Below are 54,966 nucleotides of genomic sequence, written 5' to 3' on the forward strand. Positions count from 1 at the left end.
ATGCGTGATCTCCCCGGCATCGGAGGGCCGGTGCCGGCGCAGCCGCAGCCGCTCGGTCTCCAGCTCCTCCGGCAGCTCGGTCATGACGCCGCGGGCTCTCGGCGGGAGCGGGATGGGCCACAACGCCCATCCCTCGTCATTGCGGGGAGGCGAAGCCGACGAAGCAATCCAGGGGCCGGTGCGAGCGGCCCCTGGATTGCTTCGCTGCGCTCGCAATGACGATGCCTGGAATTCCGGGAAAGTCTCGTCGGCGGGCGAGGCCGGAGATCCGAAGCAGTTGAGACGAATGTGTCGAAGGCGGGACCAGCCCTCACCCGGTCTCGCTGCGCGAGCCCGACCTCTCCCGCCAGGCGGGAGAGGCAACGCGAGAAGACGCTCGATATCTTGCCCTTGCCGCGATGCACTGGCTTGACCCGACCCTAATCGTTCCGCGCCAGCCCTGCTTCAGTCCGGGCTAGCTGCGATAATCCGCATTGATCGAGATATACCCATGCGTGAGGTCGCAGGTCCAGACCGTGGCCTGGCCGCGGCCGATGCCGATGTCGACCTCGATCTCGATCGACCGGGTCTTCATGTGGGCCGCCACCGGCGCCTCGTCATAGCCGTCCACCACCATGCCGTCGCGCGCCACCTGCACGCCGCCGATGGCGATGCCGAGCCTGTCGCGGTCCGCCGGCTCGCCCGACTTGCCGACCGCCATGACGATGCGGCCCCAGTTGGCGTCCTCGCCCGCCACCGCGGTCTTCAAGAGCGGCGAATTGGCGATGGCCAGGCCGATGCGCCGGGCCGAGCGGTCGGAGATCGCGCCCTTCACGGCGATGGTGATCAGCTTCTGCGCGCCCTCGCCGTCGCACACCACCTGGCGCGCCAGGTCGGCGGTCAGGTCCTCCAGCGCGCGCTGGAAATCGGCCAGCTCCGCCGCCCCGCTCGGCACCGGGTTGCCGGCCTTGCCGGTGGCGAACAGCATCAGCGTGTCGCTGGTCGAGGTGTCGCCGTCCACCGTGATGGCGTTGAACGACTGGTCCACCGCCGCGGCCAGCGCCTTCTGCAGCAGCGGCGCCGGGATGGCGGCGTCGGTGAACACGAAGGACAGCATCGTCGCCATGTCCGGCGCGATCATGCCCGACCCCTTGGCGATGCCGGTGATCGTGACCTTGGTGCCGCCGATCGTGGCGGTGCGCGTCGCGCCCTTGGCGAAGGTGTCGGTGGTGCGGATCGCCTCCGCCGCCCCCGCCCAGTCCTCGCCGAGAGCCTCGGCGAGATCCGGCAGGTGCCGGGCGATGCGGTCCTCCGGCAGGGGCTGGCCGATCACGCCGGTGGAGGCGACGAACACCTCCTCCCAGTCGCAGCCGACCAGCTTGGCCGCGGCCACAACGGTCGACGCCACCGTCTTCACCCCGGCCTGGCCGGTGAAGGCGTTGGCGTTGCCGGCATTCACCACCACCGCCCGGGCCGAGCCCCCGGGCAGCGCCCGGCGGCACCAGTCCACCGGGGCCGAGGGGCAGCGCGAGCGGGTGTAGACGCCCGCCGCCGTGGTGCCGGGGTCGAGGGCGACGAACAGCACGTCCGGCGCCCCCGTCTTCTTCAGCCCGCAGGCGGCGGCGGCCAGCTTCACGCCGGCGATCGGCGCCAGCTCCGGCAGCCGCTCGGGCGCGAGCGGCGAACGCGGCAATGCTCCGGCCATGGTCCCCTCCCCCGTCTCGCCGCGCCGGCTACTTGCTCGGCGCGGGCTGCTGGTCGCCGCCCTGCGGCGCCGGCTGCTGCTGGTCGCCGCCGGCCGGCGCGCCCCCCGGAGCGTCCGTGCTGGGCGGCGGCAGCGGCTTGCCGTCCTGGCCCATCACCACGATCTGGGCGCCCTGCTTCACCTCGGCGATGATCTGCGGCACCAGCTGCTGCGACAGCTGCTCCTCCAGCTGCGGCTTGACCTCGTCGAGCGTCGGCTGCGGCCGGGTGCGCTTGTCCTCGACCAGGATGACGTGCCAGCCGAACTGGGTCTTCACCGGGGCGGTGGTGAACTTGCCCTTCTCCAGCTTGAAGGCGGCGTCGGCGAATTCCGGCACCATCTGCTCCTTGGAGAACCAGCCCAGGTCGCCGCCCGAATCCTTGCCCGACGGGTCGGTGGTGTTGGCGTTGGCCAGCTCCTCGAACTTGGCGCCGCCCTCCAGCTTCTTGATCAGGTCCTTGGCCTTGTCCTCGGTGTCGACCAGGATGTGGCGGGCCTTGACCTGGTCCTGCGGCGGGTTGTCGGCCAGGTACTTCTTGTAGGCGTCCTGGATCGCCTGGTCGGTGATCTTGGCCTTCAGCTGCCGCTGCAGCCAGACGTCCTGGATGATGCGGCGCTCGGCGGTCGCCAGGCGCTCCTTCACCTCCGGATCGGTCTGCAGCCCGGCGTCGACGCCCTTCTGCGCCACCAGGCGGGCGGTGGCCACCTGCTCGGCCATCAGCGGCACCAGCATCTCGACCGGCATCTGGCGGTACTGCTGCGGCAGGCTGTTGATCGCCTCCAGCACCTCGGAGCGCAGGATCGGCTGGCCGTTCACCGTGGCCGCGACCGGGTCGTCGGCCTTGCCGGCCTGGTCCCCGGCGGCCGGGGCGGCGGCCGGCGCCTCGGCGGGCTTCGCCGCATCCTGGGCCAGGACCGGACCGGCCAGGAACGTCAGGGCGGCCGCGCCGGCGAGCAGGCGGAGGGCGAGGGAAGACATCAAACGCGTCCTTTCAGCACTGTGGGACGAGCGGCGCCTCGGCGGAGACGTGCCGGCATCCGGTCATGGGATCGCGGCGGCGCCGACTGCGCGACGTGGCGGACAGGTAAAGCACAGGCCGGAAGCAGGCACAAGCGGACCAAGGGCCGCCGCCGGCCGGGCCGAAGCCGCTGTCATCAAAGCTTAACATGACCGTCACCGGCGCGACACGCGGCAAATCCTAGAAGGACGGAGGATTTCCGGCCGGCGGCGCCGCGCGTGCGCCCGGCCCCGGGTGACAAAGAATTAAGGAGGGGTTCATGGCATTCCGTCCCGCGGTTGCGGTCCTGCTGCTCTCGGTCGCGATCCTGCCGGCCGCGCAGGCGGCCGAGACCATCACCAGCTACACCAGCAGCGACCCGAAGCTGGCGCTCGGCAGCATCTCGGTGCCCGGCGGCAAGACCCGCGAGCTGAATGTCGGCATCGGCAGCGGCGCCGCCCGCCGCGCCGGCGACCCGCCGATGACCTTCTGGACCATCTCGGACCGCGGCCCGAACTTCACCTGCGGCGATGTCGAGGACGTGTTCGGGGTCGACGGCAAGACCATCTGCGGCGACCTCAAGGGCGCCCGCATCTATCCGCTGCCCGACTATTCGCCGACGATCTACCGGATCACGCTGCAGGACGGCGGCCGCTTCACGGTCGACGCCGTGCTGCCGCTCAGGGACGGCAGCGGCAAGCCGGTCAACGGCCTCCTCAACCCGCTGACCCACGCCTCGACCGAGCAGCCGATCGACCTGTCCGGCAGGAAGCTCGAGCAGAACCCCGACGCGGTCGACGCCGAATCGGTGGTGCCGATGGCCGACGGCAGCTTCTGGGTGTCGGAGGAGAACGGCCCGTCGCTGCTGCATGTCGCGGCCGACGGCAAGATCCTGCGCCGGATCGTGCCGCAGGGCACCGAGGACGACTTCAAGGGCGCGCACTACCCGGTCGACGGCGGCCTGCCGGCGGTGCTGGCCAGGCGCTTCCTCAACCGCGGCCTGGAATCGCTCGCCGTCACCCCGGACGGCAAGCGCTTCGCCACCATCATCCAGAACCCGCTGGCCAACCCGGACGCCGACACCTATCGCGGCTCGAAGAACGCCCGGCTGTGGACCCTCGACCCGGCCACCCTCGCGGTCACCGGCGAATACGTCTACACGCTGGACGACCCGCAGAGCTTCCGGCTGGACCCGTCGAAGAAGCAGAGCGACCCGCGCATCAGCGAGATCATGGGCCTCGGCCCCGACCGCTTCCTGGTGCTGGAGCGCACCGACGGCACCACCAAGCTCTATGAGATCTCGCTGGCCGGCGCCACCGACATCCACGGCACCGCCTGGGACGAGCTGCAGACCTCGCCGAGCCTCGAAGCGAGCAAGGACCTCGCGGCCGCGAAGATCGTGCCGGTGAAGAAGACGCTGCGCTTCGACAGCGCCGACCATCCGGAGGTGCCGGTCAAGATCGAGGGGCTGGCGCTGACCGGCGACGGGTCGCTGATGATGATCAACGACAGCGATTTCGGCATCACCGGCGAGACCACCCGCCCGGTCGTGCTGAAGGGCAGCGCCATCGCCGCCGACCCGGCGAGCTGAGCGGAAAGGCCCGGCCATTGGCAGGGCCGGGCCCTTCCGCTATGGTGCCGCGCCGCGTTGAAAGCTGGATGGCGCGGCCCCAATTCCAGGGGGAGTGCTGCCACGTGCTCTCCCTGCCCAAGTCGAGGTTTTCGATGTTCGGTGCGCTCGCCCGAAAGCTGTTCGGTTCGTCCAACGATCGCTTCGTCAAGACGCTGATCACCGGCCCGGTGGTCAAGACCAACGCCCTGGAGCCCGAGTTCCAGGCGCTCAGCGACGACCAGCTGCGGGCCAAGACGCAGGAGTTCCGCGCCCGGCTGGACAAGGGCGAGACGCTGGACGACCTGCTGCCGGAGGCCTTCGCCACGGTGCGCGAGGCGGCCAAGCGGGTGCTCGGCCAGCGCCATTACGACGTGCAGCTGGTCGGCGGCCTGGTGCTGCACCAGGGCAAGATCGCCGAGATGAAGACCGGCGAAGGCAAGACCCTGGTCGCGACCCTGGCGGTCTATCTCAACGCCCTGACCGGCAAGGGCGTGCACGTCGTCACCGTCAACGACTACCTGGCCCAGCGCGACAGCGGCTGGATGGGGCGGATCTACAACTTCCTCGGCCTCTCGGTCGGCTGCATCGTCCACGGGCTGGACGACAGCGAGCGCCGGGCCGCCTACGCCGCCGACATCACCTACGGCACCAACAACGAGTTCGGCTTCGACTACCTGCGCGACAACATGAAGTTCCGGCTCGAGGACATGGTCCAGCGGCCGTTCAACTTCGCCATCGTCGACGAGGTCGACTCGATCCTGATCGACGAGGCGCGGACGCCCCTGATCATCTCCGGCCCGGCGCAGGATTCGTCGGAGATGTACATGCGCGTCGACCGGCTGATCCCCAGCCTGGTCGCGGTCGAGGACTACGAGCACGACGAGAAGCAGAAGACCGTCGCCCTGACCGAGGCCGGCCAGGAGAAGATCGAGCGCCTGCTGATCGAGAACGGCCTGCTGCAGGGCGACAATCTGTACGACATCCACAACGTGAACGTCGTCCACCACGTAAACCAAGCATTACGCGCCCACGTGATGTTCCAGCTGGACCGCGATTACATCGTCAAGGACGGCAAGGTCGTCATCATCGATGAATTCACCGGCCGCATGATGGAAGGCCGCAGGTATTCCGAGGGCTTGCACCAAGCAATCGAGGCCAAGGAGCGGGTCGAGATCCAGCGCGAGAACCAGACCCTCGCGTCGATCACCTTCCAGAACTACTTCCGCCTCTATCCGAAGCTGGCCGGCATGACCGGCACGGCGCAGACCGAGGCCGCCGAGTTCGGCGAGATCTACAACCTCGAGGTGGTCGAGATCCCGACCAACGTCCCGGTCAAGCGCAAGGACGAGGACGACGAGGTCTACCGCACCGTCCGCGAGAAATACGACGCCATCGTCACGCTGATCCGCGAGTGCAACGCCCGGCAGCAGCCGGTGCTGGTCGGCACCGTGTCGATCGAGAAGTCGGAGACGCTGTCGGCGCTGCTGCAGCGGGAGAAGATCCCGCACAATGTGCTGAACGCCCGCTTCCACGAGCAGGAAGCCTATATCGTCGCCCAGGCCGGCCGGCCCGGCGCCGTGACCATCGCCACCAACATGGCCGGCCGCGGCACCGACATCCAGCTCGGCGGCAATGTCGAGATGCGGGTGGCGCTGGAGCTCGCCGGCATCGACGACCCGGCGGAGCGCGAGCGGCGCGAGGCCGAGATCCGGGCCGAGGTGGCGCGGAACAAGGAGATCGTGTTGCAGGCCGGCGGGCTCTACGTCGTCGGCACCGAGCGGCATGAGAGCCGCCGCATCGACAACCAGCTGCGCGGCCGCTCCGGCCGCCAGGGCGACCCCGGCGGGTCGAAGTTCTTCCTGTCGCTGGAAGACGACCTGATGCGCATCTTCGCCTCCGAGCGGCTGGACGGCATCCTGCGCCGTTTCGGCCTGAAGGAGGGCGAGGCGATCATCCACCCCTGGATCAACCGGGCGCTGGAGAAGGCGCAGGAGAAGGTCGAGGCCCGCAACTTCGACATCCGCAAGAACCTGCTGCGCTTCGACAACGTGATGAACGACCAGCGCAAGGTGATCTACGAGCAGCGGCGCGAGATCATGCAGGCCGAGGAGGTCGGCGCGATGGTCGCCGACATGCGGCAGGAGGTGGTGGCCGCCATGGTCGCCCGCGCCATTCCCGAGAACAGCTACGCCGAGAAGTGGAACATCGACGGGCTGCACGAGGAGGTCCTGCGGATCTTCGGGCTCGACCTGCCGATCAAGGAATGGGGCAAGGAAGAGGGCATCGCCGACCGCGAGATCGAGGAGCGGATCCAGCAGGCGGTCGACGCCAAGATGGCGGCGAAGGTTGAGGCCTACGGCCCCGAGATCATGCAGATGGCCGAGAAGAGCCTGTTGCTGCAGATCCTGGACCAGAGCTGGAAGGACCACCTGCTGACGCTGGACCATCTGCGCCAGGGTATCAACCTGCGCGCCTATGCCCAGCGCGACCCGCTGCGCGAATACCAGGCCGAGGCGTTCAATCTGTTCGAGGAGATGCTGGCCGGGCTGCGCGAAAACGTTACCCAGGTGCTGGCGCAGGTCGAGCTGCGCGTCACCCGGCCAGAGGATGTCGAGGCCCAGCAGCGCGCGGCGATGCAGCGCGAGATGCACGAGGGCCGCTTCGACCCGGCGCTGGGCGCGCCGCCGGAGCCCGAATTCGCGACCGCCGCCGGCGCGGTGGCGGCGGCCAGCGCGGCGCTGGCGCTGAACCCCGAATGGGCCCACACCCCGCGCAACGCCCCCTGCCCCTGCGGCTCGGGCAAGAAGTTCAAGCACTGCCACGGGTCGGTGGCGTAAGCACCACGATACCGGTGATCGGAAAGGCCGGCCGGCGAATCCTATCGCCGCCGGCCTTTGCTTTTGCCAAGCTGCCGCACCGGGGGCGTCGCACGCCTAAGGCGGGAGCGGATTCCGATGACACTGGCCCTGACCAGGAGAGCCGACATCACCCTGGACGCGGTGCACCGCGTCGCCTGGCGGGGCGAGGGCGTGCGCATCACCGAGGCGGCGCTGGCCCGGATCGCAGACTGCCGCGCCGCCTTCCTGCGGCTGATCGACACCGACCCGGACCTAGTGATCTACGGCGTGACCACGGCGATGGGCGAGCTGGCCGACCGGCGGCTGCGGCCGGAGGAGCGCGACCGCCACGCCCGAATCAAAGCCTTCGCCGCCGCCACCGCCTTCGGCGACAAGCTGCCGGAGCGGGTGGTACGCGGCATCGTGCTGGCGCGCCTCGCGAATTTCCTGGAAGGCCACGCCGCCACCACGCCGCGGATCGCGCTGGCCGTCGCCGCCATGCTGGACGGCGGCCTGCTGCCGGCGGTGCCCGCCTCCGGCCAGGGCGGGGCCGGGGAGATCCTGGCCCTCTACCCGCTGTTCGCCGCGCTCAGCGCCCGCTTCGACCTCGAGGTCAAGGAGCGCGGCTCGCTGATTAACGGGTCGCCCTGCGCCGCGGCGCTGGTGGCCGATTCGGCCCTGGCGGCGCGCAACCGGATCCGGCTGGCGGAGGGCGTCTTCGCCCTGTCGATCGAAGCCTTCCGCGCGCCGCTGGAGCATTATGACGCCGCGCTGGACACGCTGTGGGGCGATGCGCATGACGCCGCGGCGCTGCGCCACCTGCGCGCCCTGCTGGACGGCGCCGGCGACGGGCGGCGCGGCTACCAGGCGCCGGTCAGCTACCGCATCGTGCCGCGCCTCCTGGGCCAGGCGCACCGGGCCCTGGCGGCCGCCGAGCGCGCAGCCACGGTGTCGCTGGCGGCGGCCTCGGACAACCCGGTCTACATTCCGCCGGACGAGGCGGGCCCGGGCCATCCGGACGGCCGTTGCATCAGTACCGGCGGCTACCACAACGCCATGGCGGCGCCGGCGCTGGACGACCTGGCGGCGATCTGGGCCGACCTCTGCCTGCTGTGCGACCGCCACAGCTCGAAGCTGCTCGCCGGCCGGGTGTCGCACCTGCCCGACCTGCTGATGGTCGGCCGCGATCCCAGCGACAGCGACGGCCATGGCAGCCTGGGCTATGTGCCGATGGCGGTGACCGGCTACCTGGAGCAGGCCAAGGCGGCGGCCCAGCGCACCTTCCTGCCCGGCACCGAGGCCGCAGGCGCCGGCCAGGACGACGTCGCCGCCCCGGCCTTCCTGGCCTGGGCCAAGGAGGAGCGCGCCGGCCGCTGCCTGGACGCGGCGCTGGCGATGCTGGCGGTGATCGCCTCCCAGGCGCTGCACGTCACCGGCCGGTCAGCCACGCCGGCGCTGCGAGACCTGGTCGACGAGGTGCGTGGCGTGGTTCCGCCGGTGGCGGAGGATCGCGTCCTGGGCCCCGAACTAGGCCGCCTGGCCGAGAGGTTCACGCAGCGGGTGTTCGCGGTGGAGTGACGCGCCCGCAAATCCGAATGGCGAATTTATCCGGATCGGCGGGACGCTGAAGGCCATTGCCACATCACGCATGGACCCATGGCCATCACATTGATCGTCGCCGACGAGCCCGAAGGGCTGGCCGCCGACCTGCCTCCCCAATGCCGCGTCGTCGCCCCTGACGACCTGCTGGACGGGCACCAACTGCCGGAGCCGGCTGCGGCGCCCGGCGTCACCGTGGTCAATCTATGCCGCGACCAGCGGCCTCTCTCCTTCGGCTACTACGTCTCGCTGATCGCCGAGGCGCGCGGCTATGCCGCCATCCCGACCGCGACGGATCTCGCCGACCAGGCCGACGGCCGGCTGCTCCGCAGCCGCCATGCGCCGGTCGACCGCGCCCTGGCCGCGCTGCGCCGCCAGGGCGAGCGCCTGATCCTGCCGCGCCGCCTGTTCGTGGCGCTGGGCCGCTGCAACAAGCCGCATCTGCAGGAGGTGGCCGAGGCGGCCTATCAGGCGTTCGGCCTGCCGCTGATGACCCTGCAGATCGATCCGGTCCGCCCGCAGCTGCTGCAGGTGATGGCGGAGCCGCTGGCCGGCCTCGACCCGCGCCAGCAGCGCCTGCTGCGCGCCGCGCTGGAGCGGCTGGCCGGCCCGCCGCCGACGCCGCGGCCGTTTCGTCGCGCCCCCCGCCTGGCCGTGCTGGTGAACCCGGACGACCCGCTGCCGCCGTCCAGGCCCGGTACCATCGCCCGGCTGCGCGACGTCGCGTCGTCGATGGGTGTCGACACCGAATGCCTCGGCCACCGCGACCTGCCGCGGCTCGGCGGCTTCGACGCGCTGCTGATCCGCGAGACCACGGCGCTGCAATCGCCCAGCTACGCCTTCGCCGAGACCGCGGCGCAGCTGGGCCTGCCGGTGATCGACGACCCGGTGTCGATCCTGCGCTGCTGCAACAAGGTGTTCCTGCATGAGCGCCTCAAGGCCGAAGGCGTGCCGCAGCCGCGCACCCTGGCGGTGCGGGCCGACACGCTGGCGGCGGCCGGCGAGGCGCTGGGCTTCCCGCTGGTGCTGAAGGTGCCGGACGGCGCCTGCTCCCGCGGCGTCGTACGGGTCGACACCCCGGCCGAGCTGCCGGTGGCGGGCCGCCGGCTGCTGCGCCGGTCGCGCCTGATCCTGGCGCAGGAATACCTCTACACCGAGTTCGACTGGCGCATCGGCGTGCTGGCCGGCCGGCCGCTCTTCGCATGCCGCTATCGCATGGTGCGCGGCCACTGGCAGATCTTCCGCCACGGCGGGGACGGCCGCAGCGAGGAGGGCGCGACCGAGCCGGTGCCGCTGGACGCCGTGCCGCCGGCGGTGCTGTCCGCCGCGCTGGCCGCCGCCGCGCTGATCGGCGCCGGCCTCTACGGCGTCGACCTGAAGGAGACGCCGCAGGGCCCGGTGGTGATCGAGGTCAACGACAACCCGAACATCGATGTCGGGCTGGAGGATGCCTGCCTGGGCGACGCGCTGTACGAGCGGCTGCTCGGCCATTTCCTGGAGCGGATCGAGGCCGGCGAGGATCGGGCGCCGGTCCGGCTCCGGCGGCGGGGTCGATCTGGTAGTCGGGCTATTCCCTACCTGAAACCGTCATAGCGAGCCGGCGAAGCCGGCGTGGCCATCCAGGGGACCTGTGCCGCTGGATGGCCACGCCCCTTCGGGGCTCGCCATGACGGTTTGAGTCTTCGGTAGAGCGGGCTCAGCCCAGGTTCTGGCCGATCGCCAGGAACTTCTCGCGGCGCTTGCTGCGCAGGGTCTTGCCGTCGAGGTCGACCAGCCCGGCCAGCGCCGAGCCGATCGCGTCGCCGACCGCGTCGAACGCCTGCTGCGGGAAGCGGTGGGCGCCGCCGACCGGCTCCTCGATCACGCCGTCGATGACGCCCAGCTGCTTCAGGTCCTGCGCCGTCAGCTTCAGCGCCGCCGCGGCCTCCTGGCTCTGCGCGCTGCTGCGCCACAGGATCGAGGCGCAGCCTTCCGGCGAGATCACCGAATAGATCGAGTGCTCCAGCATCAGCACCCGGTCGGCCACGGCGATGCCGATGGCGCCGCCCGAGCCGCCCTCGCCGATCACCACCGAGACCAGCGGCACTTGCACCTTGAGGCAGGATTCGATCGACTTGGCGATGGCCTCGGCCACGCCACGCTCCTCCGACGCCACGCCAGGATAGGCGCCGGCGGTGTCGACGAAGGTGATCACCGGCAGGCGGAAGCGATCGGCCAGGTCCAGCAGGCGCTGCGCCTTGCGGTAGCCCTCGGGCTTGGCCATGCCGAAATTGTGCCGGATGCGGCTTTCGGTGTCGTTGCCCTTCTCCTGCCCGATCACCACCACCGAGCGGCCCTGGAACTGCCCCAGGCCGCCGACGATGGCGCGGTCCTCGGCGAAGACGCGGTCGCCGGCCAGGGGCTGGAACTCGGTGACCAGCGCCTGGATGTAGTCCAGCGCATGCGGCCGATTCGGATGCCGCGCGACCTGCACCTTCTGCGCCGGCGTCAGCCCGCGATAGGTGTCCCGCAGCAGCTTGTCGACCTTGGTCTGAAGCCGGGAGACCTCGTCGGCGATGTTGAGCTCGCCGGCGTCGGTGATGTGCCGAAGCTCCTCGATCTTGCCTTCGATCTCGGCGATCGGCTTTTCGAATTCGAGAAAGGTCTTCATTCCGCGTTGAGACTGGCCCTCGGGATCGGGGGCTGTCTAACACAGGGCCGCGCGCATTGAGACCGAAATCTGCGCAGGGCTGACCGCGGCGTCGGCCCGCAGCAGCGTGCCGCCCGGAACATCCTCCAGTGCGCCGAGCCGAAGCTCCGCCACCAGCAGCCGGTGTGGCTGTTCGTCCGGCATCGCGAAGCCCAGCGGGGCCGCGGGCTGGAAGCCGAAGCGGGCGTAGTAGGCGAGGTCGCCGACCAGCAGCACCAGCCGGTGGCCCATATCGGCCGCCCGCTTCATGCTGCCGCGCATCAGCGCGGCCCCGACGCCGGCGCCGCGCAGCTCCGGCTGCACCGCCAGGGGCCCGAGCAGCAACACCGGCCGGCCGGAGTCGAGCAGCATCGGCCAGTAGCGGATCGAGCCGAGGATCCGGCCGCTGGGCCGCCCGTCCTCGCGCACCACGAAGCACAGGCTGCGCACAGGCGCGATGCCGTCGCGATAGCGGTAGGAGACCTTGGTCTGCCGGTTCGGGCCGAAGGCGAGGTCGAGCAGGGCGTCGACTTCGGCCGCATCCCGCGGCCGTTCGGTCTTCAGGAGATACACTGGAGAAGGATCCTTGGAACGGAGAGCGTCGGTTCGCGCGCCGACCGGCTTCCGTCCCGCCCGCATCATGGTGTCGCAGGCACCCCGGAACGCCTCAGGCCGCCGCGCCGCGAAGGGCGGGCTGCAGGCGTCGTCGTCGCAGCGTCGGGGGCAGGAAGATCACGTCGTTCCGTTCCAGGAGGACTCAAGCGGCAACAGCGAAACCGCAACCGGGCCTTGCTGTCAATGCAAATGCGATCCGGCCGGCCTTCGCTTACGGCGATGACATGTGACGCCGGGCCGCCGCTGTGCCAACACAGCCGCATGCGGGCCTTTGCGGTCCCCGCCATATCCCTTCAGTTCGCCCGCTACGCCGGCGTCGGCGCGGTCGCGACCGCGATCCACTACGCTCTGCTGATCGCGCTGGTCGAATCGGGCGGCGCCGCGCCGCTGCCGGCGGCTCTGGCCGGCTATGTCGCCGGCGGCCTCGTCTCCTATGCGCTCAACCGGCGGCTGACCTTCGCCGGCGGCCGGCCGCATCGCGAGGCTGCCTGGCGATTCGCCCTGGTCGCCGCCGGCGGCTTCGCCTGGACCGGCCTGCTGATGGCGCTCTTCGCCAGCCGGCTCGGTGTGCCCTATCTGCCGGCCCAAGCCGCGGCCACGCTGGCCGTGCTGGTCTGGGGCTTTCTGGCGAATCGGCTGTGGAGCTTCGCCCAGCCGGCCCTCTGAATTACGGCCGCCTGGCCTTGGCCAGCGGATGGGCGGATGTCACCAGGCTCTGCAGCCGGTCGCCCAGCACATGGGTGTAGATCTGGGTCGTGGCGATGTCGGCATGGCCGAGCATGGTCTGGACCGAGCGCAGATCGGCGCCGTGCGACAGCAGATGGGTGGCGAAGGCATGGCGCAGCACATGGGGGCTGACGCGGCTGGGCTCGATCCCTGCCTCGACCGCCAGATCCTTCAGCAACTGGCCGAATCGCTGCCGGGTCAGGCAGCCGCCGCGGGCGATGCGCGACGGAAACAGGAAGCCCCGGTCGCGGCCCTTGACGGAGAACATGCCGCGATACGGGAGATAAGCGGCGATGGCGTCGCGCGCGGGCTCCGACAGCGGCACCAGCCGCTCCTTGTCGCCCTTGCCGCGCACGATCAGCGCCCGCCCGTCCCGCGCCAGGGCCGAGAGCGGAAGCCCGACCAGCTCGGACACCCGCAGCCCCCCGCCATAGAGGATCTCGAGCAGGGCCATCAGGCGCAGCCCCTCGGCCAGCCGCTCCGGGTCGGCGAACAGACCCGAGACCGCGCCGATCAGCGCCTCGACCTCGTCCTCGGACAAGAGCTTCGGCAGCGGCCGGCCGAGCGCCGGGGAATCGAGCGCGGCGGACGGGTCGTCCTGCCGCCGGCCCTCCGACACCAGGAAACGGTAGAACTGCCGCATCGCCGACAGGCGGCGGGCCGCGGTGCGCGCGGCGGTCCTGCCGCCCTTCGCCCCTTCGCGCCGCGCCAGATCGCCGAGATAGGCGCGCAGATCGTCGGTGCCGGCCCGGTCGATGCCGCCGCCACGGGCCTCGAGGAAGCGGTTCAGGTCGAGCAGGTCGCGGCCATAGGCCTCGCGGGTGTTGGCGGCCGCGCCGCGCTCCGCCACCAGCATGTCGAGGAAGGCCTCGACCGCGGGCGGCGGCAGGAGGCGCGGCGCCGGCGGCCGGCCGCGCCGGCGCTTCGGGGCTGCGGCCTCGGACACCCTACTGCTTGAACTGGGTGTTCGGGATCACCTTCTCGACCGTCTGGGTCGGCGGCCGGAAGTCGATCACCGCGAGCGCCACGCCGCCGCCGACGATGACCAGCAGCACGGCGATCGCCAGCACCCGGCCGAGGCCGCCGCCCCCGCCGCCACCGGAACTCTGCGAAAAGCGGGACTTCGAACGACGACGAGCCAAGACGGACCCCTGACAGGTGTGAAACCAGGCCGATGCGCGGGCCGGGGCCGGAGAAAGCAGATGCGGCCGGCCCGGCGCAACCCTATCTTAGGCGGTCGGCAGGGCGGCGGCAAACCGCCCGGCCGCCAATGAGCCCCCCAAGATGGATTGGGTCGGGTCTGGAAGAGGATCGATGATCACCACGCTGCACCGCCCCTTGCCCCGCACCCTGGTTCTGGTCGGCCTGATGGGCGCCGGCAAGACCGCGGTGGGCAAGCGCGTGGCCGCGCGGCTGGGCCTCGGCTTCACCGACGCCGACCACGAGATCGAGGCGGCGGCCGGCTGCACCATCCCGGACATCTTCGAGCGCTACGGCGAGCCCGCCTTCCGCGACCTGGAGCGGCGAGTGATCGCCCGGCTGATGCACGACCCGGTGCAGGTGCTGTCGACCGGCGGCGGCGCCTTCATGGACCCGCAGACCCGGGACGTCATCGCCGAGCACGGACTGTCGGTCTGGCTGAAGGCGGAGCTGTCGGTTCTGGCAGCGCGCACCGCCAAGCGCAGCAACCGGCCGCTGCTGCGCCAGGGCGACCCGAAGGCGGTGCTGGAAGGGCTGATGCAGCGGCGCTACCCGGTCTACGCCCTGGCCGACATGACGGTGGAGAGCCGCGACGGTCCGGTCGAGGAGACGGTGGACCGGGTGCTGGCCGCCATCGACGCCCATCTGGCGGCCGAGGCCGCCGCGACCGAAACCGCCCATGCGGGGCAGACGGATTGAATCCCTGAGATGACACGAGAGACCATCCGCGTCGGGCTGGGCCCGCGCAGCTACGACATCGTCATCGGCCCCGGCGCCCTGGCCGAGGCCGGGCAGCGCATCGCCGCGCTGGGCCGCGGCAGGCGGGTGATCGTGGTCGCCGACGCCCGGGTGGCGGGGCTGCACGGCGCCGCGCTGGAGGCGTCGCTGGCCGCCGCCGGCATCGTGGCCGAGACCCTGACCGTGCCGCCGGGCGAGGCGACCAAGTCGATGGCGGTGCTGGCCGACCTCCTGGACCGGATCCTGGCGCTGGGCATCGAGCGGCGGACGCTGCTGGTCGCACTCGGCGGCGGCGTGGTCGGCGACCTGGCCGGCTTCGCCGCGGCCACGGCGCTGCGCGGCCTCGACTTCGTGCAGATCCCGACCACGCTGCTGGCCCAGGTCGACAGCTCGGTGGGCGGCAAGACCGGGGTCAACAGCAAGCATGGCAAGAACCTGATCGGCGCCTTCCACCAGCCGCTGCTGGTGCTGGCCGACACCGCGCTCCTCGCCACCCTGCCGGCGCGAGAGCTGCGCGCGGGATATGCCGAGGTGGCGAAGTACGGCGCCCTGGGCGATGCCCGCTTCTTCGCCTGGCTGGAGGAGAACGGCCCGAAGCTGCTGGCCGGCGACGGCGACGCGATGATCTGGGCGGTCAAGCGCAGCTGCGAAATGAAGGCCGAGATCGTCGGCGAGGACGAGCGCGAGGCGGCACGGCGCGCCCTGCTCAACCTCGGCCACACCTTCGGCCACGCGCTGGAGGCCGAGACCGGCTATGGCGACGCGCTGCTGCATGGCGAGGCGGTGGCGATCGGCATGGTCATGGCCTTCGACCTGTCGGTGCGCCTGGGCCTGTGCCCGGCCGCGGACCGCGACCGGCTGGCCCGGCACCTGGAGGCGATGGGCCTGCCGACCCGCCCGGCCCGCGACCGTGCCTGGTCCGTCGGCGCCCTGCTGCACCATATGACCCGCGACAAGAAAGTGCGGGACGGGCGCATGACCTTCATCCTGGTGCGCGGCATCGGCCAGGCCTTCGTCACCAGCGAGGTGCCGGTCGAACCGGTCGCCGCGGTGCTGGCCGACGCCATCGCCGCCTGACAGCAACCGCCATGTCCGACGATCTCGTCCTCCTGCTCCACCTCGCCGGGATCGTCGTCCTGCTCGTGGCCTCCGCCTTCTTCTCGGGATCTGAGACGGCGCTGACCGCGGCCAGCCGGGCGCGGATGCACCAGCTGGAGACGCACGGGCTGAGGCGGGCCGGCATCGTCAACCGGCTGCGCGAGCAGAAGGAGCGGCTGATCGGCGCCCTGCTGCTGGGCAACACGCTGGTCAACATCCTGGCCTCCTCCCTCGCCACCAGCCTGCTGGTCTCGGTGCTCGGCGCCCCGGCGGTGCCGGTGGCCACGGTGGTGATGACAGCGCTGATCCTGGTCTTCAGCGAGGTGCTGCCGAAGACCTACGCCATCAACCACGCCGACCGCGCGGCGCTGGGCATCGCCCCCATGGTCAGGTCCGTGGTCTGGCTGCTGAGCCCGGTGGTGCGCCTGGTGAACTGGCTGGTGCGCGGCGTGCTGCGGCTGTTCGGGGCCGATCCCAGCCGGATCGGCCTGGCCGACTATGTCGACGAGCTGCGCGGCGCCATAGAGCTGCATCGCGGCAGCGAGGCCGAGGTGGCGCAGGAGCGGCAGATGCTGCGCTCGATCCTCGATCTCGGCGACGTCTCGGTGTCGGAGATCATGACCCATCGCCGCAGCGTCGAGGCGATCGACATCGAGCTGACCCCGCGCGAGGTGGTGGCGGCGATGCTGAACAGCCCGCACACCCGCATGCCGCTGTGCCAGGGCGGCCTGGAGAACATCATCGGCGTGCTGCACGCCAAGGACGTGCTGCGGGCGCTGCAGGCAGCCGGCGGCGACCCGAACCGGCTGGACATCCGCCGGATCGCGGCCAAGCCCTGGTTCATCCCGGATTCGACCAGCCTGCTGGACCAGCTGCACGCCTTCCGCACCCGGCGCGAGCATTTCGCCATCGTGGTCGACGAGTACGGCGACCTGCAGGGCGTGGTGACGCTCGAGGACATCCTGGAGGAGATCGTCGGCGACATCGTCGACGAGCACGATCTGCCGGTGGCCGGCGTCCGGCCGCAGCCGAACGGCAGCTTCCTGGTCGACGGCACGGTCACCATCCGCGACCTGAACCGCCGCTTCGAGTGGCGGCTGCCGGACGACGAGGCCTCGACCATCGCCGGGCTGGTGCTGCACGAGGCGCGGCACCTGCCGGAGGTCGGCCAAGCCTTCACCTTCCACGGCTTCCGCTTCGAGATCCTGCGGCGCCAGCGCAACCAGATCACCGCGGTGCGGGTGACCCCGCCCGCCGAGGTCGAGCCCGAGGCCAGCTGACCCGATGCCCCTCTCCGCCCCCGCCGCGCGCGAGCAGATCCACACCCGCCGGGTCACCTGCGACGGCTTCCGCCGTGCCGACGGGCTGTGGGACATCGAGGGCCACCTCGTCGACACAAAGCACTACAAGTTCCGCAACGAGTTCCGCGGCGCGATCACGCCGGGCGAGCCGCTGCATCAGATGCGGCTGCGGCTGACCGTCGACGACGGCCTGGCCATCGTCGCGGTCGAGGCGGAGACCGAGCACGGCCCCTACGCCCTGTGCCCGGAGATCGCGCCCGCCTTCCAGGCGCTGGTCGGCCTGCGCATCGGCCCCGGCTTCACCCGCGCGGCGAAGGAGCGGCTGGGCGGCGCCAAAGGCTGCACCCATCTGGTCGAGCTGCTGGGGCCCATGGCCACCACCGCGTTCCAGACCGTGTTCCCGATCCTGTCGCGCGAGCGCGCCGGGGAGGCCGACCCGGCGAAACGGCCGGTGCTGCTGGACAGCTGCCACGTTTTCGCCGCCGATGGCGAGCATGCTCGCCGCCACTGGCCGGGCTTCTACACCGGGCCGGCGCGGGACTGATCCGGCCGCGACGATCCGCGCGGCGCCGTGCACGGCGGCCGGGCGTTAACCCGGCAGCATCGATCCGGCCCCGAGGAGAGAGATGATCCGACGCCTGACCCTGGCCGCCGCCCTGCTCGCAACCCTCGCCGCCGCCCCGGCCGCCGTCGCCGACCCCATGCTGGCGGATTTCGACTATCCCTTCCCGGTCCAGCGCTTCGACTTCAAGTCGCAGGGTCAGGACCTGTCCATGGCCTATATGGACGTGCAGCCGGACAAGCCGAACGGCCGCACCGTGGTGCTGCTGCACGGCAAGAACTTCTGCGGCGCCGCCTGGGAAGGGGTGATGCGGCCGCTGTTGCAGGCGGGCTACCGCGTCGTCGCGCCGGACCAGGTCGGATTCTGCAAGTCCACCAAGCCGCAGGCCTACCAGTTCGGGCTGCACCAGCTGGCCGCCAACACCAGGGCGCTGCTCGACAGGCTGGGGATCCAGCGCCCGGTGGTGATGGGCCATTCCATGGGCGGCATGCTGGCGATGCGCTATGCCCTCGCCTTCCCCGACGCGCTGTCCGGCCTGGTGCTGGTGAACCCGATCGGGCTGGAGGACTGGAAGGCCGCAGGCGTGCCGCAGCAGACCGTCGACCAGTGGTTCGAGGGCGAGCTGAAGACCACCGCCGACAGCATCAAGGCCTATCAGCAGGCCACCTACTATGCCGGCGAATGGCGCCCGGAATACGACCGCTGGGTGCAGATGCTGGCCGGCATGTACCAGGGTGAAGGCGGCCGCCAGGTGGCCTGGAACCAGGCGCTGACCTCGGACATGGTGTTCAACCAGCCGGTGGTCCACGAGCTGGAGCACATCCACACCCCGACCGTGCTGATGATCGGCGAACGCGACACCACCGCGATCGGCAAGGCCTTGGCCTCGCCCGAGGTGGCGCAGCGCCTGGGCAACTATGCCGAGCTGAGCCGCCAGGCCGTCCAGCGCATCCCCGGCGCCAAGCTGATCCGCTTCCCCGGCGAAGGCCATGCGCCGCAGATCCAGTCGCCGGAGGCGTTCAACAAGGCCCTGCTGGGCGCGCTGGAGCGCCTGCCGGCCCCCTGAGAACCGGCCTCGCCTCGCATCGCTTGCATCATGCAAGCGACTGCGCTACCCCTGGCGCCATGCAGCGCACCAGCTTCGCCGGCATGGACTGTCCGATCGCCCGCGCCCTCGACGCGCTCGGGGAGTGGTGGAGCCTGCTGATCCTGCGCGACGCCTTCCTGGGCCTGACGCGCTTCGACGACTTCCAGCACAGCCTGGGCATCGCCCCGAACATGCTGGCCCGGCGGTTGAAAAGCCTGGCCGAGGCCGGCCTGCTGGAGCGCCACGCCTATTCGCACCGGCCGCTGCGCCACGAATACCGGCTGACCCCGGCCGGCCGGGATGTGTTCCCGGTGCTGGCGGCGCTGGGCGCCTGGGGCAGCCGCCACGCCACCGGCGGCAAGGTGCTGGTGCAGCTGGCCGGCCGGGCCGACGGCGCGCCGATCGACCCGGTGCTGGTCGACCGCCGCAGCGGCCTGCCGGTCACGCCGGAGACGGCCGAGTTCCGCCTGGGCCCCGATGCCGGCCCCGCCGGCGGGGCCCGCGCCGCCCGGATCCGGCTCGCGGAGCGCCGGAACGGCGACGGCGTGGACGCGGTTCCGACATGAGGAGACCCTGAGATGCGCCGTATCGTCGTCACCGGAATGGGCGCGGTGTCGCCCCTGGCCAGCGGCGTCGAGGCCAGCTGGCGCCGGCTGCTGGCCGGCCGGTCGGGCCTGCGCCGCCTGCCGGAGGAGATGGTGCCGGACCTGGCCGCCAAGGTCGCCGGTGTGGTGCCGTCCATCGCCGAGGATCCCGAGGCCGGCTTCGACCCGGACGCGGCGGTGCCGCCGAAGGACCAGAAGAAGATGGACCGCTTCATCCAGTTCGCCATGGCGGCGGCGGAGGAGGCGGTGGCCCAGTCCGGCTGGCGGCCGGCGGACGATCGGGCGCGGCAGCGCACCGCCACTGTGATCGCCTCGGGCGTCGGCGGCTTCCCCTATATCGTCGAGACGGTGCGGACGGTCGACCAGAAGGGCGCGCGCCGGCTGTCGCCCTTCACCGTGCCGGCCTTCCTGGTCAACCTCGCCGCCGGCCAGGTCTCGATCCGCCACGGCTTCAAGGGCCCGCTGGGCGCGCCGGTCACCGCCTGCGCCGCCGGGGTGCAGGGCATCGGCGACGCCGCCCGGATGATCCGCGCCGGCGAGGCGGACGTGGCGCTGTGCGGCGGCACCGAGGCCTGCATCGACCGGGTCAGCCTGGGCGGCTTCGCCGCGGCCCGGGCCCTGTCCACCGGCTTCACCGAGACGCCGGAGCGCGCCTCCCGCCCCTTCGACCAGGCCCGCGATGGCTTCGTCATGGGCGAGGGCGCCGGCCTCATGGTGATCGAGGCGCTGGACCACGCCTTGGCCCGCGGCGCCCGGCCGATCGCGGAGCTGATCGGCTACGGCACCACCGCCGACGCCTATCACATGACCGCCGGGCCGGAGGACGGCGACGGCGCCCGCCGGGCCATGGAGATCGCGCTCGCCCAGGGCGGGATCAGCCCCGGCGACGTGCAGCACCTGAACGCCCACGCCACCTCCACCCCGGTCGGCGACAAGGGCGAGTTGGCGGCGATCAAGGCGCTGTTCGGCACCGGCGGCACGGTGGCGGTCAGCGCCACCAAATCGGCCACCGGCCACCTGCTGGGCGCCGCCGGCGGGCTGGAGGCGGTGTTCACCGTGCTGGCGCTGCGCGACCAGGTGATGCCGCCGACGCTGAACCTGGAGACCCCCGACCCGGACGCCGAGGGCATCGACTTGGTGGCGCTGCAGGCGCGCCCCGGCCGGATCGAGCACGCCCTGTCGAACGGCTTCGGCTTCGGCGGCGTCAACGCCAGCGTGCTGTTCCGCCGCTGGCAGGGGTGATGCATCAAACCGCCAGATCGTCCTCCGGAGCCGAATTGCCCGGCCGCCGCGGATCGTAGAGCACCGGGATCGGATCGCCGGGCGCCGGCCTCGGCCACAGCTCACGCGGCTGGCCATACCCGTCATGCTCCACGCCCGCCGCGTCGCTGAAACGGTAGTGGACACGGACGCGGTGTTCTGAACGAAACCGGATGAGCCCCTTCGGCGCATTCGGCGAAACCTTGGCCGGGATCCAGGGCTCGGTCCGGATCACCTGACCGGCGACCCGGACGCCATGGCGGACGAGACGCCATCGGCGGAGCGTGGGCGGCCAGACATACCAGAGCACCGTGAGGGCCGACGCCAGGATGAGGGTAGCCACCGCCGCCCCGGATGCGCCCCATCTGCCGGGACGAGTGAGAACCGTCATCCACTCCGGCGCCCATGGCAACAGGGCGGATGCGAAGAGACCGCTGCCCAGCAGCAGCGCCAGGCCGAACGCCAAGCCGCTGTCCCAGGCGATCTGCCATGGGGTCTTCCTGCGCTTCGGACCGGATCCGTCGTTGGGATAAGGCACGGAGGACATGGCGCCTGACCCTGATCTCGAAAAAAAGAGACTATCGATCCGACTATGACGGTACAGCAGGCGGCCGCCAAGGGGCCGAGTGGCTCGAAACAAAATGTCACCAGCCGCGCACTGCCCACAACTCTGACATGAAATAGGTCAGTCTCGTTGACATAAATCCAGCCGCCATGGTTCGGTCGGGGAACGGCGCCGGGCAGCGCGCCGGCCCAGGAAGACCGAGGACACCATGACCATCGGCGAGACCCACTACGCCACCCGCGCCGCGAAGATGCGCGCCTCCGAGATCCGCGAGCTGCTGAAGCTGTTGGACCGGCCGGGCGTGATCTCCTTCGCCGGCGGCATCCCCGACCCGGCGCTGTTCCCGGCCGAGACCTTCCGCGCCGGCTACGAGGCCGCGCTCGCCGCCGGCGACACCGCGCTGCAATATTCTGTCAGCGAGGGCTATGCCCCGCTGCGGCAGTGGATCGCCCGGCACATGGGTTCGATCGGCGTGCCCTGCGGCATCGACAACATCGTGATCACCTCCGGCTCGCAGCAGGGGCTGGACTATCTCGGCAAGCTGTTCCTGTCGCCCGGCGACACCGCGCTGGTCGGCTGGCCGACCTATCTCGGCGCGCTGCAGGCCTTCAACCCCTACGAGCCGCGCTACGACCGGCTGGATCCGGCGCAGGGCAACGCCACGCCCGAATCCTACCGCGCGGCGGCCGGGGCGGCCGGCAGCCGGGTGCGGCTGGCCTATCTGACGCCGGATTTCGCCAATCCCTCGGGCGAGACGCTGAGCCTGGCGGCCCGCGAGCGCGCCTTGGCCCTGGCGGACGAGCTGGACATCCCGCTGATCGAGGATTCGGCCTATCAGGCGCTGCGCTACGACGGCGAGGACGTGCCGCCGCTGCTGGCGCTGGACGCGGCGGCCAAGGGCAGCATCGATCGCAGCCGCGTGATCCATTGCGGCAGCTTCTCCAAGACCCTGGCGCCGGGGCTGCGCATCGGCTGGATCTGCGCCGCGCGCGAGGTGGTGCAGAAGCTGGTGCTGACCAAGCAGGCGGCCGACCTGCACACACCCACCATCAACCAGATGGTGATGCACCACGCGGCCGAGCACGCCTATCCGGCCCAGGTGGCGAAGATCCGCACCGCCTATCGCGACCGGCGCGATTGCATGCTGGCGGCGCTGGAGCGGCACATGCCGGCGGGGGTGAGCTGGACCCGGCCGGAGGGCGGCATGTTCATCTGGGTGACCCTGCCCGAGCATCTCGATGGCGCCGGGCTGCTGGCCCGGGCGGTGGAGCTGGGGGTCGCCTTCGTCCCCGGCCGCGCCTTCCACGCCGACGGCAGCCACGGCAACACGCTGCGCCTGTCCTTCTCCCTGGCCGACGCCGCGGCGATCGAGGAGGGCATCGCCCGGCTGGGCCGCCTGATCGCCGGCGCGGCGAAGGCGGCGGCCTGAGGCCTCAGTACAGCCCCGGCACCAGCCGCCAGGTGCGGCCGCGATAGGCCTCGTACTCCGCGCCGAACTGGTCGGCCAGCAGCCGCTCCTCGGCCCGGATGCGGGCCAGGAGCGGCAGCAGGTTGAGCAGCGCCAGGATCATACCGATGCCGGAGCGGAAGGCCAGCCCCCAGCCCAGCGCGCCGACCAGCAGCCCGAGATAGCTGGGGTGACGGATCACGCCGTAGATGCCGGTCGTGACCAGTTCGTGTCCCGGCTGGATCGCCACCAGCCCGCTGAACCGCCGGCCGAGCACGAAGACCGGCCAGAGCCGCAACGCGCCGCCGAGCGCGAAGAGGGCGACGCCGAGCCAGCGCACCGTGTCGCCGTCGAGCGTCCACAGCTCCGTCCGATCGGTCCAGGCCGGCACATAGGCGCCGAGCAGCCCGAGCACGGTGAAGGCCGCCAGCACCCAGCGATTGCCGCGGTCCTCACGCTCGCCGGGGCTGATGTTGCCGCCGCTGAACAGGCTCGCGGCCGTCAGCGCCACGGTGATCGCCGCCACGGCGGTGCGGGCCGGATGGGCGAAGAAGGCGGCGAGCCCGCCCCAGCCGAGCACGGCCAGGCCGAGATAGACCAGGGTGCCGAGGACGGCGAACAGCGCCATCCGCGGCGAAGGCGTCGATTGATCCATCCGGCGGCTCCCGGGATCATGGATCCCCAGGACACAATGCCGGACGGACGGCCGTGTTCCTTCCGGGCCGGATCAGGCGTCCGGGGTGTCGTCCCGGAAATAGGGCTCCACCGTGCCGGTCTTCTTCACCGTCAGCGGGTTGCCGCGGCGGTCCAGCGCCTTGCCCATCGACAGCAGGACCCAGCCCTCGCTGACGCAGTACTCCTCGACATTGGTACGCTCGGAACCGTTGAATCGCACCCCGACGCCGCGGCGCAGCGCGGCCTCGTCGAAATGCGGGCTGTTCGGGTTGACCGACAGGCGGTCGGGCGGGGTGTCGGCCATCGCATGGCTCCCGGCAGTGGCGGCGGATGGCGGGTGATAGCCGCGCGCGGCGGCGCTGACAATGCGCGAGACGGATGCTATCGGGTCCTCAAAACCGACGACGGGGTGGGCGATGCTGTTCCATGTCTGCAGCTACACGGGCGCGTCCGGCAACGGCGAGGGCATCACCCTGGCCCGGCTGGACCCGGAATCGGGCCGGCTGGAAGCGCTGGGCAGCGTCCCCGGCCCCAGCCCCTCCTGGCTGGCCTTCGCCCCGGACGGGCGGCACGCCTATGCCGTCAACGAGATCGACGACTTCGAGGGCACGGCCCAGGGCGCCTGCACCGCCTACCGGGTCGACCGCGACAGCGGCGCCCTGGCGGCACTGAACACCGTCGGCTCCTGCGGCACTATTCCGGCGCATTGCAGCGTCCATCCCGGCGGCCGGCACCTGCTGGTGGCGAATTACGGCGACGGCCGGCTGGCGGTGCTGCCGATCGCGGCGGACGGATCGCTGGGCACCGCCAGCGACGTGCAGGCGCCTGAAGGCCCGGTCGGCGCCGGCCGGGCCGAGGCCGGCCCGCCCGGCAGCTTCGCCGTCAGCGGCCATGACGGCCCGCACGCCCATATCATCGAGACCGCGGGCCGCTTCGTGCTGAGCACCGATCTCGGCCAGGACCGGGTCTATGTCTGGACCCTCGACGAGGCCGCCGGCGCGCTGCGCCCGGCCGACCCGCCCTTCTTTCCGACCGCCTCGGCCGGGGCCGGGCCGCGGCACCTGGCTTTCCACCCGAACGGCCGCGTGCTCTACACCACCTATGAGGAGGCGTCGCAGCTGGCCGTACACGACTGGGACCCGGCGACCGGCCGCGCCTCGCTGCTGCAGCAGGTCGGCTCGCTGCCGCCGGGCTTCGCCGGTTCCAGCTTCGCCTCGGCGCTGGCGGTCAGCCGCGACGGCCGCTTCCTCTATTCCGGCAACCGGCTGCACAACAGCATCGCCATCTTCGCCGTCGAGCCCGCCGGCACGCTGCGCTGGCTAGACGCGGAATGGACCCGCGGCGACTACCCGAACCATGTGGCGCTGGACCCGACCGGGCAGTTCCTGTTCGCCTGCAACCGGCGCAGCGACAACGTCACCCTGTTCCGGGTCGACCCGGAGTCCGGCCGCCTGGCCTTCACCGGCCGCTACCTGCCGATCGGCAGCCCGAACATGGTGGCGTTCCTGCCGGGGTGAGGGCTGGCGATCCGTGGAAGATCGTCATTGCGAGCGCAGCGAAGCAATCCACGGGCCGGTGCGAGCTGCCCTGGATTGCTTCGTCGGCTCGCCTCCTCGCAATGACCGAGCGCGAGACCTACCCCCGATACACCGGCGCCCCATAGGGCGAGCCGGTGCCGCCGCCGTCGACGAAGAGCTCGGCCGACTGCACGTTGCTGGACTCGTCCGAGGCCAGGAACAGCACCGCCTTGGCCACCTCCTCCGGCTTGCCCATGCGACCCAGCGGGATGCCGCGGCTGAGCTGCTGGTCGAGCGCCGCGCGGGCCTCCGGCGTCGGCGCCATGGCGGCCCAGATGTCGGTGTCGGTGGCGCCGGGCGACACGACGTTCACCCGGATCCGGCGGGGCGACAGCTCCGACGCCAGCACCCGGCTCATCGAGCGCACGCCGCCCTTGGCCGCGGCATAGGCCGACCAGCCGGGCACGCCGTAGACGCTGTGCACCGACCCGTTGAGGATGATCGAGGCGCCGTCCTTCAGATGCGGCAGCGCCGCCTGCACGGTCAGGAACACGCCGGTCAGGTTGGTGCGGAGGATCTGCTCGAACTGCTCCAGCGCGGTCTGGCCCAGCGGCGTGGCGCCGCCGATGCCGGCATTGGCGAACACGATGTCGAGCGGCCCGAAGCGCCGCGCCGCCTCGGCCGCCGCGCGCTCCATCGCCGCAGCGTCGCCGGCGTCGGCCTGCAGCGCCAGCACCGCGTCGCCCAGCTCGCGCGCCGCCGCGTCCAGCGTCTCGCGGTTGCGGCCGGTGATCGCCACCTTCGCGCCCTCGGCCACGAACAGCCGGGCCGTCGCCAGGCCAATGCCGGCGTTCCCGCCGGTGATCAGCGCGACCTTGTCCTGCAATCTCATCTCGGTCTCCTGCGCCCCGATCGGGCGGCGATTGCGATGGGCTGCCGGTTCCTCCGGCGGCCTGTGGATGACGATCTCAGCTTTTAAATGATGATCATCATCTGATCCGCAGATGGGTACCCTGGCGGCACTTGTCAATCGCGGGCGGAGAGGCGCCATGACCGATGCGGAGATCTTCGCCCTGGGCTGCCTCGGCGGCGCGCTGCCGGACGTGCTGCGGCTGATCAAGGGCCGGCACGACGGCGCGCCGGAGTTCCTGCGCGACTGGTTCTTCTGGCTGATGTTCGCCGGCCTGGTCGGGCTCGGCGGCCTGGCTGCGCTGCTCGGCCAGGCCGACGAGGCGAAGGAGGCGGTGGCCTTCGGTTTCACCGCGCCGGAGGTCGTCTCCCGCGCCTTCGGCGGCAGCCGGGCCGAGCTGCTGTCACGCCCGGTCGGCCCCGGGTTGCTGAAGCGTCTGCGCTGGTGGTGGGCGATCTGAGGCCTGCGCCCGGCCCTGCAGCACCGCACCGGCCAGCTCGGCGCGGGAGCGGATGCCGAGCTTCTCGTAGATTGCCTGGATCTGGTTGCGGATGGTGGCGGGCGCCGATCCCAGCGCCTGCGCCGCCTGCTTGTGCGTCGCCCCGGCGGCGAGCAGCAGCGCCACCTCGCGCTCGCGCCGGGTCAGGCGGTCGAGATCGGCGATCGCGTTCAGCTTCAGCTGCATCAGCCCGCCCGCGTCGTCGCGCTCGCAGTGGACGACGATGCCCTCGCTCTTCAGCGTGACGGTCCCGGGACGCTGCAGCAGCCCGCGCGGCGGGCCCGGCAGCCGCTCCCCCGCCCAGCCCGGCCGGACGGATTTCAGCAGCCCCTCCGAGGCCTCGAGCCCGAGATGGGCGAAGCCGGAGGGGTCGACCGGCAGGGCGGCCCGGTCGGCGGCGGCCTCCCGCCGCTGCGACGCCTGCACGGCCAGGAAGATGTGGTCGACCGCGCCCTGCAGGAAGTGCAGGTCGTCGTCGTCCCACTCGGCGGCGTCGCCGCGATAGATCGAGGCGAAGAAGACCGTGGTCCGGTTCGGCCGGCTGTGCATCGCGCTGGCCCATTTCCGGATCCGGTAGCGCTCCGCCAGCTCGATCATCCCGTCGGTCTGCACCGGCTGGCCGCGGTCGTAGGTCCTGACCCCGCCGGGGGTCTCGCGCAGGCTGCGGGCCACGAGGTCCTGGTTCTCGATCGTCGCCCAGAAGCGGGCGAAGTCGCCGGGCAGGTCCAGGGTGGAGGAGGCCTGCACGATGGTCCGGCCCGGCTCGAACCGCGCCCAGCCGTACCAGGCGCAGTCGAAGCCGAGGATCGCGCGCAGCCGGTCGAAGCCCCAGGCCGGGAGGCTGCCGTCGCCCTCGCGGCCGATCCTGTGCAGGTCGGTCACGAACTGGGAGAACTGGGGCAGCTTCGAGGTCACGCGCGCCATCCCGGGCTGTCTCCCGGAACGCTAGCGTCGCCGCGACGGCCCGGCAAGCGGCCGGGAACGCCCTCGGACGGCGCCCGCCATAGTGCATCTGCACCATTCTGGACCGCAGCCCGGCGGCTAGAGTCGATCGACATCCAACAGGGAGGAGCCGAGGAATGGCGACGGGATGGCTGTGGCACGAGCGGTTCGGCTGGCACGACACGGGAACTGCCGGCGGCTTCCTGAAGGGCGAGTTCATCCAGCCGCTGCAGCACCTGGAATCGCCCGAATCCAAGGCCCGCTTCGCCTCGCTGGTCGAGGTCTCCGGCATCGCCAGGGCGCTGAAGCGCATCGACTGCGTCGCCGCGACCGAGGAGGACCTGCTGCGCATCCACACCCGCGACCATCTTGAGGCGATGAAGGCGCTGAGCCGCGACATCCGCGGCGGCGACATGGGCGACGGCGTCTCGCCCTTCGGCTTCGGCGGCTTCGAGCTGGCCTGCCTGGCGGCCGGCGGCACGATCAGCGCGCTGCGCGCCGTCGTCGGCGGCGAGGTGCGGAACGCCTATGCCCTGGTGCGGCCGCCCGGCCACCATGCCCGGCCGGAGCGGGGCATGGGCTTCTGCATGTTCGCCAATGTGGCGGTGGCGATCGCCCATGCCCGGGCGACGCTCGGCATCGGCCGGGTCGCCGTGGTCGACTGGGACGTCCACCATGGCAACGGCACCGAGGCCTGCTTCGAGACCGATCCGGAGGTGCTGACCATCTCGCTGCACCAGGACGGCAACTTCCCGCCCGACACCGGCAAGGTCACCGATCGCGGCAGGGGCGCCGGCGACGGGTCGGCGATCAACATCCCGCTGCCGGCGGGATCCGGCGAGGGCGCCTATCTGCACGCCTTCGACCGGGTGGTGCTGCCCGCCATCGAGCGGTTCCGCCCGGATCTGATCATGGTCGCCAGCGGCTTCGATTCCAGCAACGCCGACCCGCTGGGGCGGATGCTGCTGGTCTCGACTTCCTACGCCGCCATGACCCGCCGGCTGATGGACCTGGCCGACGCGGTCTGCGGCGGCCGGCTGGTGATCAGCCACGAGGGCGGCTATTCGCCCTTCTACGTGCCGTTCTGCGGCCTGGCGGTGGTGGAGACGCTGAGCGGCGTCGCCACCGGCGTGACCGACCCCTATCTGGCGGCCTGGGCCGGACTGCCGGGGCAGGAGCTGCAGGATCATCAGAAGGCCCTGGTGTCGCGAGTGGCGGAGAGCTTCGGCCTCTAGCATCCCGACCAAACAGGGCCGGAATCTCAAGAACAACCAAACAGGGGGCTTTGATGAACGGACAGAGAGCCGGCAGGCCGCGGGGCACACTGCTGATCTGGATCAACCTGATCGTGGTGCTGTTTCCGCCGATCCATCTGGCCTTCGCGGCCGGCAACCTGGCGATGGCGCTGGGCTTCTTCCTGGGCAGCAGCCTGCTGCTGACCGGCACGGTGATCATCCTGAACCGCGCCAACCACGAGGCCGGGGAGGAATAGGCGATGGACTTCCTCATCGGCTACGGCACCCTGGCCGTCTTCTTCATCGGCGTGATCCTGGTGCTCGAGCGCACCCGGCGGGCCGCCGGCGGCGACTTCACCGACTACGCGGTCGCCGGGCGGTCCTTCGGGTCCTGGTTCCAGGCCATGGCCTTCCTCAACACCTGGCTGCCCGGCACCATCTTCATCGCCTTCGCCGGGCTCGCCGCCTCGGCCGGGGTGATCGGCTACTACGTCGTCTCCTACTCGCTTCTCGCCGTGCTGTTCATGCTGTTCATGGCGCAGAAGGTGTTCGACTGGGGCCGGGCCTTCAACCTGCGCACCCAGGCCGATTTCGTCGGCATGCGCTACAACTCCAAGGCCGTGCGCATCGTCGCGGCGCTGATCGGGGTGGTGGCCAGCTTTCCCTGGCTGATCCTGGGCTTCCAGTCGCTGGGGCTGGTGTTCTCGTACCTCTCCTTCGGCGCGGTCTCGCCGACGCTGGCGGTGTTCGCCGGCATCGCCGTGCTCGGCATCCGGCAGATCTGGACCGTCCGGCTGGGCATGCGCGGCATCGTCATCTCCGACATGGTGCAGGGCGTCTTCGCCTATGGAGTCGGCGGGCTCGTCGCCCTCGGCCTGATCGTCTGGCTGATGTCGCAGGGCCTGGGCTTCGCCGCCCTGCCGCCGGACTTCGCCGCTTTGCCCGGTCCCGGCAGCGGCCTCGGCCCGCTGTACTATCTCTCGATCGTCGCCACCGGGGCGCTGGGATCCTGGTGCTGGCCCGACATCTTCGTCCGGCTGTTCACGGCCAGGAGCGCCCAGGCCGTGCGCAACTCCGCGGTCAAGGCGGCGCCGATCCTGCTGCTGTTCCTGGCCATCCTCCTGACCATGGCGATGCTGGCCCACCAGCTGCCCGAGGTCGCCGCCGCCCCCGACAATGTCTGGTTCCTGACCGCGGCGCATGGCGGGCCCTTCGTCCTGGCCCTGGCCGGGACAGCGGTTTTCGCGGCCACGGCCGGCAACGTCAACGCGCTTACCGCGGCGATCGGCACCCACACCGCGCAGGACGTGATCCATATCGGCGGCGCCGACGAGGCGACGACCACCCGGACCGCCCGGGCGGCGATCGTGGCCGCGACCGTGCTGGCCGTGATCGGCGCCATCCTGACGGTCAACGTGACGGTCGGGCTGCTGACGCTGGCCCTGGCCTCCTACCAGGGCATCGTCCAGCTGGCCCCGGCGCTGTATCTCGGCATCTTCTGGCGCCGGGGCAACGCCGCGGCCGCCCTGGCCGGGATGCTGACCGGCTTCGCCGTCGCCGTGGTGCTGCAGCTGCTGTACCCGGTGTCGATCCCCGAGCTGGGCGGCCTGACCTCCGGCGTCGTCGGCCTCGCCGTCAACACCCTGGTCTATGTCGGCCTGTCCTACGCCCTGCCGCAGGACGCGGCGGAGCGCGCCCGCATCGACCGGCTGTTCCGCGACCTCGGCCAGGCCGGGACGGACGGCGCGCCGGTGCCGGCGGGCGGCCTCGCCCCGGCGCGCGATTAGGGCCTGCGGCGGGCGGGCGTCAGCCCGCCCGCTCCGCCTCCGCCGGCGTCCGGGTGGTCAGCGACAAAGCGTGCACCCGGTCCTTCAGCTCGGCCGCCAGCAGGTCGTAGACCAGGCGTTGCCGCTCGACCCGAGACTTGCCGGCGAAGGCGTCGGACACGATCAGCACCCGGAAATGGCTCTCGCCGCGGCCGTCATGGCCGGCGTGGCCGGCATGGCGGTGGCTGTCGTCGATGATCTCGAGCTGGGCGGGGCCCAGCGCCTCCTCGATCTTGCGGCGCATGCGGTCGGCGATCTGCATCGGTCCTGTCCTCCATCTGCCCCGGTGATAGCAGAGGCGGCGTCGCGGCGGGAGGCCGCAGCCCTATATTCCCGTATGACGCAAGGCCCGATGCTGCGACACGAGGGCAGGGCAGATTTCCGCCGCCTCGGCTTGTCAGGCGAATGAGCCCTCCCCATACTCGCAGCATGGCCACCGCAAACCGCAGAGAGTACCGGGCATTCGAGGAGCCGGCGCCGGCGACGCGCCGCTGCGACCACCCGGGCTGCGCCTGCGCCGGGGAGTTCCGGGCGCCGAAATCGCGGCAGCGGCTGAACGACTACTGGTGGTTCTGCCTGGAGCATGTGCGGGAGTACAACCGCAGCTGGAACTATTACCAGGGCATGAGCCCGGATCAGATCGAGCGCGAGGCCCGGCGCGACACGGTGTGGGACCGGCCGACTTGGCCGATGGGGTCCTGGCGGGCCGAGCAGCGGCTGCGCGCCCGGATCTACGAAAGCTTCGCCAACGGCGCGGGCGACAACCCGTTCCATGCCGGCCGCGAGGCGCAGGAGGAGGCGAAGCAAGGCCGCCCCCTGACCGAGCAGGAGAGCGCGATGAAGACGCTCGAGCTCGCTCCTCCCTTCGACCTGAAAACCCTCAAGGCCCGCTACAAGGCCCTTGTCAAACTGCATCACCCGGACGCCAATGGCGGTAGCCGCGACGCCGAGGAGAAGTTCAAGACCATCAACCACGCCTACAGCGTGCTGAAGGCCGGCTTCGCCTCGTGAACGATACTCTGGAATTTGGACTTCGACTGGATCATGAGCGCTGACACCTCCACGACGCTGCCCGACATCAAGGTGTCCGTGCGGCAGACCTTCGGCATCGACAGCGACCTGCAGGTGCCCGCCTTCTCCTCGGCGACGCCGCATGTGCCGGAGGTCGACAGCGCCTACCGCTTCGACCGCGACACCACCATGGCCATCCTGGCCGGCTTCGCGCACAACCGGCGGGTGATGATCCAGGGCTATCACGGCACCGGCAAGTCGACCCATATCGAGCAGGTGGCGGCGCGCCTGAACTGGCCCTGCATCCGCGTCAACCTGGACAGCCACATCAGCCGCATCGACCTGGTCGGCAAGGACGCCATCGTGCTGCGCGACGGCAAGCAGGTGACCGAGTTCCGCGAGGGCATCCTGCCCTGGGCGCTGCAGAACCCCTGCGCCATCGTGTTCGACGAATACGACGCCGGCCGGCCGGACGTGATGTTCGTGATCCAGCGCGTGCTGGAGGTCGAGGGCAAGCTGACGCTCCTGGACCAGAACCGGGTGATCCGCCCGCACCCGGCCTTCCGCATCTTCGCCACCGCCAACACCGTCGGCCTCGGCGACACCACCGGCCTCTATCACGGCACCCAGCAGATCAACCAGGGCCAGATGGACCGCTGGTCGATCGTCGCCACGCTGAACTACCTGCCGCACGACGCCGAGGTCGAGATCGTCCTGGCCAAGGTGCCGGATTTCGACACCGAGGACGGCCGCGCCAAGGTCAACGCCATGGTCCGCCTGGCCGACCTAACTCGCGCCGGCTTCATCGGCGGCGACATCTCGACCGTCATGTCGCCGCGCACGGTGATCACCTGGGCCGAGAATGCACGCATCTTCGGCGATGTCGGCTTCGCCTTCCGCCTGACCTTCCTGAACAAATGCGACGAGGTCGAGCGCTCGACCGTGGCCGAGTACTACCAGCGCTGCTTCGGCACCGAGCTGCCGGAAAGCGGCGTCCGCGCCCATCTGGCGTAAGACTTTTCCTGTCATGCCTGGGCTTGACCCGGGCATCCAGAAACTGTCGAGACCCTCTGGATTGCCGGGTCAAGCCCGGCAATGACAGACCAAAGAGAGACAGCGGCGAAGGCCGTAGAGACGAAGCAGGCGATGCCCCAGGACGACAGCCCGATCGAGGTGTTCAAGCGCGCCACCACGGCGACGGTGCGGGCCATCGCCGAGCGGCCCGACATCACCGTCGCCTATTCCAGCGAGCCCGCCGGCGTCGCCGGCACCCGGGCGCGGCTGCCGCAGCCCTCGCGCCTCCTGACCTCGGCCGAGGTTGCCAAGGTGCGCGGCGCCGCCGACGCCGTGGCGCTGCGCCTGCGCCACCACAACGCCAAGCTGCACGCCGCCCGCATGCCGCAGGGCGAGGCCGCCCGCGCCGCCTTCGAGGCGCTGGAGCAGGCGCGCTGCGAGGCCATCGGCGCCACCCAGATGGCCGGCGTCGCCGGCAACCTGGCGGCGGCGCTGGACGACCGCTTCAAGCGCCAGGGGCTGGACCGCGTCACCGAGCGCGAGCAGGTGCCGCTGGCCGAGGCGGTGCGCCTGGCCGCGCGCGAGGCGATGACCGGCGAGAAGCCGCCGCCCAACGCCCGTCACGCCGCCGACCTCTGGCGGTCCTGGCTGGAGAGCCGCATCGGCCGCTCGCTGCACGAGCTGGCCGACGCCATGGACGACCAGGAGGCCTATGCCCGCTGCGCCAAGCACCTGCTGGCCGAGCTCGACGTCGATGTCGGCCAGGAGGACGAGACGCAGGAGGACGAGGACGGCGAGGACGACGACAAGGCCGAGGGCGAGCAGCCGGAGGAGCAGGGCCGCGAGGGCGAGCAGGTCAGCGCCGAGGCCGACGACAGCGACAGCGACCCGGAAAGCGGCGACGAGACCGACGCCGAGGGCGCCCAGCAGGAGGAGGCATCGGACGATGCCGACGAGTTCTCGACCGAGGACACCGAGGCACCGGGCCAGCCCTGGCGCGACGACCAGACCGGCGCGCTGGATCCGAACGGGCTGAACTACAAGGCCTTCACCACCCAGTTCGACGAGATGGTGGCGGCCGAGGATCTGTGCGACGCCGACGAGCTGTCGCGGCTGCGGCTGATGCTGGACCAGCAGTTGCAGCACCTGCAGGGCGTGATCGCCAAGCTGGCCAACCGGCTGCAGCGCAAGCTGATGGCCAAGCAGACCCGGTCCTGGGATTTCGACCTGGAGGAGGGCATCCTCGACGCCGCCCGCCTCGCCCGCGTGGTGATCAACCCGCTGACGCCGCTGTCCTTCAAGCAGGAGCAGGACACCGATTTCCGCGACACGGTGGTGACCCTGCTGATCGACAATTCCGGGTCGATGCGCGGCCGGCCGATCACCATCGCCGCGATCGCCGCCGACATCCTGGCGCGGACGCTGGAGCGCTGCGGCGTGAAGGTCGAGATCCTCGGCTTCACCACCCGCGCCTGGAAGGGCGGCATGGCGCGCGAGCGCTGGATCCAGCAGAGCAAGCCGCAGAATCCCGGCCGGCTGAACGATCTGCGCCACATCATCTACAAGGCCGCCGACGCGCCGTGGCGCCGGGCCCGCAAGAATCTGGGCCTGATGCTGCGCGAGGGCGTGCTGAAGGAGAACATAGACGGCGAGGCGCTGCTGTGGGCCCACAACCGCATCGTCGGCCGGCCGGAGCAGCGGCGCATCCTGATGGTGATCTCCGACGGCGCCCCGGTCGACGACTCGACCCTGTCGGTCAACCCCGGCAACTATCTCGAGCGGCACCTGAAGCAGGTGATCGAGTATGTCGAGCGCTGGTCGCCGGTGGAGCTGGTGGCGATCGGCATCGGCCATGACGTCACCCGCTATTACCGCCGCGCCGTGACTATCGTCGATGCCGAGCAGTTGGGCGGGACCATGATCGACAAGCTGGCCGAGCTGTTCGACGAGGAGCCGAAGAAAGCGGTATCGCTGCGCCGGGCGGGCTGAGATCGCAGCCCGACGTCTTTCATCCAGCTGCGCCGCATCGCCCCGCCTTCGCCGCCGTGGCTCCATATCGCTGCCATAATAAAAGTGCGTTAATGGTGCCGTGAAAAACACGGTATGATCCTTCCGAGCGAGGAAGACATTCGCGGCATGGCCGCGATGTCGCCCTCGTGGCATCGGCGTTGTTGAGGACTCGGACGGTTCGACTATCGGCGTATTTTCCTGTTCTAGGATATTTTGGAGCGCAGGAATGCCGGCATACCATGATCGACTTGCGGGCGGCACGCAGGCAGCAGTGGGTTTCGATCCGGCGTGCCACAGGACGGGATCGCTCGCGTGACCGCGGGCGCCCAGGTGATCCTCCGGACCGTGCAGCGGATCTACGACGCCGCGATGGAGCCGCAGGAATGGCCGCATTGCCTGGACGCGGTGCGCGATCTTGTCGGCGGCTCGCACGCCGTGTTCACCACCACGACGCCGGACGGCGTCCAGCTCGCCACCTGCTCCCGGATGGATGTGCGGCAGCATGCCGACCGCTGCGACCGGATCCTGCACAGCGACTTCTGGGTCGAGCAGATGCAGCGGTTTCCGGCCGGCACCGCCCGCACCCAGTCGTCCATGGTGCCGGTCCGGGACTATGAGCGCACGGATTTCTACCAGCAGCTGATCCGGCCGATCGGCGGCGGCCTGGCGGCGGTGGCCGTGCCGTGGCGCGGCCCGTCCAACTGGTCGGCGGTCCGTGTCTGCCGGCCGCTGCACGAACGCGATTTCGGCCCCGAGGAGCTGAGCCGGCTGCAGGCCCTGGTGCCGCACCTGGCCAAGGCCGGCAAGCTGAACCGGCGCCTGACCAGCGTCGATCCACGCGCGACCGGCGCCCTGGCGGCGATCGACGCGCTGGGCCTGGGCCTGATCCTGCTGGACCGGCACGGCCGGCCGGTCTATCGCAACGAGCGGGCCGAGGCGGTGGTCGCGGCACGCGACGGCCTGCTCGCCGATGCCTACGGCATCGCCACCACCCTGCCGGCGCAGACCCGGGCGCTGCACCAGGCGATCGCCGCGGCGATGCTGCTGGCCGGCGGCCCGGACACGGCCGATGCCGCGCTGGACCGCGCCGCCGCCGCGATGCTGCGCATCCCGGTGTCGCGGCGGCCGCCGAACGGGCCGCTGATCCTGACCGTGGTGCCGGCGCCCACGGGCCGCACCGCCCCGGGCGAGCCGGGGGCGGTGGCGGTGTTGATTTCCGACCCCGACCGCCGCAGCCGCATCGACACGGCCGGCCTGGCCACCGCCTATGGCCTCACCCGGCGCGAATCCCATCTGGCGGCACTGATCGCCGACGGCTTCGGCCCGGCCGAGGCGGCCGAGACCCTGGGCATCTCCATCGGCACCGCCCGCCATTATCTGAAACAGGTGTTCGAGAAGACCGAGACGCACCGGCAGGCCGAGCTGGTGCGCCTGCTGCTGCACAGCTTCGTCGCCCCCGACTCCGGCGCCCTGGTCGGGCGTTGAGCGGGCCGGCTTGACCGGCCGGACGGGATCGGGCCTGCTGCGTCTCCTCGATTCAGGAGATGCCCGATGCCAGAACCGGTGCTGGAGACCGCCCGGCTGATCCTGCGCCCGCCGCGGCGGGAGGATCTCGACGCCTGGGCCGAATGGGTCTCCGATGCCGAGGCCATGCGCTTCCTCGGCGGCGTTGCCTCCCGCCCCCTCGCCTGGCGCTTCCTCGTCACCATGGCCGGGGCGTGGGCGATCCAGGGCTTCGGCAATTTCTCGGTCATCGAGAAGGCGACCGGGCGCTGGATCGGCCGGCTCGGGCCCTGGCAGCCGGAAGGCTGGCCGGGCACCGAGGTGGGCTGGGGCCTGTGCCGCGCCGCCTGGGGCAAGGGCTACGCCATCGAGGGCGCCACGGCGGCGATCGACTGGGCTTTCGACCATCTCGGCTGGACCGAGGTCATCCACTGCATCGCGCCGGAGAACGAGCCGTCCAAGGCAGTGGCACGCCGGCTGGGCTCGCGCTTCCGCGGCCACAGCCGGCTGCCGGCGCCGATCGAGGCCGAGGTCGAGATCTGGGGCCAGACGCGCGAGGAATGGCGCAGCCGGCCATGACAGTCGCGATCCGCCCCGGCCAGCCGGGGGACCACCCGGCCCTGCTCGACATCTGGCTGCGCGCCGTGCGCGCCACCCATGATTTCCTGACCGAGGCCGAGATCCAGGCCATGCTGCCGCTGCTGCGCGACCAGTATCTGGCAGCGGTCGAGCTGTGGGTGGCGGCCGTGCCGGACGGCGCGGCCGAAGGCTTCATGGGGCTGGACGGCGCCAAGGTGGAGATGCTGTTCGTGGACCCCGACCGGCACGGCCGCGGCATCGGCCGGGCGCTGCTGTCCCATGCCGCGGCGCTGAAGGGCATGCTGACCCTCGACGTCAACGAGCAGAATCCCGGCGCTCTCGCCTTCTATCGGAAATGCGGCTTCCGCGCGACCGGCCGGTCGCCGCTGGACGGCCAGGGCCAGCCCTTCCCGCTGATCCACATGACCTTGACGCCGCGCTAAGGCGGCGCGACGGTCTTGCTCAGGCGCCGAATGGTCGGCGCGAAGCCGGCCGCCTCGTAGCAGGCGAACGCCCCGGCATTGAACTCCCAGACGCCGAGCTCGAGGGCGCCGATGCCGCGGCCGCGTGCCCAGCTTTCGGCATGGCGGAGCAGCAGCCCGGCGATGCCGCGCCGCCGGTGCGTCGGCATCACCACCAGATTGTCGATCTCGACGATGCGGCGCTCCGGCCGGACCGGATTGGCCGGGATCGTCCTCTCGACCAGCGTGGCGAGGCCGGCCAGGGCGCTGCCGTCCTCGGCGACGAGGATGGTGCTGCCGGGCCCCGCGATCAGCCCGGCAAGCAGCTCGGGGCTGCGCGAGGGCCCTTGCGGCTCGATGAAGACATCGGGCCGGACCTCGCGATGGAACCGATCGAGCTCGGCGAACAGGTCGCAGAGGGCGGGATGCTCGTCCGCCCGGGCCGGGCGGATGATGGGCATGTCGGGGCTCCTGGTGGCGCCGCAGGCCCCGGAGACCCCACATGGAAATGCCGCCGGAACCGACGGCATGGGTGGGTATGAAGCATCGTCCCCGCCGCCTCAGAAGGGCGGGGCACCGTATCGCGGAGCGGGACGAGGACGACGGATCATGCCGGCAGGCTATCGGCCGGCCGGACCGCGGTCAACCGTGCGCCATCCGGCCAGCGCTTCGGCGATGATCCCCGCGGCCTCGCCCGCGGTCAGGGTGGAGTTGTCGAGGACGATGTCGGAGAAGGCCGGGCCGGCATAGCCTTCCGCGTACATCTCGACGATCCGCTCGCGCTCCTCCTTCGACAGCGGCCGGCCGCCGCGATCGGCCAGGGCGACGGCCATCGGCGGCGCCAGCCTGGCGACGAACAGCCGCGCCCCACGCCGGCCGGCGGCAGCGGCGAGGCGGGCGGGGTCCTCCGCCCCCCGCGGGGAAGCGGTCACCCGGGCGCCGGCGGCTGCCGCGATCAGCGCCTCGATCCGCTCCAGGGCCGTGGCGATGATGGTGTCGAGGCCGGCGTCCTCCGGCGCGCCATGGTCGTCGCCCTCGACGAAGGCGGCGCCGGGCAGCAGGCCGGCAAGGCGCCGTCCGACCGTCGACTTGCCGGAGTTGATCGGCCCGTTGATGCAGATGATGTCCATGGTCCGTCCTGTCGCGAAGCGTTGTCTTAGCCCCGCGAAGGACCGTTGTCAGGCGAACAGCTTCTCCAGCTCGTCCAGGCAGCCCGCCCAGCCGCCGCGGACGCTGTCGGCATATTCCTGGCTCGGAGCCCTGCTGTGATGGACGATGACCTCGGTGCGGCCGGGCGCGACCTCGCGGAACTCCACCGTCACCTCGGTCTCGGCGCCGCGGAATGCGGCGAAGGGCCCGTCATAGACCCAGCTCTTGACGATCCGCCGGCCGGGCACGAGCTCGCGATAGACGCCGGTGGTGCTGTGGCGCTCACCACTGCCGCCGATGACGTCGATGCGGTAACGGCCGCCGACCCGCGGGTCGGTCTCGGCCAGGGCGCAGGTGAAGGGCGGTGGCGCCAGCCAGCGCCGCAGCTTCGCCGGGTCGACCCAGGCGTCGTAGGCCTGGAGCGGCGTGGCGTTGATGACGCGGCTCTGGGTGACCGTCTCGACCGGGGCCATGCCTCACTCCTTCTCCGGAACAGGGCCACGAGTGCAGCTTCATTCTCAACCACATGGTTGAGGATAGGGAGCACCGGCAAGACCGTCAACCATTCGGTTTACTGATGTGCGCCTTGAGAATGCCCCCGAGATCCGCTACCGCGAGGGCAGCGCCACGGGGATGCGGATGATCGGGGTTTTCGATTCGGGACATGGCGGGCTGACGGTGCTGCAGGCGCTGACCCGGCACCTGCCGCGGCAGCGCTTCCTCTATCTCGGCGACCACGGCCACGCCCCCTACGGCAACCGCGAGCCGGAGGAGATCTACCGCCTGACCGTGGCGGCGGTGGAGCGGCTGTTCGGCCTGGGCTGCCGGCTGGTGGTCCTGGCCTGCAACACCGCCGCGGCCACCGGGCTGCGCCGGCTGCAGCAGACCTGGCTGCCGCACCATCACCCGGATCGGCGGGTGATCGGCGTGCTGGTGCCGATGGTGGAGGCGATCACCGGCGTGCCGTGGATGGCCGACATCCGCACCGGCCGGTACCGCGGCGAGCCGCGCACCGTCGCCATCTTCGCCACCCGGCACACGGTCAGGACCGGCGCCTTCGTCGAGGAGATCGGCAAGCGGGCACCGGAGATCACGGTGATCCAGCAGGCCTGCCCGGTGCTGGTGACGCTGATCGAGCAGGCGGCGCCGGAGGCGGTACTGCGCCGCGCCGTGCGGCGCTATGCGGCGCTGCTGATGCGGCAGCTGAAGGGCGTGCCGCCGGATGCGGTGATCCTGGGCTGCACCCATTACCCGCTGGTCGCGGACCTCTTCGCCGAGGCGCTGCCACCGGGGGTGGAGGTGCTGTCCCAGCCCGACATCACGGCCCGCAGCCTGAAGGCCTATCTGCAGCGCCATCCGGAGTTCGACACGGCGGACGGGCCGGAGGCATCACCGCTGTTCTTCACCACCGGGGATGCGGGGCAGGTCTCCGCCCTCGCCACCCGCTTCTATGGCCGCCCGGCGGTGTTCCGGCCGGTCGGGGCGGAGGCGATGGCCGAGGTGCGGTAGGCCTATTCGAAGAACTCGATCCCGGCTTCCCACGGGTCGTCCCGCATCGACTGCAGGCGCGTCCGCCAGTCGCCGTCATGGATCTCGAGCTTGTGGCCGTCCGGATCGAGGAAATAGACCGACGCTCCCTCGCTCTTGTTGAGGCGCCAGATCGGAGCGCCGTGATCCGCCAGCCGCTTCGAGCAGGCGTCGAAGTCGGCGACACTGAAGGCCATGTGCGTGTAATCGGGATGGGGCGACGAGCGCGCCTTCTCATCGGCGCTGAGGCAGAACCAGAGATCCCCGGCCAGCAGATAGGCGCCGCGGCTCCACCTCGCCAGGGGCTTCAGCCCCAGCACATCGACATAGAAGCGGAAGGACCTCTCGACGTCGCCGACGGCGAGGGTGATGTGATTGATGCCGGTGACCATGGCGCATCGCCTCATCGGACATAGGCTGGTTCGAGCCCGGGCTCCGGCCAATCCATGGCTGCCAGGCGCCCCGTCCCGGACAGGGTGATGTAGGCGGTCCTGCGGTCCGGCCCGCCGAAGCAGATGTTGGTGACGATCGGGTCGTCCGGCAGCATGACCTGGTCCAGCACGGTGCCGTCCGGAGCGATCACGGTGATGCAGCCGGTGATCAGCGTGGCGACGCAGATGTTGCCCCGGGCATCGACCGCCAGGCTGTCGAAGCGCTGGTAGCCCGGCAGGCCGCAGACCAGCCGGCCGCCATGCGGCGACGGGAACGGGTGCCTCTTCGCCCGCCCCGGCCCCTCCAGGTCGAAGGCCCAGAGCCGGCCGGTCTCAGTTTCCGAGACGTAGACGACCGACTCGTCCGGCGACAGGCCGACGCCGTTCGGCGTCTCCATCGGATAGGCGACCTCGACGATGCCGGAGCCGTCGGCACGGCCGTAATACAGCCCGCCATAGTCCCGCTCGCGCTCGCGGTGCTTGCCGAAATCGGTGAAGTAGAAGCCGCCGGAGCGGTCGAAGACGATGTCGTTCGGGCCGCGCAGCGGATGATCGCCGCAGCGGTCGTAGAGGGTGCGAACCTCGCCGGTGGCCAAGTCGAGGCGCTCGATCCGGCCGCTGGTGTAGTGCGGATGGACGCCGCGTCGCATGCGGTTGAAGCCGCCGTCGAGATGGAACAGGAAGCCGCCGTTGTTGCAGACATAGAGCGCACCGTCCGGCCCGACCGCCAGGCCGTTCGGCCCGCCGCCGAGCTGCGCCACCACCTCGACCGAGCCGTCGGGCCGGACCCGGCTGACGGTCTCGCGCTGGATCTCGACCAGCAGCACGGAGCCGTCGGCCTCCGCCACCGGCCCCTCTGGGAACTGGAGACCGCCGGCGAGGATGCGGATGTCGGGCATGGTTCCTCCGTCGGATCGGCCCGGCCCGGGCGCGGATTCGTGATCGGCTTCCGCACGATACCGCTGTTGCCGATCCCGTCCAGGCCGATCCGGCCGGCGGTCAGCCGATCGTCCGAGGCGTCAGGATGTCCTCGAGCCCGATCCGCCGCAGCAGCTCCGCCCGCACCCGGTCGGCGACGCCGTTGACGATCTCGGCGCCGTCCTGCGACGGGTCGATATGCACGCGGAACGGGCGCTTGCCGAAGGGCGTGTCGACCACCCGGACGATGGCGTCCGCCACCGCCTGCGGGTCGGCATCCGCCGGCTCCAGCGCCGCCAGTCCCTTGAAGGCGACCTCGCCGAAATCCGCGGTCGGACCCTTCGCGTACTCCTCCGCCCGCGCCGCGTCGGCCGGCGTGCCGGAATGGGCGAAGTGGTTGGTGCCCTTGGTGAAGGCGCCGGGGACGATGATCGCGGTCTCGATGCCCCAGCGCGCCAGCTCGCCGGCATAGCTGACCGCCAGCGCGTCCATCCCGGCCTTGGCGGCGAAATACGGCGCCAGATAGGGCGGCGTGCCGCCGCGGGTGCTGCTGGAGGATACCCAGACCAGCAGCCCCCGGCCCTGCTTGCGCAGCTGCGGCAGGGCGGCGCGGTTGACCCGCTGCGTGCTCAGCACGTTGATGTCGTAGAGCTGGGCCAGCTGCTCCGGCGTGAAGGCCTCGGCCGGGCCGTAGACCATGTGGCCGGCATTGTGGACGACGACGTCGAGCCGGCCGTTGTCGGCGATGATCCTGGCGATCGCCGCGTCGACCGAAGGCTGCGACGCGACGTCGAGCTCGACCGTGCGCAGGTCGACGCCGTGCTGCCTGGCATAGGCCTGGACCTCGGCCACCTGCGGCGCGTTGCGGCCGGCGGTGTCGCGCATGCTGGCATAGACGGTGTGGCCGGCGTGGGCCAGGGCACGGGCGGCCATCAGGCCGAAGCCGCTCGACGCGCCGGTGACGACGATGACGAAACTCATGGCTTGTTCTCCTCGAGAGGCAGCCTGTCAGACCAGGCCGCCATTGGCGCGCAGCACCTGGCCATTGACCCAGCCGCCCTCCGGGCCGGCGAGGAAGGACACGACGTTGGCGATGTCCTGCGGCGTGCCCAGCCGCTCCAGCGGCGCGGCCTTGGCCAGGCGCTCGATCAGCTCCGGCGACTTGCCGTTGAAGAACAGGTCGGTCCCGGTCGGGCCCGGGGCCACGGCGTTGACGGTGATGCCGCGGCCGCGCAGCTCCTTCGCCAGGATCCCGGTGAGGGCCTCGACCGCGGCCTTGGTCGCCGTGTAGACGCCGTAGCCCTCCAGCTTGGTGCCGACCACGCTGGTCGAGAAATTGACGATCCGGCCGCCGTCGCGCAGCCGCTTCGCGGCCTCGCGCAGCACGTTGAAGGTGCCCTTCAGGTTGATCGCCACCGTCCGGTCGAACAGCCCGTCCTCGGTGTCGGCGATCCGCGCCAGCTGCATGACGCCGGCATTGTTCACCACCACGTCGACGCCGCCGAAGGCTGTCTCGGCCGCCTCGAACATGCGGCGCACCGCGACGGGATCGGCGACATCGGCCCGGGCGGTCAGGGCCCGGCCGCCCGCCTGCTCGATGCCGCGGGCCAGCGTCTCGGCGGCCTCTGCATTGCCGGCGTAGTTGACGACGACGGTGAAGCCGTCCCGGCCGAGCCGCTCGGCGATCGCGGCGCCGATGCCGCGCGAGGCGCCTGTCACGATCGCGACCTTGAGGTTCTGTTCGCTCATCTTGTCCTCCGAACCCGACATCGTGTCGGTGAGGGGAAGATGGAGCTTACCGCTTTCCGGATAATCTGCTTTGATTTGGCATCATAATTCAAAAACTGGGAACAATTAATATGGACCGGCTGGATGCGATGCGGCTGTTCCTGCGGGTGGTGGAGCGGCGCAGCTTCTCGCTCGCCGCGCAGGATCTCGGCCTGCCCCGTTCCACCGCCACCGAAGGGGTCAAGCAGCTGGAGGCACGGCTGGGCGTGCGCCTCTTGCAGCGGACCACCCGGCAGGTCCGGCCGACGCTGGACGGCGAGGCCTATTACCGGCGCTGCCTGTCGATCCTGGCGGACATCGAGGAGGCCGAGGCCGCCTTCACCGGAGCCAGGCCCAGGGGGCTGCTGCGGGTGAACGTGCACGGCATCCTGGCCCGGTCCTTCATGATGCCCGGCCTGCCGCGGTTCCTGGAGGAATACCCCGAGATCCAGCTGCATTTCGGTGAGGGCGACCGTTTCGTCGACCTGGTCCGCGAGGGCGTGGACTGCGTCCTGCGGGTTGGCCAGCCCGCCGACAGCGCGCTGATCGGGCGTCGGATCGCTGTGCTGCAGGAGGGCACCTTCGCCAGCCCGGCCTATCTTGAGCGCTTCGGCACGCCCCGCACGCCGGACGAGCTCGAGGGCCACCGGATGGTCGGCTTCCTGTCCTCCGCCACCGGCGCGCTGTTGCCGCTGGAGTTCACGGTCGGCGGCGCCCGGCGCGACGTGACTCTGCCGGTGACGGTGTCGGCGGCGGGGGCCGAGATCTACTTCGCCTCGGGCCGGCTGGGGCTGGGGCTGATCCAGCTGCCGCGCTACCGCCTGGCCGAGGATTTGGCGGCCGGCACCATGGTCGAGATTCTGGCCGACATGCCGCCCGCCCCCTCGCCGGTCTATGTGCTGTACCCGCACAGCCGGCAGCTGTCGCCGCGGGTGCGGGTGTTCATCGACTGGCTGGCGGCGGAGTTCGCCGCCCGCCTGCCGTCGGCGGAGGGTGGTTAGAGGCGGCTTACGCCGCCCCTAGCCGTCGATGGGAGGCGGCTTACGCCGCCTCCTGGCCGTCGATCAGCCCCATCGCCTGGTGCTCGAACAGCTCGCGGTAATGCCCGCCCTCGCGCTTCACCAGCTCGGCATGGGTGCCCTGCTCGACGATCCGGCCGCGGTCGAACACCAGGATCCGGTCGACCTTCTGCACGGTCGACAGCCGGTGCGCGACGATGATCGTGGTGCGTCCGACGATCAGCTTCTCCACCGCCGCCTGGATCAGCGATTCCGACACGCTGTCCAGGCTGGACGTCGCCTCGTCCAGGATCAGGACCGGGGCGTCGGCCAGGATGGCGCGGGCCAGGGCCACGCGCTGGCGCTCGCCGCCCGACAGCTTCACCCCACGCTCACCGACCAGCGTGTCGTAGCCCTGCGGCAGGCGCGAGATGAAGTCGTGGGCATAGGCCTGCTTCGCCGCGTCGACGATCTGCTCCATCGTCGCGTCGGGCCGGCCATAGGCGATGTTCTCCGCCAGCGAGCGGTGGAACAGCACCGGTTCCTGCGGCACCAGGGCGATCTGGCGGCGCAGGCTTTCCTGCGTCACCCCGGCGATGTCCTGGCCATCGATGCGGATGGCGCCGCCGTTCAGGTCGTAGAGGCGCTGCACCAGCTTGACGAAGGTGCTCTTGCCGCTGCCGGAATGGCCCACCAGGCCGATCCGCTCGCCCGGGGCGATGGTCAGGGTGAAGCCGTCATAGATCGGCTCCTTCTGCCCATGGTAGCGGAAAGTGACGGCGTCGAAGTCGATGCGGCCGGCCTCGACCTTGATCGCCGGCGCCGCCGGCCGGTCCTCGACCCCGAGCGGCTGGTCCATGAAGTCGACCAGCTCCTCCATGTCGTTGACCGCGCGCTGCAGGTTGCGGACATGCATGCCGACGCCGCGCAGATAGCCGTGGATCAGCGCATAGGTGCCGAGGACATAGGTGATGTCGCCCGGCGTCGCCAGGCCGCGACCCCACAGCCACAGGCCGATGCCCAGCACCATGCCGTTCAGCCCGACCATCATCAGGTTCTGGGTGGTGCCGGAGTTGGTGCCGCGATGCCAGGTGCGGATGGTACGTTGGCGCCACGTCTCGACCGTGCGGGCGATGAAGGCGTCCTCGCGCCGCTCGGCGCCGAAGGTCTTCACCACGGCGTTGCAGCCGATCGAATCCGCCAGGTTGCCGCCCAGCTTCGAATCCATCTCGTTGGCCAGCCGCGCCGCCGGGGCGACGTAGCGCAGCACCAGCACCAGGCTGACCAGCAGGAACAGGGCGACGCCCACCGCCACCGCAGCCCCCATCATCGGCCAGCGCGCCGCCAGCAGGGCGGTGGCGCCGAGCAGCACCAGGATCGATGGCAGCAGTTCGACCAGGATCACGTCGTTCAGCAGGTCCATCGCCCAGGTGCCGCGATTGATCTTGCGGACCGTGGCGCCGGCGAAGCTGTTGGCGTGCCAGTCGGTGGAGAAGCGCTGGACGCGCCAGAACGCCTCCTGCGTCATCGCCTGCATGATCCGGGTGGTCAGCCGGATGATGGCGCGGAACACCGTGTCGCGCAGCGCCACATAGACGATGCCGAGCGCGACGATGGTCAGCAGCGCCTGCAGCGCCGCGTCATAGCCGCCGGGGCCGGAGGCGATGGCGTCGACCATGCGGCCGGCGAACACCGGCAGCACGACGTCGATCGCGGTGGAGGCCAGCACGCCGCCGATCGCCGCCGTGATCGGCAGCGGATGGCGGCGCCAATGGCCGAAGCTGAAGCGCAGCACGCGCAGCAGAGGATTCTGGTTGGTGGTCTGGTCTAGCGCCACGGTCGTTCCGACACCGCCGAAGCGGCATCCTCCCGGCTGAACGGTTCAGGCGAGTCGGCGGAGGCAAGGGCCCGGCGCCGACGGCGATCTGAGGGTTTCGGGATGGGACGCCCGGGCGTTGAAGGCTCTTGGGCGTCCTCGGCGAGGGTCCGGAGGCCCCCGGGGCCAGACCGGCCGGGAGCGCGGAGGCGGACCTACCTAATGGCGCAGGTCCGGGGAGCTGACGATGCGTGGCGATGTCACTGCAACTCCCCTCTGCCGTTTCGTGGACGCCGTTCAACCCGCCGCGACCAGCGGGACGTTCTTGATACCAGCGACAGAATGTTTCGGCAAGGCCGCTATGGGAAGACTGTCGGGCCGGCACCGGCCCGAGACGAAAAAGGGCCGCTCGCGCGGCCCTTTCCGGATGGATCGGCAAAAGAGAAAACTGGTCCTTACGGCTTCTTCGGCTTGACGGCCGGAGCTGCCGTCTTGTCGGCGGGCGCCGCCGCGGTCTGGGTCTTCGCCCCGACCTCGTTGTAGCGGGTGTGCAGCATCTCGTAGGACTTGTTCAGATAGTCGTCCAGCTGCTGCGGGTTGTACTTGACCACCTCGGCGAACTGGTCCTTGCGCGCCAGGCAGTAGGCGGCCTGAGTCATCCGCTGCATGCGCTGGGACTCGTCATTCGCCATCTTCGTGCGGTAGGTGTCGAACAGGCGTGCGCCGTTGCCCTTGTTGTACTTGGCCAGCAGCTTGCCGAGCTTGTCCTGGGTGTCCAGGATCCGGTCGTCGTTGTTGACCACCCACTGGCTGAAGGTCCGGAAGATGATCGGATCGTTGAACTCTTCCTTGCAACTCAGCCCGGTGACCATCATCTCGGTCTGCAGCTTGACCAGCAGGTCGTAGCGCACCTCGGTCGGCGTCAGCTGCGCCTTCGCCGGCAGGTTCACCGGCTGGTAGTTGCCGACGTCGGGGAACAGCCCCCCCGTCTGCGGCTTCGGTGGTGCCTCCTGGCAGGCCACCAGCGCCATGGCGGCCAACGCGGCCGCGGCAAAACCCTTCATCATCCTCATCGGTACCCCCGCAGATCCATCGCCCGCACTCTAGCGCAGAAGCCGGGCCGACAGAATCCGAAATGCGACCCGGCTCACATGGTGCTTCAAGGCAGACCCTTATCCCATTGTGATGCATCAGTAAAGCAGGATCAGTCCTGACTCAGCTCCAGGGCTTCGACGCCAAGATCGGTCAGCTGCCAGGACGGATCGGCGGCGTCGGGATCGAGGCAGGCGATCAGCTTCGCCCGGCCGGTCTCGCGCAGGGTGGCGCGGACCCGCCAGAGCGGCAGGCCGGCAGCCTCGGCCAGCCGCGCCGCGGTGTGCGGGACGGCGAGCAGGGTGAGGCTGCGCTTCGCCACCTCGGTCAGCGTGCCGTCGGGGTTGATGCAGGCCACGGTCCAGGCACGCCCCGGATCAGCCCTTGACCTCGGTCTTGCAGTACCACCAGTCGGTGTATTCGTAACCGCCCTCGGCCCGGGCCTCGGCGTCCTCGATCGTGCGCGGCGCCGGCACGATCACCTTGTCGCCGGGGCGCCAGTCGGCCGGGGTCGCGACCTTGTGCTTGTCGGTGGTCTGCAGCGCGTCGATCAGGCGCAGGATCTCGTCGATGTTCCGCCCCGTCGTCAGCGGATAGTAGATCATCGCCCGAACCACCCCGGCGGGGTCGATGACGAAGACGCAGCGGCTGGTCTCGGTGCCCGACTGCTCCGGCATGATCATGCCGTAGAGCGTCGCCACCTTGCGGTCGCCGTCGGCGATCACCGGGAACGGGATCTTTGTGCCGAACAGCTCCTCGATCCGCTTGGTCCAGGCGAGATGGGCGTAGATGCTATCGATCGACAGGCCCAGCAGCTCGACCCCGCGCTCCTTCAGCGCCGGGGCGATCCGGGCGAAGGCGACGAATTCAGTGGTGCAGACCGGGGTGAAGTCGGCCGGGTGCGAGAAGAACACGACCCAGCTGCCACGGAAATCCTCGAGCGCCAGGCGCCCGTGCGTGGTCTCGGCTTCGAAGGGCGGGGCCACCTGCCCGAGGCGGGGCAGGCTGGGCTGGGGAGAGGTCTCGGTCATGGCGGGCTCACTGATGACGGCTGCGGCGTCGGCAGAGGATAATCCAGCTGCCGCGAGGGGCCAACCGGCTGGCCCGGGCGGCGGGACGCGGTATAAGCTCGCGCCCGGGCCTGCCGGGCCGGCGGGCCAGCCGGAGGATCGAGATGAGACGAGGCCCCTGCATCGCCGCGGCGCTGCTTCTCACGCTCAGCGGCCCGGCCGCGGCCGAGATCGACGTGCTGCGCCGGGCGCCGGAGCTGATCCGCGCGGTTGACGCCAACGATGTCGACCAGGTCCGCACCCTGCTGCTGAGCGGGGCGCCGCCGAACGCGACCGACGCGGACGGCCGCACCGCGCTGGTGATCGCCGCCCGCGACGGCCGCGCGGGCCTGGTGCGCGAGCTGCTGCGCTTCGGCGCCCAGCCGGACCAGCCCGATTCACTGGGCAACACGCCGCTGTTCTGGGCGGCGGACATCGGCGATGCCGGCGTCGTCCGGGCTCTCCTGGACGGCAAGGCCAACCCCAACCGCGCCAACCGCCAGGGCATCACCCCGCTGATGGCCGCGGCCCGCGACGGCAACCTGCCGGCGGTGGAGGCGCTGCTGGCGGGCGGCGCCAACCCCCAGCAGCGCGACTTCACCGGCCGCTCGGCCCTGGGCTGGGCGGAGACCAGCCGGTCCCGCTCGGTCGCGGCGCGGCTGCGCAAGGCGGGCGTATCGGACTGAGCCTGTGAAGCGCAGACGGGGCGCGGGTTGCGGTCCGCGCCCCGTCCGGTTAGGAGTCCCGGTCGTCGAGGGGCAGCAATGACGACCGGGACCGAGGCGGGGCCGTGGGGCGGCCCCGTCTCACGGATGCTCCGCCTGGGGGAAGGCGGGCCCCGCTTCCGTTGCCGGCTTCTTGCGATCGCGCCAGGCGATCAGCCGGTAGAACATCGGGATGAAGAAGGTGGCGATGACGGTGGCGGCGAGCATGCCGCCGATCACGCCGGTGCCGATGGAATGACGGCTGGCCGAGCCGGCGCCGCTGGCGATGGCGAGCGGCAGGCAGCCCAGGATGAAGGCCAGCGAGGTCATCACGATCGGCCGGAACCGCAGCTTCGCCGCTTCCAGCGCCGCCTCGAACGCACTCATCCCCTCCTCCCGCTTCAAGACCGCGAACTCGACGATCAGGATCGCGTTCTTGGCGGCGAGGCCGATCAGGGTGACCAGGCCGATCTGGAAGTAGACGTCGTTCTGCAGCCCGCGCAGCCACACCGCGACCAGCGCCCCGAACAGGGCGAAGGGAACGGCGGTCAGCACCGCGATCGGCAGCGACCAGCGCTCGTACTGCGCCGCCAGGATCAGGAACACCATGACCAGGCCGAACAGCAGCGCCTGATTGCCGGAGCCGCCGGCCGACTGCTCCTGGAAGGCCGAGCCGGTCCAGGCCAGGGCATAGCCCTGCGGCAGGACCTCCTTCGCCAGCTGCTCCATCGCCGCGATCGACTGGCCGGAGGAGAAGCCGGGGGCCGGGCCGCCCATGATCTTCGCCGCCGGGAAGATGTTGAAGCGCTCGACCTGGTCGGGGCCGACCACCCGGCGCGCCTTGACCAGCGCGTCGATCGGGATCATGGCCCCGCTGTCGGCACGGACGAAGACCTGCTTCAGATCCTCCGGCCGCTGGCGGAAGCTGCCCTCGGACGCCAGGCTGACCCGGTAGTTGCGGCCGTAGAGGGTGAAGTCGTTGACGTAGAGGCTGCCGAAGGTGGCCTGCATCGCGTCGAAGATCGACGAGATCGGCACGCCCAGCGCCCGCGCCTTCTCGCGGTCGACGTCGAGCTTGTACTGCGGGATGGCGATGTTGAACATCGACCGCACCCCGGCCAGGTCCGGCCGCTTGGCCGCGGCCTCGACCAGCCTCTGCGTCGCCTCGGCCAGGGCCGGATAGCCGGCGCCGGTGCGGTCCTGGATATAAGCCTCGAAGCCGCCGGTGGTGCTCATGCCCATGATCGGCGGCGGGTTGAAGGCCAGCACCATCGCGTCCTTGATGCCGGCATTCATGCCCATGAACGGCCCGGGCAGGTTGCGCGCGTCGAGCGCCGGGTCGGTGCGCTGCGACCAGTCCTTCAGCGGCACGAAGACGACGCCGCCATAGGTCTTCTGCGCCGCCGACAGCAGGTCGAAGCCGGGCACGTCGATGCTTTCGCTGACCGCCGGGTGCTTCAGGATGTTCCGGGTCGCCTCGGACAGCGCCTTCTCGGTCCGCTCCAGCGAGGCGGCGGGCGGCAGGAAAGCGGCAACGATCAGGTAGCCCTGATCCTCGTCCGGCACCAGCGAGCCCGGGATCTTCTGGAACAGGTAGCCCGCCACCCCGGCGAAGCCTGCGAACAGCAGCAGGCCGATGGCGAAGCGCTTGAGGAAGAAGCGCACCCCGGCGGTGTAGGCCGAGGTGATGCCGTCGAAAACCCGGTTGAACCAGCGGAACGGCCGGGCCGGCTCGTGGTGGCCGGGCTTCAGGATCAGGGCGCACAGCGCCGGGGTCAGGGTCAGCGCGACGATGCCGGAGATGGTGACCGACACCGCGATGGTGACCGCGAACTGCCGGTACATCTCGCCGGCCAGCCCGCCCATGAAGGCGACCGGCACGAACACGGCGCACAGCACCAGCACGATGGCGATGACCGGGCCTGAGACCTCGTCCATCGCCTTCCGCGCCGCCTCCTTCGGCGGCAGCTTCTCGGTGCGCATGATGCGCTCGACATTCTCGAGCACCACGATCGCGTCGTCGACGACGATGCCGATGGCCAGGATCAGGCCGAACAGCGTCAGCAGGTTGATCGAGAAGCCGAGCATGTACATGCCGGCGAAGGTGCCGAGGATCGAGATCGGCACGGCGATCACCGGGATCAGCGTCGCCCGCACATTCTGCAGGAAGACGAAGACCACCAGCACGACCAGGACCATCGCCTCGATGAAGGTCTTGATCACCTCGTCGATCGAGACCTGGACGAAGCGGGTGGTGTCGTAGGGGATGGCGTAGGTGATGCCGTCGGGGAAGGCCTGCTTCAGCTCCTCCATCCGGGCCTTTACGCCCTCCGCCGTCTCCAGCGCGTTGGCGCCGGGCTGCAGATAGATGCCGATCGCGGCCGCCGGCTTGCCGTTGTAGTTGGCGGCGGAATTGTAGGCCTGGGCGCCGAGCTCGACCCGCGCCACGTCCTTCAGCCGCAGCGTCGCCGCGTTGCTGTCGGACTTCAGGATGATGTTCTCGAAGGCCTCGGCATTCGGCAGGCGGCCGTCGGTGGTCGCCGAATAGGTGAAGGCGAGGCCGTTCGCGTCCGGCTCCTCGCCGAAGCGGCCGGCGGCGAACTGGGCGTTCTGCTCCTGGATCGCGGCGGAGACGTCGCTGGGCGTCAGGTTGTATTGCGCCAGCTTGTCCGGCCGCAGCCAGATCCGCATCGAATAGTCCTTGCCGGCGCCGAACAGCGAAGCGTCGCCGACGCCGGGCACGCGCTTGAGGTCGTCGATGACGTTCAGCAGCGCGTAGTTGTTCAGGTAGATCGGGTCGTACTGCCCGCTCTCGTCATGCAGGATCACCGCCTGCAGGATCGAGCTCGACTTCTTGTCGACGCGGACGCCGGTGCGCTGCACCTCCTGCGGCAGGGTCGGCAGCACGCGCTGGACGCGGTTGTTGACGTTGATCGTCGCCTGGTCGGGGTCGGTGCCGATCTTGAAGGTGACGGTCAGCGTCATGGTGCCGTCGCCGGTGTTCGTCGACCGCATGTACAGCATGTTGTCGACGCCGTTGATCTGCTGCTCCAGCGGCGCGGCGACGGTCTGGGCCACGGTCTCGGCGCTGGCCCCGGAATAGCTGGCCGAGACCGTCACCTCGGGCGGCACGATCTCCGGATACTGCGCGATCGGCAGCACCCGCATGGCCACGAGCCCGGCCAGGGTGATGACGATCGAGAGGACGGCCGCGAAGACCGGCCTGTCGATGAAGAAGCGGGAGATCACGGGGCCACCTGCGCGACCTTGGCTTCGGACGGCCGCACCGGGCTGCCCGGCCGGACCTTGATCACGCCCTCGGTGATGATGCGGTCGCCGGCCTTGAGGCCGCTCTCGACCAGCCAGCCGCCCTCGACCTCGCGGCCGAGCGTCAGCGGCCGGGCCTCGGCCTTGTTGCCCTCGCCCAGCGCATAGGCGAAGGGACCCTGCGGGCCCTGCATCACCGCCACCTGCGGCACCACGATGCCCTGCTTCAGCGTCAGGCCGCTGACCGTGACCCGGACGAACTGGTTCGGCATCAGGAGGCCCTGGGCATTCGGCAGCACGGCGCGAGCGCGAATCGTGCCGGTCTGGTCGTCGACGATGCTGTCGGTGAAGTTGATGGTGCCGCCGTGATCGTAGGTCCGCCCGTCGCCGAGCCTGACCGACACCGGGAAGCGGCGGTCCTTCGGCCCGTCGGCCTTGCCCTCGTCGAGCAGCCGCCGGATCTCGGCGAAATCGGCGTCGCTGAAGGAGAAGCTGACATAGGCCGGATCCAGCTGGGTGATCCGGGTCAGGAGGCCGTTGACGCTGATCAGGCTGCCCTCCGGCACCTCCTCGATGCTGGTCATGCCGCCGAGCGGCGCCGTCACCGTCGTGTAGTCGAGGTTGAGCTGCGCCGTCTTCAGCTGCGCCTGGGCGGCGGCCACCGCCGCCTCGGAGGTGCGCACCTGGGCCGCGGTGTCGTCCCGGTCGCGCTCCGACCCGGCGCGGGCGGCGAACAGCTTGGCGGCGCGGTCGGCGTTGATGCGGTCGTTGGCGAGCTGGGCCTGGGACTGCTGCAGCTGGGCCTGGGCACGCGCCACCTCGGCCTGGTAGGTGGCGGGGTCGATGCGGAACAGCTCCTGCCCCTCGGTCACCCGCTCGCCCTCGGTGTAGTCGCGCTTCAACAGGATGCCGCCGACGCGGGCCCGCACCTCGATCTCGCGGAAGGCGGAGACCCGGGCGGCATAGGTGTAGGTCAGCGGCACCGGACCGGCCGCCACCTCCTGCACCGTCACCTCCGGCGGCGGGGGCGCGGATTGCGTCTGGGCCTGGGCTTCACCGGTGTTTTCGTTGCAAGATGCAAGAATCGGCGCGGCGGCCAGGGTGACGGCCAACGCGACGGCGCGAAGTGATGACGTCTTGCTCACGGTGACCGCACCTTTGCCTGAGAGTTTGCTGCACTGCACAACATATTCGGACGACAGGACGCAGTGCAGGATTGATTTACATACATTCTGGAATGTATGTATCAGGGATGCGGAAGACCCCCTCGACGTTTCCCCCGGCCCCCACACCGCCATATCGGCATACCCCCAGAATGCCTGCTCCTGGCTGCCCGGGCAATGCCGGAGCCCGGGCCGACTGTTAAGATTTGTTATCGGGAGAGACGTGGAAGCCGGCCCTCGGAAAGACGGAATTCCGTCGGGGCATGCTCCGGCCCCCGGATGGCTAAGCTCACGACAACCCCTTCCCGCTGTCGGATTCTTTTGCACCGCACACGCCTCGGGGCCTCCGAAGCGGCACGATGGGATGGACTTATATACATACTTGCACGTATGTAAAGAGGAAAAAGGGGGAGAGGAGTAGAGACATGGCACGCCGCACCAAGGCCGAGGCGGAAGAGACCCGGCAAAAGATCCTGGACGCTGCGGAGCGCCTGTTCTTCGTCGACGGGGTGTCGCGCACCTCGCTGGAGCTGATCGCGAACGCCGCCGGGGTGACCCGCGGCGCCATCTATTGGCACTTCAAGAACAAGGTCGAGTTGTTCGAGGCGCTGCACGAGCGGGTGAAGCTGCCGGCGGAGGACATCGTCGAGCGGGCGATGGCCGACGGCCATCCCGACCCGCTGGGGCTGATCGAGCAGGCGACGGTCGAGAGCTTCGTCGCCCTGACCGAGGACGAGCAGCGCCAGCGCGTCTTCACCATCCTGACCTGCCGCTGCGAGTATGTCGGCGAGATGCTGGCGGCGCTGGCCCGCCAGCGCGAGGCGCACGACCACATGCGCGCGACGATGAACCGGGCCTTCAAGATGGCTCAGGAGTCCGGCCGGCTGAGCCCGGCCTGGCCGCCGGAGGTGGCGGCCAGCACCCTGACCTGCCTTATGGTCGGGCTGATGGTCGACTGGATCCGCTTCGGCCGCCGCTTCGACCTGGTCGAGACCGGTACGCGCAGCGTCGGCGAGCTGTTCCGGTCGTTCCGGCGCGAGACCGAGCCGGCGGTCTGCTGACGTCCGCGCTCCAGGCGGCCGGACGCTATTCCCCGGCTGCCTGGGTCCGCGGGCGGTGGCGCTTGCTCCAGGTGAAGGTCGAGGTGACGCCGAAGTTCCAGACCGAGGACAGGGCGGCGCCGAGGAAGCTGGCCAGCGCCCAGGGCACCTGCTGCTCGAACAGGAACTCCGCCACCTGCAGGTTGATCACGGCGCCGATGGCGCAGGCGGCATAGAAGGACAGCAGGCCGCGCAGGAAGTCGCGGCCGCGCAGCTGCTTGTCGCGGTAGGTGATGCGGTTGTTGAGGGCGAAGTTCGAGGTCATCGCCCCGACCGTCGCCGCCGCCTGGGCCCAGTAGAAGTCCCAGCCGAAGGCATGCAGGAACAGCCCGACCAGGGCCAGTTGCACCGCCACGCCGGACAGCCCGACCATGACGAACAGGATGAAGCGGGCGGGGATCGTGCCGCCCAGCAGCTTGTCGAAGATCAGCATCAGGAATTCCAGACTGACGGCGAAGTCCAGCTTGCTCTCGCCGCTGAGCCGGCTGCGGAAGACGAAGGGCAGCTCGGCGAAGCGCAGCGTGCGCCCGGCCGAGGCGAAGATGTCGAGCAGGATCTTGAAGCCCTGCCCGTTCAGCCGGTCCGCCACCTCCTCGATCAGCGGCCGGCGCAGCATGAAGAAGCCGCTGAGCGGATCGGTCAGCTCCTTCGGCACCACCATGCGGGCGAGGCGGATGCCGAGGCCGGACAGGCGCTCGCGCTTCTCCGAGAAGGTGCCGAGATCGCTGCCCGGGAGGAAGCGGCTGGCGACGACGATGTCGAGCTTGTCGGCCTTGAGCCGCTCCAGCATCTTCGGCAGCAGCGTCTCGTCGTGCTGCAGGTCGGCGTCCATCACGGCCAGATAGGGCGCGCCGGTCGCCATCATGCCCTCGACGGTGGCCGAGGACAGGCCGCGCCGGCCGATCCGCTTCAGGCAGCGGACATTGTCGCGGGTCTCGGCGATCTTGTAGACCGCCTCGGCGGTGCCGTCGGTCGAATCGTCGTCGACGAAGATCACCTCCCAGGCGATCCCGGCGAGCGCCTGGTCGAGCAGCTCGACCAGCCGCCCGACATTGCCGACCTCGTTCAGCGTCGGCACCACCACGGCGAGTTCGTAGCGCATCACTTGGTCGTCACCCAGGGCGCGTCCGGCGGCAGCGGCAGCGGCCACGGCGCCTTGAAG

Annotated in this window: 56 protein-coding genes (2 of these 56 only partly in view); 28 read left to right on the plus strand and 28 right to left on the minus strand. The window is 70.5% G+C overall.

Annotated elements, in window-relative coordinates:
* From LG391_RS21795 to LG391_RS21805, 3 genes are all read right to left on the minus strand, one after another.
* Positions 1-84 carry the start of a GNAT family N-acetyltransferase gene (locus LG391_RS21795; protein WP_225770143.1) on the minus strand. The gene continues 477 nt to the left of window position 1, outside the view, so only the first 84 of its 561 coding nucleotides appear in the window; it begins with the start codon at positions 82-84; the stop codon falls past the left edge of the window.
* Positions 85-454: 370 nt separating this feature from the next.
* Positions 455-1,684, minus strand: a complete 1,230-nt coding sequence (argJ, locus tag LG391_RS21800) for a bifunctional glutamate N-acetyltransferase/amino-acid acetyltransferase ArgJ (RefSeq protein WP_225770144.1) — start codon at positions 1,682-1,684, stop codon at positions 455-457.
* Positions 1,685-1,712: 28 nt separating this feature from the next.
* A complete protein-coding gene (locus LG391_RS21805) occupies positions 1,713-2,702 on the minus strand; it encodes a peptidylprolyl isomerase (RefSeq protein WP_225770145.1) in 990 nt (329 codons plus the stop codon).
* Positions 2,703-3,001: 299 nt separating this feature from the next.
* Between LG391_RS21805 and LG391_RS21810 the strand changes: the two genes are divergently transcribed.
* The 4 genes from LG391_RS21810 to LG391_RS21825 all read left to right on the plus strand — a co-directional run bounded on the left by LG391_RS21810 (position 3,002) and on the right by LG391_RS21825 (position 10,362).
* On the plus strand, positions 3,002-4,312 hold the full coding sequence (locus tag LG391_RS21810) for an esterase-like activity of phytase family protein (RefSeq protein ID WP_225770146.1): 1,311 nt from the start codon (positions 3,002-3,004) through the stop codon (positions 4,310-4,312).
* 134 nt (positions 4,313-4,446) lie between these two features.
* On the plus strand, positions 4,447-7,170 hold the full coding sequence (gene secA, locus LG391_RS21815) for a preprotein translocase subunit SecA (RefSeq protein WP_225770147.1): 2,724 nt from the start codon (positions 4,447-4,449) through the stop codon (positions 7,168-7,170).
* Positions 7,171-7,287: 117 nt separating this feature from the next.
* A complete protein-coding gene (locus tag LG391_RS21820) occupies positions 7,288-8,748 on the plus strand; it encodes an aromatic amino acid lyase (RefSeq protein ID WP_225770148.1) in 1,461 nt (486 codons plus the stop codon).
* Positions 8,749-8,826: 78 nt separating this feature from the next.
* A complete protein-coding gene (locus LG391_RS21825; RefSeq protein WP_225770149.1) occupies positions 8,827-10,362 on the plus strand; it encodes a RimK-like ATPgrasp N-terminal domain-containing protein in 1,536 nt (511 codons plus the stop codon).
* Between the two features lie 103 nt (positions 10,363-10,465).
* On the opposite strand, the gene LG391_RS21830 is transcribed toward LG391_RS21825, so the two are convergent.
* Both LG391_RS21830 and LG391_RS21835 read right to left on the minus strand, forming a co-directional pair.
* Complete coding sequence (locus tag LG391_RS21830) at positions 10,466-11,419, minus strand: acetyl-CoA carboxylase carboxyltransferase subunit alpha (RefSeq protein ID WP_225770150.1); 954 nt, start codon at positions 11,417-11,419, stop codon at positions 10,466-10,468.
* Positions 11,420-11,455: 36 nt separating this feature from the next.
* A complete protein-coding gene (locus LG391_RS21835) occupies positions 11,456-12,010 on the minus strand; it encodes a GNAT family N-acetyltransferase (protein WP_225770151.1) in 555 nt (184 codons plus the stop codon).
* A 303-nt stretch (positions 12,011-12,313) separates the two neighbouring features.
* Here LG391_RS21835 and LG391_RS21840 point away from each other — a divergent pair, with 303 nt between their 5' ends.
* On the plus strand, positions 12,314-12,718 hold the full coding sequence (locus LG391_RS21840) for a GtrA family protein (protein WP_225770152.1): 405 nt from the start codon (positions 12,314-12,316) through the stop codon (positions 12,716-12,718).
* A 1-nt stretch (position 12,719) separates the two neighbouring features.
* On the opposite strand, the gene LG391_RS21845 is transcribed toward LG391_RS21840, so the two are convergent.
* Positions 12,720-13,724, minus strand: coding sequence for a site-specific tyrosine recombinase XerD (locus tag LG391_RS21845; RefSeq protein WP_225770153.1), 1,005 nt, complete (start codon positions 13,722-13,724; stop codon positions 12,720-12,722).
* Position 13,725: 1 nt separating this feature from the next.
* A complete protein-coding gene (locus tag LG391_RS21850; protein WP_225770154.1) occupies positions 13,726-13,920 on the minus strand; it encodes a hypothetical protein in 195 nt (64 codons plus the stop codon).
* 172 nt (positions 13,921-14,092) lie between these two features.
* Between LG391_RS21850 and LG391_RS21855 the strand changes: the two genes are divergently transcribed.
* From LG391_RS21855 to fabF, 7 genes are all read left to right on the plus strand, one after another.
* A complete protein-coding gene (locus LG391_RS21855; RefSeq protein ID WP_225770155.1) occupies positions 14,093-14,677 on the plus strand; it encodes a shikimate kinase in 585 nt (194 codons plus the stop codon).
* Between the two features lie 9 nt (positions 14,678-14,686).
* Positions 14,687-15,793 (plus strand): 3-dehydroquinate synthase, encoded by a 1,107-nt coding sequence (gene aroB / locus LG391_RS21860; protein ID WP_225770156.1) that lies wholly within the window; start codon positions 14,687-14,689, stop codon positions 15,791-15,793.
* A gap of 11 nt (positions 15,794-15,804) precedes the next feature.
* On the plus strand, positions 15,805-17,094 hold the full coding sequence (locus LG391_RS21865) for an HlyC/CorC family transporter (RefSeq protein ID WP_225770157.1): 1,290 nt from the start codon (positions 15,805-15,807) through the stop codon (positions 17,092-17,094).
* A 4-nt stretch (positions 17,095-17,098) separates the two neighbouring features.
* Positions 17,099-17,659: a DUF2889 domain-containing protein gene (locus LG391_RS21870; protein ID WP_225770158.1), complete on the plus strand. Its 561-nt coding sequence runs from the start codon at positions 17,099-17,101 to the stop codon at positions 17,657-17,659.
* An 82-nt stretch (positions 17,660-17,741) separates the two neighbouring features.
* The gene (locus LG391_RS21875; protein ID WP_225770159.1) at positions 17,742-18,743 is read left to right on the plus strand and encodes an alpha/beta fold hydrolase; all 1,002 of its coding nucleotides are present in this window, start codon (positions 17,742-17,744) and stop codon (positions 18,741-18,743) included.
* A gap of 59 nt (positions 18,744-18,802) precedes the next feature.
* Entirely contained in the window at positions 18,803-19,330 is a 528-nt protein-coding gene (locus LG391_RS21880; protein WP_225770160.1) for a helix-turn-helix domain-containing protein, read from the plus strand.
* Between the two features lie 12 nt (positions 19,331-19,342).
* Positions 19,343-20,611, plus strand: a complete 1,269-nt coding sequence (gene fabF, locus LG391_RS21885; protein WP_225770161.1) for a beta-ketoacyl-ACP synthase II — start codon at positions 19,343-19,345, stop codon at positions 20,609-20,611.
* A 4-nt stretch (positions 20,612-20,615) separates the two neighbouring features.
* On the opposite strand, the gene LG391_RS21890 is transcribed toward fabF, so the two are convergent.
* Positions 20,616-21,176 carry a DUF3592 domain-containing protein gene (locus LG391_RS21890; RefSeq protein ID WP_225770162.1) on the minus strand — a complete coding sequence of 187 codons (561 nt, stop codon included), beginning with the start codon at positions 21,174-21,176 and terminating at the stop codon, positions 20,616-20,618.
* A 226-nt stretch (positions 21,177-21,402) separates the two neighbouring features.
* Here LG391_RS21890 and LG391_RS21895 point away from each other — a divergent pair, with 226 nt between their 5' ends.
* Positions 21,403-22,623, plus strand: a complete 1,221-nt coding sequence (locus LG391_RS21895; RefSeq protein WP_225770163.1) for a PLP-dependent aminotransferase family protein — start codon at positions 21,403-21,405, stop codon at positions 22,621-22,623.
* 4 nt (positions 22,624-22,627) lie between these two features.
* On the opposite strand, the gene LG391_RS21900 is transcribed toward LG391_RS21895, so the two are convergent.
* A complete protein-coding gene (locus LG391_RS21900; protein ID WP_225770164.1) occupies positions 22,628-23,296 on the minus strand; it encodes an isoprenylcysteine carboxylmethyltransferase family protein in 669 nt (222 codons plus the stop codon).
* A gap of 72 nt (positions 23,297-23,368) precedes the next feature.
* Positions 23,369-23,620 (minus strand): DUF3297 family protein, encoded by a 252-nt coding sequence (locus LG391_RS21905; RefSeq protein ID WP_225770165.1) that lies wholly within the window; start codon positions 23,618-23,620, stop codon positions 23,369-23,371.
* A 112-nt stretch (positions 23,621-23,732) separates the two neighbouring features.
* On the opposite strand from LG391_RS21905, the gene LG391_RS21910 reads away from it, so the two are divergent.
* Positions 23,733-24,833, plus strand: a complete 1,101-nt coding sequence (locus tag LG391_RS21910; protein WP_225770166.1) for a lactonase family protein — start codon at positions 23,733-23,735, stop codon at positions 24,831-24,833.
* Positions 24,834-24,951: 118 nt separating this feature from the next.
* On the opposite strand, the gene LG391_RS21915 is transcribed toward LG391_RS21910, so the two are convergent.
* A complete protein-coding gene (locus LG391_RS21915) occupies positions 24,952-25,725 on the minus strand; it encodes an SDR family NAD(P)-dependent oxidoreductase (RefSeq protein ID WP_225770167.1) in 774 nt (257 codons plus the stop codon).
* A 157-nt stretch (positions 25,726-25,882) separates the two neighbouring features.
* Here LG391_RS21915 and LG391_RS21920 point away from each other — a divergent pair, with 157 nt between their 5' ends.
* A complete protein-coding gene (locus LG391_RS21920; RefSeq protein WP_225770168.1) occupies positions 25,883-26,203 on the plus strand; it encodes a hypothetical protein in 321 nt (106 codons plus the stop codon).
* Here LG391_RS21920 and LG391_RS21925 read toward each other — a convergent pair.
* Complete coding sequence (locus LG391_RS21925) at positions 26,147-27,166, minus strand: helix-turn-helix transcriptional regulator (RefSeq protein ID WP_225770169.1); 1,020 nt, start codon at positions 27,164-27,166, stop codon at positions 26,147-26,149. The genes LG391_RS21920 and LG391_RS21925 overlap by 57 nt on opposite strands.
* Positions 27,167-27,321: 155 nt before the next feature.
* Here LG391_RS21925 and LG391_RS21930 point away from each other — a divergent pair, with 155 nt between their 5' ends.
* The 3 genes from LG391_RS21930 to LG391_RS21940 are packed head-to-tail and all read left to right on the plus strand — an operon-like array spanning position 27,322 to position 30,206.
* Complete coding sequence (locus LG391_RS21930) at positions 27,322-28,419, plus strand: class II histone deacetylase (protein WP_225770170.1); 1,098 nt, start codon at positions 27,322-27,324, stop codon at positions 28,417-28,419.
* A 53-nt stretch (positions 28,420-28,472) separates the two neighbouring features.
* Entirely contained in the window at positions 28,473-28,676 is a 204-nt protein-coding gene (locus LG391_RS21935; protein ID WP_225770171.1) for a hypothetical protein, read from the plus strand.
* A gap of 3 nt (positions 28,677-28,679) precedes the next feature.
* Positions 28,680-30,206, plus strand: coding sequence for a sodium:solute symporter family protein (locus LG391_RS21940; RefSeq protein WP_225770172.1), 1,527 nt, complete (start codon positions 28,680-28,682; stop codon positions 30,204-30,206).
* 19 nt (positions 30,207-30,225) lie between these two features.
* Here LG391_RS21940 and LG391_RS21945 read toward each other — a convergent pair whose 3' ends face one another.
* Positions 30,226-30,507 carry a BolA family transcriptional regulator gene (locus LG391_RS21945; protein ID WP_225770173.1) on the minus strand — a complete coding sequence of 94 codons (282 nt, stop codon included), beginning with the start codon at positions 30,505-30,507 and terminating at the stop codon, positions 30,226-30,228.
* A gap of 167 nt (positions 30,508-30,674) precedes the next feature.
* Between LG391_RS21945 and LG391_RS21950 the strand changes: the two genes are divergently transcribed.
* The 6 genes from LG391_RS21950 (at position 30,675) to LG391_RS21975 (ending at position 36,805) form a co-directional block, all read left to right on the plus strand.
* Positions 30,675-31,256: a J domain-containing protein gene (locus LG391_RS21950; protein WP_225770174.1), complete on the plus strand. Its 582-nt coding sequence runs from the start codon at positions 30,675-30,677 to the stop codon at positions 31,254-31,256.
* 33 nt (positions 31,257-31,289) lie between these two features.
* On the plus strand, positions 31,290-32,270 hold the full coding sequence (gene cobS, locus LG391_RS21955; RefSeq protein ID WP_225770175.1) for a cobaltochelatase subunit CobS: 981 nt from the start codon (positions 31,290-31,292) through the stop codon (positions 32,268-32,270).
* 132 nt (positions 32,271-32,402) lie between these two features.
* Positions 32,403-34,259, plus strand: a complete 1,857-nt coding sequence (cobT, locus tag LG391_RS21960) for a cobaltochelatase subunit CobT (RefSeq protein ID WP_225770176.1) — start codon at positions 32,403-32,405, stop codon at positions 34,257-34,259.
* A gap of 333 nt (positions 34,260-34,592) precedes the next feature.
* Complete coding sequence (locus tag LG391_RS21965; protein ID WP_225770177.1) at positions 34,593-35,765, plus strand: helix-turn-helix transcriptional regulator; 1,173 nt, start codon at positions 34,593-34,595, stop codon at positions 35,763-35,765.
* Positions 35,766-35,831: 66 nt separating this feature from the next.
* Positions 35,832-36,362 (plus strand): GNAT family N-acetyltransferase, encoded by a 531-nt coding sequence (locus LG391_RS21970; protein ID WP_225770178.1) that lies wholly within the window; start codon positions 35,832-35,834, stop codon positions 36,360-36,362.
* Complete coding sequence (locus tag LG391_RS21975; RefSeq protein WP_225770179.1) at positions 36,359-36,805, plus strand: acetyltransferase; 447 nt, start codon at positions 36,359-36,361, stop codon at positions 36,803-36,805. Before LG391_RS21970 ends, LG391_RS21975 begins: the two co-directional genes overlap by 4 nt.
* Here the strand turns inward: LG391_RS21975 and LG391_RS21980 are convergent.
* The 3 genes from LG391_RS21980 to LG391_RS21990 form a co-directional block, all read right to left on the minus strand.
* Positions 36,802-37,284: a GNAT family N-acetyltransferase gene (locus tag LG391_RS21980; RefSeq protein WP_225770180.1), complete on the minus strand. Its 483-nt coding sequence runs from the start codon at positions 37,282-37,284 to the stop codon at positions 36,802-36,804. The genes LG391_RS21975 and LG391_RS21980 overlap by 4 nt on opposite strands.
* Before the next feature lie 159 nt (positions 37,285-37,443).
* A complete protein-coding gene (locus tag LG391_RS21985; RefSeq protein ID WP_225770181.1) occupies positions 37,444-37,953 on the minus strand; it encodes a hypothetical protein in 510 nt (169 codons plus the stop codon).
* Positions 37,954-38,001: 48 nt separating this feature from the next.
* Positions 38,002-38,445, minus strand: coding sequence for an SRPBCC domain-containing protein (locus LG391_RS21990; RefSeq protein ID WP_225770182.1), 444 nt, complete (start codon positions 38,443-38,445; stop codon positions 38,002-38,004).
* A gap of 166 nt (positions 38,446-38,611) precedes the next feature.
* Between LG391_RS21990 and LG391_RS21995 the strand changes: the two genes are divergently transcribed.
* Positions 38,612-39,481 (plus strand): glutamate racemase, encoded by an 870-nt coding sequence (locus tag LG391_RS21995; protein ID WP_225770183.1) that lies wholly within the window; start codon positions 38,612-38,614, stop codon positions 39,479-39,481.
* Between the two features lie 2 nt (positions 39,482-39,483).
* Here LG391_RS21995 and LG391_RS22000 read toward each other — a convergent pair whose 3' ends face one another.
* From LG391_RS22000 to LG391_RS22015, 4 genes are all read right to left on the minus strand, one after another.
* Positions 39,484-39,891: a fosfomycin resistance glutathione transferase gene (locus LG391_RS22000; RefSeq protein WP_225770184.1), complete on the minus strand. Its 408-nt coding sequence runs from the start codon at positions 39,889-39,891 to the stop codon at positions 39,484-39,486.
* A gap of 11 nt (positions 39,892-39,902) precedes the next feature.
* Positions 39,903-40,829 carry an SMP-30/gluconolactonase/LRE family protein gene (locus LG391_RS22005; protein WP_225770185.1) on the minus strand — a complete coding sequence of 309 codons (927 nt, stop codon included), beginning with the start codon at positions 40,827-40,829 and terminating at the stop codon, positions 39,903-39,905.
* Between the two features lie 100 nt (positions 40,830-40,929).
* Positions 40,930-41,829 (minus strand): SDR family oxidoreductase, encoded by a 900-nt coding sequence (locus LG391_RS22010; RefSeq protein WP_225770186.1) that lies wholly within the window; start codon positions 41,827-41,829, stop codon positions 40,930-40,932.
* Between the two features lie 27 nt (positions 41,830-41,856).
* Positions 41,857-42,597: an SDR family oxidoreductase gene (locus tag LG391_RS22015; protein WP_225770187.1), complete on the minus strand. Its 741-nt coding sequence runs from the start codon at positions 42,595-42,597 to the stop codon at positions 41,857-41,859.
* Positions 42,598-42,707: 110 nt separating this feature from the next.
* Between LG391_RS22015 and LG391_RS22020 the strand changes: the two genes are divergently transcribed.
* The gene (locus LG391_RS22020) at positions 42,708-43,616 is read left to right on the plus strand and encodes a LysR family transcriptional regulator (protein WP_225770188.1); all 909 of its coding nucleotides are present in this window, start codon (positions 42,708-42,710) and stop codon (positions 43,614-43,616) included.
* Between the two features lie 40 nt (positions 43,617-43,656).
* On the opposite strand, the gene LG391_RS22025 is transcribed toward LG391_RS22020, so the two are convergent.
* The 4 genes from LG391_RS22025 to LG391_RS22040 form a co-directional block, all read right to left on the minus strand.
* Positions 43,657-45,450 carry an ABC transporter ATP-binding protein gene (locus LG391_RS22025; RefSeq protein WP_225770189.1) on the minus strand — a complete coding sequence of 598 codons (1,794 nt, stop codon included), beginning with the start codon at positions 45,448-45,450 and terminating at the stop codon, positions 43,657-43,659.
* A gap of 434 nt (positions 45,451-45,884) precedes the next feature.
* Positions 45,885-46,502 (minus strand): hypothetical protein, encoded by a 618-nt coding sequence (locus tag LG391_RS22030; RefSeq protein WP_225770190.1) that lies wholly within the window; start codon positions 46,500-46,502, stop codon positions 45,885-45,887.
* A gap of 131 nt (positions 46,503-46,633) precedes the next feature.
* Positions 46,634-46,879 (minus strand): hypothetical protein, encoded by a 246-nt coding sequence (locus LG391_RS22035; RefSeq protein WP_225770191.1) that lies wholly within the window; start codon positions 46,877-46,879, stop codon positions 46,634-46,636.
* Positions 46,880-46,898: 19 nt separating this feature from the next.
* The gene (locus LG391_RS22040) at positions 46,899-47,552 is read right to left on the minus strand and encodes a peroxiredoxin (protein ID WP_225770192.1); all 654 of its coding nucleotides are present in this window, start codon (positions 47,550-47,552) and stop codon (positions 46,899-46,901) included.
* A 143-nt stretch (positions 47,553-47,695) separates the two neighbouring features.
* On the opposite strand from LG391_RS22040, the gene LG391_RS22045 reads away from it, so the two are divergent.
* The gene (locus LG391_RS22045; protein ID WP_225770193.1) at positions 47,696-48,256 is read left to right on the plus strand and encodes an ankyrin repeat domain-containing protein; all 561 of its coding nucleotides are present in this window, start codon (positions 47,696-47,698) and stop codon (positions 48,254-48,256) included.
* A gap of 120 nt (positions 48,257-48,376) precedes the next feature.
* Here the strand turns inward: LG391_RS22045 and LG391_RS22050 are convergent, their stop codons facing one another.
* Together LG391_RS22050 and LG391_RS22055 are read right to left on the minus strand one after the other, a co-directional pair.
* Complete coding sequence (locus LG391_RS22050; protein WP_304608548.1) at positions 48,377-51,523, minus strand: efflux RND transporter permease subunit; 3,147 nt, start codon at positions 51,521-51,523, stop codon at positions 48,377-48,379.
* On the minus strand, positions 51,520-52,686 hold the full coding sequence (locus LG391_RS22055; protein WP_225770194.1) for an efflux RND transporter periplasmic adaptor subunit: 1,167 nt from the start codon (positions 52,684-52,686) through the stop codon (positions 51,520-51,522). Before LG391_RS22055 ends, LG391_RS22050 begins: the two co-directional genes overlap by 4 nt.
* A 443-nt stretch (positions 52,687-53,129) precedes the next feature.
* On the opposite strand from LG391_RS22055, the gene LG391_RS22060 reads away from it, so the two are divergent.
* Positions 53,130-53,765 carry a TetR family transcriptional regulator gene (locus LG391_RS22060; protein WP_225770195.1) on the plus strand — a complete coding sequence of 212 codons (636 nt, stop codon included), beginning with the start codon at positions 53,130-53,132 and terminating at the stop codon, positions 53,763-53,765.
* Between the two features lie 25 nt (positions 53,766-53,790).
* Here the strand turns inward: LG391_RS22060 and LG391_RS22065 are convergent, their stop codons facing one another.
* Both LG391_RS22065 and LG391_RS22070 read right to left on the minus strand, forming a co-directional pair.
* Positions 53,791-54,906 carry a glycosyltransferase family 2 protein gene (locus tag LG391_RS22065; protein ID WP_225770196.1) on the minus strand — a complete coding sequence of 372 codons (1,116 nt, stop codon included), beginning with the start codon at positions 54,904-54,906 and terminating at the stop codon, positions 53,791-53,793.
* Positions 54,906-54,966, minus strand: partial view of a glycosyltransferase family 39 protein gene (locus tag LG391_RS22070; RefSeq protein WP_225770197.1) — the 3' end only. It continues 1,550 nt past the right edge of the window; only the last 61 of its 1,611 coding nucleotides appear in the window; its start codon lies off the right edge, out of view; it ends in the stop codon at positions 54,906-54,908. Before LG391_RS22070 ends, LG391_RS22065 begins: the two co-directional genes overlap by 1 nt.

It is taken from the genome of Inquilinus sp. Marseille-Q2685, from assembly GCF_916619195.1.
Taxonomy (GTDB): Bacteria; Pseudomonadota; Alphaproteobacteria; order DSM-16000; family Inquilinaceae; genus Inquilinus.

What these genes read in the sequence shown, in the direction of transcription:
- LG391_RS21900 (WP_225770164.1), bottom strand. Translation starts at nt 23,296, where the DNA reads ATGGATCAATCGACGCCTTCGCCGCGGATGGCGCTGTTCGCCGTCCTC.
- LG391_RS21930 (WP_225770170.1), top strand. Translation starts at nt 27,322, where the DNA reads ATGGCGACGGGATGGCTGTGGCACGAGCGGTTCGGCTGGCACGACACG.
- cobS (WP_225770175.1), top strand. Translation starts at nt 31,290, where the DNA reads ATGAGCGCTGACACCTCCACGACGCTGCCCGACATCAAGGTGTCCGTG.
- LG391_RS21945 (WP_225770173.1), bottom strand. Translation starts at nt 30,507, where the DNA reads ATGCAGATCGCCGACCGCATGCGCCGCAAGATCGAGGAGGCGCTGGGC.
- LG391_RS21980 (WP_225770180.1), bottom strand. Translation starts at nt 37,284, where the DNA reads ATGCCCATCATCCGCCCGGCCCGGGCGGACGAGCATCCCGCCCTCTGC.
- LG391_RS21910 (WP_225770166.1), top strand. Translation starts at nt 23,733, where the DNA reads ATGCTGTTCCATGTCTGCAGCTACACGGGCGCGTCCGGCAACGGCGAG.
- LG391_RS22060 (WP_225770195.1), top strand. Translation starts at nt 53,130, where the DNA reads ATGGCACGCCGCACCAAGGCCGAGGCGGAAGAGACCCGGCAAAAGATC.
- LG391_RS21925 (WP_225770169.1), bottom strand. Translation starts at nt 27,166, where the DNA reads ATGGCGCGCGTGACCTCGAAGCTGCCCCAGTTCTCCCAGTTCGTGACC.
- LG391_RS21970 (WP_225770178.1), top strand. Translation starts at nt 35,832, where the DNA reads ATGCCAGAACCGGTGCTGGAGACCGCCCGGCTGATCCTGCGCCCGCCG.
- LG391_RS22020 (WP_225770188.1), top strand. Translation starts at nt 42,708, where the DNA reads ATGGACCGGCTGGATGCGATGCGGCTGTTCCTGCGGGTGGTGGAGCGG.
- LG391_RS21855 (WP_225770155.1), top strand. Translation starts at nt 14,093, where the DNA reads ATGATCACCACGCTGCACCGCCCCTTGCCCCGCACCCTGGTTCTGGTC.
- LG391_RS22015 (WP_225770187.1), bottom strand. Translation starts at nt 42,597, where the DNA reads ATGAGCGAACAGAACCTCAAGGTCGCGATCGTGACAGGCGCCTCGCGC.
- LG391_RS21865 (WP_225770157.1), top strand. Translation starts at nt 15,805, where the DNA reads ATGTCCGACGATCTCGTCCTCCTGCTCCACCTCGCCGGGATCGTCGTC.
- argJ (WP_225770144.1), bottom strand. Translation starts at nt 1,684, where the DNA reads ATGGCCGGAGCATTGCCGCGTTCGCCGCTCGCGCCCGAGCGGCTGCCG.
- LG391_RS21895 (WP_225770163.1), top strand. Translation starts at nt 21,403, where the DNA reads ATGACCATCGGCGAGACCCACTACGCCACCCGCGCCGCGAAGATGCGC.
- LG391_RS22045 (WP_225770193.1), top strand. Translation starts at nt 47,696, where the DNA reads ATGAGACGAGGCCCCTGCATCGCCGCGGCGCTGCTTCTCACGCTCAGC.
- LG391_RS21915 (WP_225770167.1), bottom strand. Translation starts at nt 25,725, where the DNA reads ATGAGATTGCAGGACAAGGTCGCGCTGATCACCGGCGGGAACGCCGGC.
- LG391_RS22065 (WP_225770196.1), bottom strand. Translation starts at nt 54,906, where the DNA reads ATGCGCTACGAACTCGCCGTGGTGGTGCCGACGCTGAACGAGGTCGGC.
- LG391_RS21810 (WP_225770146.1), top strand. Translation starts at nt 3,002, where the DNA reads ATGGCATTCCGTCCCGCGGTTGCGGTCCTGCTGCTCTCGGTCGCGATC.
- aroB (WP_225770156.1), top strand. Translation starts at nt 14,687, where the DNA reads ATGACACGAGAGACCATCCGCGTCGGGCTGGGCCCGCGCAGCTACGAC.
- LG391_RS22040 (WP_225770192.1), bottom strand. Translation starts at nt 47,552, where the DNA reads ATGACCGAGACCTCTCCCCAGCCCAGCCTGCCCCGCCTCGGGCAGGTG.
- LG391_RS21995 (WP_225770183.1), top strand. Translation starts at nt 38,612, where the DNA reads ATGATCGGGGTTTTCGATTCGGGACATGGCGGGCTGACGGTGCTGCAG.
- LG391_RS21990 (WP_225770182.1), bottom strand. Translation starts at nt 38,445, where the DNA reads ATGGCCCCGGTCGAGACGGTCACCCAGAGCCGCGTCATCAACGCCACG.
- LG391_RS21935 (WP_225770171.1), top strand. Translation starts at nt 28,473, where the DNA reads ATGAACGGACAGAGAGCCGGCAGGCCGCGGGGCACACTGCTGATCTGG.
- LG391_RS21920 (WP_225770168.1), top strand. Translation starts at nt 25,883, where the DNA reads ATGACCGATGCGGAGATCTTCGCCCTGGGCTGCCTCGGCGGCGCGCTG.
- LG391_RS21840 (WP_225770152.1), top strand. Translation starts at nt 12,314, where the DNA reads ATGCGGGCCTTTGCGGTCCCCGCCATATCCCTTCAGTTCGCCCGCTAC.
- LG391_RS22010 (WP_225770186.1), bottom strand. Translation starts at nt 41,829, where the DNA reads ATGAGTTTCGTCATCGTCGTCACCGGCGCGTCGAGCGGCTTCGGCCTG.
- LG391_RS22005 (WP_225770185.1), bottom strand. Translation starts at nt 40,829, where the DNA reads ATGCCCGACATCCGCATCCTCGCCGGCGGTCTCCAGTTCCCAGAGGGG.
- LG391_RS21940 (WP_225770172.1), top strand. Translation starts at nt 28,680, where the DNA reads ATGGACTTCCTCATCGGCTACGGCACCCTGGCCGTCTTCTTCATCGGC.
- LG391_RS21805 (WP_225770145.1), bottom strand. Translation starts at nt 2,702, where the DNA reads ATGTCTTCCCTCGCCCTCCGCCTGCTCGCCGGCGCGGCCGCCCTGACG.
- LG391_RS21950 (WP_225770174.1), top strand. Translation starts at nt 30,675, where the DNA reads ATGGCCACCGCAAACCGCAGAGAGTACCGGGCATTCGAGGAGCCGGCG.
- secA (WP_225770147.1), top strand. Translation starts at nt 4,447, where the DNA reads ATGTTCGGTGCGCTCGCCCGAAAGCTGTTCGGTTCGTCCAACGATCGC.
- LG391_RS21880 (WP_225770160.1), top strand. Translation starts at nt 18,803, where the DNA reads ATGCAGCGCACCAGCTTCGCCGGCATGGACTGTCCGATCGCCCGCGCC.
- LG391_RS22030 (WP_225770190.1), bottom strand. Translation starts at nt 46,502, where the DNA reads ATGAGGATGATGAAGGGTTTTGCCGCGGCCGCGTTGGCCGCCATGGCG.
- LG391_RS21830 (WP_225770150.1), bottom strand. Translation starts at nt 11,419, where the DNA reads ATGAAGACCTTTCTCGAATTCGAAAAGCCGATCGCCGAGATCGAAGGC.
- LG391_RS21870 (WP_225770158.1), top strand. Translation starts at nt 17,099, where the DNA reads ATGCCCCTCTCCGCCCCCGCCGCGCGCGAGCAGATCCACACCCGCCGG.
- fabF (WP_225770161.1), top strand. Translation starts at nt 19,343, where the DNA reads ATGCGCCGTATCGTCGTCACCGGAATGGGCGCGGTGTCGCCCCTGGCC.
- LG391_RS21975 (WP_225770179.1), top strand. Translation starts at nt 36,359, where the DNA reads ATGACAGTCGCGATCCGCCCCGGCCAGCCGGGGGACCACCCGGCCCTG.
- LG391_RS21985 (WP_225770181.1), bottom strand. Translation starts at nt 37,953, where the DNA reads ATGGACATCATCTGCATCAACGGGCCGATCAACTCCGGCAAGTCGACG.
- LG391_RS21890 (WP_225770162.1), bottom strand. Translation starts at nt 21,176, where the DNA reads ATGTCCTCCGTGCCTTATCCCAACGACGGATCCGGTCCGAAGCGCAGG.
- cobT (WP_225770176.1), top strand. Translation starts at nt 32,403, where the DNA reads ATGCCCCAGGACGACAGCCCGATCGAGGTGTTCAAGCGCGCCACCACG.
- LG391_RS21875 (WP_225770159.1), top strand. Translation starts at nt 17,742, where the DNA reads ATGATCCGACGCCTGACCCTGGCCGCCGCCCTGCTCGCAACCCTCGCC.
- LG391_RS21905 (WP_225770165.1), bottom strand. Translation starts at nt 23,620, where the DNA reads ATGGCCGACACCCCGCCCGACCGCCTGTCGGTCAACCCGAACAGCCCG.
- LG391_RS22000 (WP_225770184.1), bottom strand. Translation starts at nt 39,891, where the DNA reads ATGGTCACCGGCATCAATCACATCACCCTCGCCGTCGGCGACGTCGAG.
- LG391_RS21825 (WP_225770149.1), top strand. Translation starts at nt 8,827, where the DNA reads ATGGCCATCACATTGATCGTCGCCGACGAGCCCGAAGGGCTGGCCGCC.
- LG391_RS21820 (WP_225770148.1), top strand. Translation starts at nt 7,288, where the DNA reads ATGACACTGGCCCTGACCAGGAGAGCCGACATCACCCTGGACGCGGTG.